The organism is Pseudomonas bananamidigenes, from assembly GCF_001679645.1.
Lineage (GTDB): Bacteria > Pseudomonadota > Gammaproteobacteria > Pseudomonadales > Pseudomonadaceae > Aquipseudomonas > Aquipseudomonas bananamidigenes.
Genome location: NZ_LRUN01000033.1, coordinates 57,672 through 112,633 on the forward strand (window position 1 = coordinate 57,672; position 54,962 = coordinate 112,633).

Consider the following 54,962-nt stretch of genomic DNA (forward strand, 5'->3'; position numbering starts at 1 on the left):
GCAACGGCGAAGAAACCCCGGCAGGCCTGACTACCGCCGTCACTGCCATGACCGGTGGCGTCGGTGTACCGGATCAAGTGGCTGCCGTTGCGGCACTGGGCGATGAGCCGTTCGAATTCATCGCGCTGCCATGGTCCGACCTGGCCACCCTTAACACCTGGCAGGCGGTGATGGACGACAGCACCGGTCGCTGGTCCTGGGCCAAGCAACTGTTCGGTCACGTCTACAGTGCCAAGCGCGGAACTGTCGGCACTCTGGTGGCCGCCGGTCAGGCGCGCAACGACCAGCACATGACCATTCAGGCGCTGGAGCCGGGCGTTCCGCAACCGGTGTGGGTACAAGCTGCGGCACTGGCTGCACGCACTGCGGTGTTCATCTCCGCCGACGCCAGCCGTCCGACCCAGAGCGGCAGCCTGCCGGGCGTCGATCCGGCACCGGCGAGCGAGCGCTTCACCCTGACCGAGCGTCAGTCGCTGCTCAACTACGGCATCGCCACCGCGTATTACGAAGGCGGCTACGTGCGCATCCAGCGCTCGATCACCACCTACCAGAAGAACGCTTACGGCCAGGCCGACAATTCGTACCTGGACAGCGAAACCATGCACCAGTCGGCGTACATCGTGCGTCGTCTGCAAAGCGTGATCACCAGCAAGTACGGTCGCCACAAACTGGCTTCCGACGGCACGCGCTTCGGCGCCGGTCAGCCGATCGTCACCCCGGCGACCATTCGTGGTGAGCTGATCGCCCAGTACGCCAAGCTCGAACTCGAAGGCCACGTGGAAAACGCCGAGCTGTTCGCCGAGCACCTGATCGTCGAGCGTGACGTGCAGGACCCGAGCCGCGTGAACGTGCTGTTCCCGCCTGATTACATCAACGGTCTGCGCGTGTTCGCACTGCTCAACCAGTTCCGTCTGCAGTACGACGACGTCGCCTGATCGGCCCGTTTGAATCTGTGAATCCAGCCCACCTTGCGTGGGCTTTTTATTTGAAGGGAGTAACACCATGGGTCAACTGATTGCAGGCACCTGCTACGTCAAGGTCGACGGTGCACAACTGACTATCAACGGCGGCTGCGAAGCCCCGCTGATGGCCGTCAAACGCGAAACCGTCGTGCCGGGTTTCTACAAGGAGACCGACATCGCGCCGTCGTTCAAGGTGACTGCGCTGCACACCGCCGACTTCCCGCTGAAGAAGCTGATCGAAGGCACCGACATCACCGTCACTTGCGAATTCAGCAACGGCAAAGTCTACGTACTGGCCGGTGCCTACCTGGTCGAAGAGCCAGTCTCCAAGGGCGATGACGCCACCATCGAACTGAAATTCGAAGGCATCAAGGGGACCTGGCAATGAGCGGCGCCGTGAAGCTTCAAGTTGCGATCGAAGCTCACGGCGAGCCTCTGACCGAACTCGTCCTGCGCCGTCCGACGGTGCAGGAGGTACGAGCGATCAAGGCGCTGCCGTACAAGATCGACAAGAGCGAAGAAGTCAGCCTCGACATGGACGTGGCGGCCAAATACATCGCCGTGTGCGCCGGCATTCCGCCGTCGTCGGTCAATCAGCTGGACCTGGCTGACCTCAACGCGCTGAGCTGGGCCGTTGCGAGTTTTTTCATGAGTGCGGCGTCGGAGCCATCACCGACCTGATCGCGGTCGCCTATGACCTGGCCTGGTTCTGGAAGGTTGACCCCGAACAGATGATGGCCAGGCCACTGGATGTGCTTCGCGAATCGCTGGAGCACGCGCAACGGATTAATGCGATGCAGCAGGTGCAGTGATGGCAGAAGAAACCAAAGCTAAAGCGTCGGTGCTGCTGACCGGCATCGACGAACTGTCACCCAAACTCGGTGCCCTGCGAGTGAAGGTCGACGACTTCAGGAAAAACCTCGAGCAGACCGGCCTTGGCAAACTGGACATCAGCGGTCTGTTCAAGGGCGGCAGCGTGATCACGCCGTTCGTGGACGGCATCAAATCCGCCGCCGCCTTTCAGGGCAAGCTGAGTGAGGTCGGCGAGACGGCGAAAACCGTCGACCTGCCTGCCACGCCAAAGGCTGCGGCACAAAACATGAACGTGTTCAGTGCGTCCATGGAAAAGGTGTCCGCTGCGGTGGACGCCGCACTGGTGCCGGCAGTGGGCGCCTTGGTGGTCGGGCTGGAGCCGGTGCTGACCCAGGTCGGCAGCCTGCTCGCCGACAACCCGAAACTGGTCGAAGGCCTGGCGGCGGGAGCGATTGCGTTTTCCGCCATGCAAACCGCCGTCACCGGAATGACCCAGGTGATGGACGTCATGAGCATGGTGCTCAAGACCAACCCGATCATGCTGATCGCCATGGGCATTGCCGTGGCGGCCGGGTTGATCGTGGCCAACTGGACACCGATATCCGCGTTCTTCACCGGAATGTGGGAGGGCGTGAAAAACGCCGGAGCCAGTGCAATGGCGACGTTGCGCTCGGTACTCGACTGGAGGCCGCTGGCAACAATGGCGGCGTTGTGGGAACCGGTCACCGGTTTTTTCTCCGGAATCCGGGACAAGGTCAAAGCGGTCACCGCTCCGCTGATCGACTTCTTCAAAACGATTTTCTCGTGGTCGCCTGCGGGTCTGATCCTGGAAAACTGGGGGCCGTTGACCGGTCTGTTTTCAGCGATCTGGGAGCTGCTCAAGGCCTTGAGTGTGCCGGTGATGGCGTTCCTCAAGGGGCTGTTCGACTGGACGCCGCTGGGGATGATCATCAACAACTGGGGCGCGATCACCGGTTTCTTCGCCTCGATCTGGGCCGCGTTGCAACCAGCGGCGCAAGCCATCAAGGACTTCTTCGGCACGCTGTTCGACTATTCCCCGTTGGGGATGCTCGTCAACAACTGGGGCAGCGTCGTGACCTTTTTCGAACCAGTCTGGGCCGCGCTGCAAGCGTCGGCGCAACAGATCAAAAGCTTCTTCCAGAGCCTGTTCGAATGGTCGCCGCTGGAGCAGATCGCGCAGTACTGGCAGCCGATCAGCGAAGTGTTTTCGGCGCTGTGGGGCGTGGTGCAGGCATTGGCCGCGCCGGTGCTGGAGTTCCTGCACAACATGTTCGAATGGACACCGTTGGGGCAGATCATCAAGAACTGGGGCCCGATCACCGAATGGTTCGGCGAGCTGTGGCAAAAGCTGCAAACCGTCATCGCACCGATCAAGGAACTGTTCGATGGCGGCTTCGCCGGGCTGATCGCCAGGGTCACCGGCAAGGTCGAAACCCTGACCCAGGCACAGCGCCAGACCAATGCCGAAGGCAAGGGCGAACTGGCACCGGCCTTCTTCGGCGCCAGTCCGAAAACCGAGGGCGGCAGTGCGTTGCAGGGTGGTTCCTTGCCGCAATCCTCCAGCGCCCTGATCCAGCAAAGCGCCGCCAACAACCGCACGCAACTCGAAGGCGGCCTGACGGTGCGCTTCGAAAACGCGCCGGCGGGGCTGCGCACCGATCAACCGCAAACCAATCAACCGGGGCTGGCGCTCAGTTCGCGCATCGGCTATCGCTCGCTGTCGGCAGGAGGTTCCAATGAACTGGCGTGACCGTTTGTTGCCGGCATCCTTCCGGGGTGTCGGCTTCTGGATCGACCAGGCGAAAACCCCGGTCGGTCGCAAGGGACAGTTGCATGAGTATCCGCAACGGGACCTGCCGTTTTTCGAGGATCTGGGCCAGCAGGCCAAGACCCACGACCTGACGGCGTTTGTCATCGGTGCCGATTGCCTGGAGCAGCGTGACAAGCTGCTCCAGGCTTTGGAACAGGGCAGCGGCGAGCTGGTGCATCCATGGCTGGGCCGTCTGCAGGTCAAGGTCGGCGAGTGCGACATGACCCACACCCGCCAGGACGGCGGGATGGTGACCTTCACCCTGAAGTTCTACCCGGACCGGCCGCTGCCGTTTCCGACGGCGACAGTCAGTACGCAAAAAGTCCTGCTGATCAAGGCCGACAGCCTGCTCGGTTCGGCGGTGGCGCGTTTCGAACAGGCGATGACCCTGATCAAGGCGGCGCGGATCGGCATCGCCAATCTGCGCAACAGCCTCACCGGCGTATATGACGTGATCAAGGAGCAGCTCAAGCCGCTGATCGCGCAATACAAGCAGATCACCGAACTGGTCAGGGCCGTCAAGGAACTGCCCAAGGAGGTGGCGGCGGAGTTCAAGGGCTTGCTCGGCGATATCAAAGAGCTGAAGGCATTCGCGAAGGAGGGCTACCGTGGCGTGATTGCCGACGTGTCCCAACAGATCGAAGCCATCCGCAAGGCCGACGCACCGAAGATCACCACCGGCAAGGACACCACCGCTGCGGCGCAGGCCCTGGCCAATCTGGTGCAGGACACCCTGATCGTCAAAGCGGCGCAATGGGTTGCCTCGATGCCGGTGGCCTCGACGCCGGTCAAGCTGACCTCGACGCCGTCGCTGGACCAGCAATCGAAGCAGCCGGTCAGCCGTCAGGAAGTGCCGGTCACCGACGACTTGCAAGCGCTGCAGAAAGAACTGGTCGACGCGCTGCAAAAGGCTCAGGACAAGGCCGATCCCGCACACTATCAGGCCATCGCCGATGTGAAGGAAGCGCTGATCGCGCACCTCAAGGCTGTGGCTTCGTCCGGTGTGCGGCTGGTCAACAAAACCTTCCAGGAAACCTTTCCGGCCGTGGTCGTGGCGTACAAGCAGTTTGGCGACGCCACCCGCGTGACCGAGGTCATTCAGCGCAACGGCCTGTCCCACCCCGGCTTCTCACCCAACGAAGTCAAGGTTTCAGGGGAGTGAGCCATGAGCGATACAGACAATCGCGTCACGCTGACCGTTGGCGACATGGAATACGGTGGTTGGAAAAGTGTGGAGATCACCGCGGACCTGGAGCGCCAGTTCCGCACCTTCAAACTCGACATCACCTGGCAATGGCCGGGGCAGACCGTGGATCAGCGGATCAAGGCCGGTGACCCGTGCGAAGTGCGGATCGGCCAGGATCTGGTGCTCACCGGTTATGTGTTCAAGGCCCCGATCAGTTATGACGGGCGGCAGATCAGCCTGAGCATCGAAGGCAGTTCCAAGACCCAGGATCTGGTGGATTGTGCGGCGCGAAACATCCCCGGCCAATGGCAGGATCAGTCGCTGCTGAGCATCGTCCAGGCCCTGGCCATGGAGTATGCGTTGATGGTGGTCAACGAAATTCCCGAGACCGCACGCCTGAGCAAACACACGCTCGTGCCGGGTGAAACGGTGTTTCAGTCGATCGACCGTCTGCTCTCGCTGTACCGGGTGTTTTCCACCGATGACGCCGAAGGTCGGCTGGTACTGGCCAAACCGGGCAGCGGTGGCCGGGCCAGCGATGCACTGGAGCTGGGCAAGAACATTCTCTCGGCCAATGCGCCGATGGATTTCAGCCAGGTGTTTTCCGAATACCGGGTGATCGGCCAGCAAAAGGGCAACGACAAGAAGAGCGGGGCGGCGGTCAGCGAAGTGGAATCGACGGCGACCGACCTGAGCTTCAAGCGCCGGCGCACCACCGTCATCAACGAAGGCTCGCAACTGACGTTCGAACTGGCCCGGCAACGGGCGCAATGGGAGAGCGCCACGCGTATGGGCCGGGCACTGACCACCACCTATCAGGTGCAGGGCTGGCGTCAGTCCAACGGCGACTTGTGGCGTCACAACACGTTGGTGCGGGTCAAGGACCCGGTGCTCGGCTTCGATGAAGACATGCTGATTTCCAGGGTGACGTATTCGCTGTCGGCGCAAGGTTCGGTGACCACCCTGCAAGTCGCACCACCGCATACCTTCGATGCGAACCCGACGCCCCCGAAAAAGACCTGAGCCCGACACCGTCCTCCAAGGAAAACCCTATGAGCCTACTGACACGCCTGCTGGCGCGCGGCACTGTCGTGCTCGCCAGTTCGGCCTCCAAGCTGCAATCGCTGCAAATGCGCCTCACCGCCGGTGAAGTGAACGACGACATGGAGCACTTCGAGCCCTACGGCTTCACCAGCCATCCGCTGGCCGGCGCCGAGGGTGTCGTCACCTTTCTCGGCGGTGACCGTTCTCATGCCATCGCCCTGGTGGTCGCTGACCGCCGTTATCGCCTGCAATCGCTGGCGGCCGGCGAAGTGGCGATCTACACCGACGAGGGTGACAAGATCCACTTCAAGCGCGGGCGGATCATCGACATCGAAACCGCCACGCTCAACATCCGCGCCAGCACCGCCGTGAACGTCGAGACGCCGGTGATCAACCAGACCGGCAAGATCGTTTCCCAGGGCGACCAGTTGGCCGGCGGCATCAGCCAGATCAACCACGTGCATGGCGGCGTGCAGGGCGGCAGCGGCCAGACCGGCGTGCCGGCGGGAGGTCAGTGATGTTCATCAGTCAGAACCTCCATGCCGCGCTGACCCGTGCAGTGCTGATCAGCCTGTTCACCTGGCGCCGCGCCGCCGACGACGATGCCCTCGATGACGAGGAGCGTTACGGCTGGTGGGGCGACACCTTTCCCACCGTGGCCGACGACCGTATCGGCTCGCGGCTGTGGCTGCTGCGTCGGGTCAAGCTGACCCGGCAGACCCGGATGGACGCCGAGTTCTATGCCCGCGAAGCCCTGCAATGGCTGATCGACGACGGCCATTGCAGCGCCATCGACATCATCAGCGAACGCCTCGACGCCCAGCGCCTGAACCTGCGCACGGTCCTGACCCTGGCCGACGGCGAACGCCTGGACATCAACCCCGATAACAGTTGGCAGGTGATCTATGCCGTTTGAAACCCCTTCGCTGCCGGTGCTGATCAAGCGCACCCAAAGCGACCTGGCCGGCGATTCGCTGCGCCAGTCCGATGCGCAAGTCCTGGCCCGCACTGTCGGTGGTGCCGCTTACGGTCTGTATGGCTACCTTGACTGGATTGCCGAGCAGATCCTGCCCGACACCGCCGACGAATCGACCCTGGAACGCATCGCCGCGCTGCGCCTGAACCAGCCGCGCAAACCGGCGCAGGTCGCCACCGGCAGCGTCAGTTTTACCGCCACCGCAGGCGCGGTGCTGGACGTCGATACGCTGCTGCAATCGAGCGATGGGCGCACCTACAAAGTCACCGCCGCACGCACCACGGTCAACGGCAGCAACACCACCACCATCGCGGCGCTGGAGGCGGGCAGTCTCGGCAATGCCGATGCCGGGCTGGCGCTGACTCCGGTGCAGCCCGTGAGCGGCGTGGTCGGCAACAGTTTTGTCGTGCTTGCGCCGGGTCTCAGCGGCGGTGTGGCGCGGGAAAGCCTGGAATCGCTGCGTTCGCGGGTGATCCGCTCCTATCGCGTGATCCCCCACGGCGGTTCGGCCAGCGACTATGAAACCTGGGCGCTGGAAGTGCCGGGCGTAACGCGGGCCTGGTGCCGGGGAGGCCTGCTCGGGCCGGGCACGGTGACGGTATTCATCATGCGTGATGAAGATCCGCAACCGGTGCCCAACGACGAGCAACTGGCGCAAGTCCAAGACTACATCGAACCGCTGCGACCGGTGACAGCGCAAGTGCATGTGCAGCGACCGATTCAAGTGCCGGTGGTGTACCGCTTCAAGAGCGTCAACCCGGACACCACCGCCGTGCGCGCCGCCGTTGAAGCGCAACTGCGCGACCTGCACAACCGTGAAGCCGATCTCGGCGTGCCGTTGCTGATCAGCCATATCCGTGAAGCCATCAGCAGCGCTGGCGGTGAGTACGATCACACCTTGACCGCGCCGGCCGCTGATGTGCCTGCCGCTCAAAGCGAACTGCTCACCTTCGGAGGTTGCGTATGGGGGGCATAAGATCCGCCGCGCAATATCAGGCGCAGCTTCGCGCACTGCTGCCCAGCGGCCCGGCCTGGGACCCGGAGCGGGTCCCGGAACTCGATGAAGTGCTGCAAGGCGTGGCCGTCGAACTGGCGCGTCTCGACGCCCGCGCCGCCGACCTGCTCAACGAGATGGACCCGGCCGGCGTCAGCGAACTGGTGCCGGACTGGGAACAGGTGATGAACCTGCCCGACCCGTGCCTGGGCGCCACACCGCTGTTCGATGACCGTCGTCTCGCCGTGCGCCGCCGCTTGCTGGCGGTCGGCAGCCAGGCCGTCGGCTATTACCTGGAAATCGCCAGAAGCCAGGGTTACCCCAACGCCACCATCACCGAACTCGAAGCCCCGCGCATGGGCCGCTCGCGCTTCGGCGCGGCGCATTGGGGCACTTGGGAAGCGCAGTTCATGTGGACGCTCAACACCGGCGGCCGGCTGCTGCTCGGCCGGCGTTTCGGCGCGAGTTACTGGGGCGAGCGCTTCGGCGTGAATCCGGGCTCGGCGCTTGAATGCCTGATTCATCGGGCGCGCCGGCGCATACCAAGGTGCACATCAACTATGACTAGGAAGGAGTGAAGGGATGGATTACCCGAAAAGTGTGCCCAGCTCCGGACTGGTGGATGGGCGCTTTGCCGATGAAAACCCGCTGACCGGAACACCGGGTTCGCTGATTCCCGCGAGGTGGGGTAACGGCGTAACGGAAGAACTGCTGAACGTGATCCGTGCGGCGGGGATTGTGCCCTCCGAAAGTGAGTCGGATCAGTTGCTCAAGGCGCTGAAGAACGTTTTGTCCCAGGACGCGATGCCATTTGCAGCCTTGGCGTTTCCAACAGTGGGCACGGCTGACGGGCGCATTTCGGTCAGTGCCGCGAGCGCATCGGCTGGCGGTACCGTATCGGTGCCGGGCGGCGTACTGGTCTGCCTCGGTGAAGAAGTCGCCGCCGGCATGACGGCGCGTCCGCGCACGTTGTTGACCTCTGCCTGGACCTCGTCCGGCCTGGATATCAACAGCACCTATTTTCTAAGAATGCAGGTGCGCAACGGGGCACTGGTCTGCTACACGCAAAAAGGCCTTGATACCGATGTCATTCCGGCGGGGATGAAAGCGGGAACCGGGAACAGTGGCGGCGGTTTCGACTCCACCTGCATCGACATGCTGGTGGCCAGAGTAGTGACAGCCGGGGCCGGGACTTTACCCAAACTCACGTTGCTGGCGAACAAGGCGCGGCTTGAGGCGGTGGGTGTCTGGTCCGGTGCCAATGGCAGCTTCTCGCTCCCGTTGAACTGGGCGCGCAAACCCCGGACCTACATGGCCGGGATCTGCGATTTTGACGACAACGTCAAAACCGATTACGGCGTGATCAGCGAGGAAGTCGGGGTCAATTTCAATGGTGTGCAGATCATGCCCGAGGGTGGCTTCACTGATCGTTACACGGCGCGTGTGGCCATTTCGGCGTGGTCACAGAACCTGAGCACTTCAGGCCGGATTAACGCTCGTGTCAGATGGGAGGTTTGAGGATGAAGGCCATTATCGAAAATGGAGTGGTGACGGCTTTGTTGACCGGTGATGTCGATTGCGGCGTTCCGGTGCCGGTCGGCCTTCCGGTTTCCACAGGCTGGCTGTTCGACAACGAGCGCTTCAGTGCGCCGCCGCAGGTCGATGTTTTGCCGGATTTGAAAACCGACGCACAGCGTCAATGGCGCACGGCAGAGCTCTCGGCCACCGACTGGCTGGTAACCCGTCATCGCGACGAACTGGACATCGGGGCGCAACCGACTCTGAGTGGCAAGCAGTTCTCGAAATTGCAGGCCTGGCGCCAGGCGCTGCGCAATTGGCCGGGCACTGTCGAGACGGCGGATGACCTGTCGCGCCCCGAACCTCCCAAGTGGCTTGCCCGGACGTCCCAGCGGGCACCGTGAAGACGTGCTTGCAGCGCTTTAACGACGCCCGCCCTGTGCGGGCGTTTTTCATGCGTGCGCAGGTGAACCGCCGATCGCTGGAGTCACATCAACTACTTACAGGAATTGAACAGTGGACTATCCAAAAACTGTCCCCAGCGCCGGTCTGGTGAATGGGAAATTTGTCGATGAAAACCCTCTGACCGGAACGCCGGGATCGCTGATTCCGGCGGATTGGGGGAACAGTGTCACGCAGGAAATTCTCAATGTGATCAAGGCCGGGGATCTGACCCCGGACGAGAAGAAATACGATCAACTGTTGCAAGCGATCCAGAGCGTTTCGGCCAAGGGCTGGAGTCTGGATTCGGCATTGCCTGTCGGCTCTTTGCCGTTGCCGACCGTCGCGACGCCTGACGGGCGTTTGCCGATCACTCCAACGGCGGTGTTGTCCAGCGGCGGGCGTGTGTCGATCCCGGCGGGCGTGTTGTTGAGCATTGGCCAGGAGGTCGTTGCGGGACAGCTTGGCAGGTCTCGCACGTTCACCACACAAGCCTGGAGCAGTGCGGATCTGTTGCCTTCAACCGGGTACTTCCTGAGGGCACAGGTCATTGGCGGTACGCTGACTTTCTACATGCAGCGCGGAACGATCTATGACCCGGCCCCTGAAGGATTGAAGGGCACAGTCAACAGTGCGGCGGGGGGCGGCTTTCAATCGACGCCGCTGGATATATGTCTGGCCTGGGTCGTGACCGCAGGACCCGGTTCGGTACCGATCGTCAGGCCGGTCTATAACCGCAAACATCTGACATGGAGCCAGACGGTCAACGGCAATGGCGTGGTCTATTTGCCTGTTGATCCCCACGCCCGGGCGGCCCGTCTGGTGGTGGGCAACCCGACACCGCATCCGACCGGCATTACCGGCGTGTCCTTTGCCCCGGGTGGCTGGCTGGGCGGCAACTATTGCTTCCTGAATCCGACTGTAGGGACTTCGGCCAATTGGGACGGTTGGGCCACTGCCGGTGCGACGGCGTGCATCTTCACCAGCAACGTGCTCAACGACACCACCGTCTCGACGTTGACTGCCAGCTTCGATCACAACGAACTGCGCTCTCTCTGGCAGGTCTATCAGGCCGAACACACGTTGGGTGCCAGTAATGCGTCCAGCGATGAACTGCTGTTCAGCATGGGCCTGAAAAGCATGACCTCCGGCGACTACGCCAACGGGATCGCGATCAATTTCTCTGCTGCGGTCAACGTCAATTTTTCGTGGGAGTTGATCCGATGAACATCATTCAGGAACTGCATCAATTCGAAGAAGGCTTGCGTCCGCCCCGGCCATCTGCCGCCCATGACTGGGACGGCAAAGCCTGGGTACTGGACATTGTGCGGGCCGGGCAGCTGGATCAGCAGGAAGGCGAGCAACTGTGCGTGCGTGTCGATGCGGCTGCCGACAATGCCCGTGCCGTTCTGGCCGGCGATCCGCTCAAGGCGATGGAATACGCTCAGGCTGCCGTCGATGCGCAGTCCTTTCAGGACGCGGGCTACCCGAAAAACGACGTGCCCCTGTCCGTCGCGGCATGGGTCGCCAGAGGGCGAAGCGCCAGACAAGCTGCCGATCAGATCCTGGATAAGGCGACCCGGCTCAGTGACAGCCTCCTGACCCTGCGAACCTTGCGTCTGAAAGCCAAGACCCAGATCCGCGGCTACGCGAGCAAGAACCAGATGGATCAGGCCTGCGCCGCCACGGACGAGGTACTGCTGGCCATCCGTGAGCTGACGGCCAATCCGGCTCCGTAATCCCATCACGCCTCGCCCAAGCCCACGTCACCGTGGGCTTTTTGTTTTCAGGAACAGAAGCGTTTGCGCCGCTGCGAAAGCCTTCGCGCCGCCGCGTTTCATTTGTCATGACAGAGGAACGAACATCCCATGGATTATCCAAAAAGCGTCCCCAGCGTTGGCCTGGTCGACGGCCGCTTCGTCGATGAAAACCCGGTGGCGGGAACGCCCGGGTCGTTGATTCCGGCGGTGTGGGGCAACAGCGTTACGCAAGAGATTCTCAACGTAGTGACGGGGGCTGGAATGACGGCCAACGAGGCAGATACCGGCCAGTTGTTCAAAGCTATTCAATCGATCATCGGAGCCGCCAGCCCAATGCGCTCGGTGGTGACACGGCTTGCCGCTTCGAAGGCACTGACTGATCAGGAGCTCGGCCTGGTGTTGATCGATGGCAGTCCCGGTGCCACGACGATCACCTTGCCCGACGCCACTGTCGGACTGGGTGTGCGCGACGTGATTGTTCGTCGTGTCGACAACAGCGGCAATCGAATGGTAGTGCAGGCATCCGGAACCGACCGGATCCGTTTTCACACGCATTTGTCTGCGAGCGGTTATCCGTTTCTGGTACTGATGGGCGGCGGTGACTGGTGGCATTTGCGCAGCGACGGCGCTGGCAGTTGGTGGCCCGTCGGTCGCTTCGACAACACCCCCCTTGGACGGCCGTTTTTTGAAACCACCATTGTGCTCAGCCCCGGAGGTTACGGCGCGCTGAACGGCACGCTGATGAATCGTGCCGAATGGCCGTGGCTGTGGGATCACGCGCAGCGCTCCGGAATGCTAAATACCGAAGCCACCCGCGTGGGCAACGAGGGCAACTGGACGCCGGGTGACGGTGCCCTGACGTTCCGAGGCCCTGAGTTGCGGGGCGAGTTCCTGCGCGTACTGGACGAAGGTCGCAATGTCGACTCGGGCCGGATCATGGGCAGCAATCAGGCGGGCACAGTGCATTCGTACGCCATGGGCGCGCAGGGGGCAGGAGCCATCGGCTCGCGTTGGTCTGACAGCCTGGCTGCAGTCGGCGCGCAGACGCACGAAACGAAAACCTATTCCACGCCTTCCAACGGTGGACCGATCTACCCCGCCGGCACCAGTTATCAGATGGATACGGCCAACACGCTTCTGTATTCCTTCTCGTCCCGTCCCCGCAACGTTGCCTATCCCGGCCGCATGAAAGTCATCTGAGGTTTTTCCATGTTCAATTATCTGGTCGATGACGCTGGCGCTTTGGTGGGGCCAGTGGAGTTTTTCGTGACGCCCGGCATCGGCGTTCAATTACCTGCCAATGCCGTTCAACTGACTTACGAGTTACCGGCGCCAGAGCAGGGGCGCACGTGGGCGATGGCCAACGGTGTTCCTCGCGAACTGATCGATCTGCGGGGCATCGTCTATCGCAAGGACAACGGTGCACAGCAGACCTGGAGCGAATTGGGTGCGCTGACGGATGAGTTCACCGCTGAACCTTGCCCAGACGAGTTCCATGTCTGGCAAGACAACGGGTGGGTGCTCAATGAGCAAAGACACCTGTCGGATCTCACCGCCAAGGCCCTCAATCAACGCGACACGCTGCTGCGCGACGCCGTTCTGCGCATTGCGCCCCTGCAGTACGCCGAAGACATCGGCGACGCCAGCCACGAAGAGCAACTGCAATTGCTCGAATGGAAGCTTTACAGCGTGGAACTGAACCGAATCGAAAAACAGACTGGTTTCCCAGAGGAAATCACCTGGCCTGTTGTGCCCGGCACAGTGGTGAACACCTGACTTCCAGACAAGGAGAAGTGCAATGGACTATCCAAACAGCGTCCCGAGCGCCGGCCTGGTCAATGGCCGGTTTGTTGATGAAGACCTGATCACAGGTAAACCTGGATCGTTGATTCCTGCCAGTTGGGGCAACGGCATCACCCAGGAATTGCTGACTGTCATTCAGACCGCCGGCCTCACACCGTCCGAAGCCCGTACGGATCAGGTATTGGCAGCGTTGCGCAGCAACAAGCTGTTCACGACCGCGCCGCAGTTCGACAACAGCCAGTCGGTGGCCACCACCGGATTCGTGAGTCGCAGCGGTCTGCAGTTTTCCGGTTTCGCCTCCTATGCGACGAGCACGACTCTGACTGCGACAAGCGTGGGCGGCGTGGCCAGTTTTTCCAGTGCCACGCCGATCACGGCGACCCTGCCTTCTGTTGCCAATATTCCTCATGCCGGGACCCTGCATATCCTCAACGCCGGGAACGGTGTTCTGACGATCAGTCCTACCGGTAATGAAGCCATCGAAACCTGCAACGGCACCTTCGGTGCACTCAAGCTCGGCATCGGTGACTCGGCGCAACTGGTCAAGTTGACCGGACAGTGGCGCCTGTACGGTGGCTCGGTCAGCGACCGGTATGCGTCGGCCCATTCCGGCGTCTATGGCAATGTCGGTTACCAGCGTTTTCCCAGCGGAAACATCGATCAATGGGGAGTAGGGACAACCGATTCCAATGGCGATGTTTATGTGACCTTTCCTATCGCGTTCCCGACCGCCTTTTCATCGATTGTCGCCATCCATTCGGGCGGTGATGGAGCCATGGTCGTTCAGTACGCGGGATCGGAAAGCAGAACCGGATGCCGTTTGAAGGTCCGCAGTTATACCGGGGCCCTCTCGGCAAACTGGGGTATCAATTATTTTGCAAAGGGCTACTGAATGAACCCGTTCAATGTGTTGTTCAGCGCAAGTACCCGGGCCGTTTATGTGCCCGGTATCAACACCTCGGACATTCCTGAGGACGTAATCGAAATTCCTCAGGCTTACTGGATTTCTCTGTTACAGCAATTGGCTGTCTCGCCAAAGGTGATTGGCGTCAATAACGGCAACGGTTTTCCGATTCTGGTGGATCCGCCGCCACCGAGTCCCGAAGAAGCAGCCGATTTCGAACGCTACTGGCGCACGGCACAACTCGCCGCGACCGATGGCCTGGTGGCCCGCGATCGCGATGAACTTGAGGACGGCGGCGGCACCACGCTGACCACCGAGCAATATGCCGAACTGCAAGCGTTTCGGCGGGCGCTGAGGGACTGGCCACAGGCTTCGTTTTTCCCGTTCAGCGAGCATCGTCCGGTGGTGCCGCGCTGGTTGGCTTCGACACTTTGAGTCTGCTGTATTTCACAAGGATGCTGGCGCGGAAAATTCCGGAAAGAATTGGCTGGCAGGCCCTGGTCTCCAGTCATGCTTCAATCGCGGTGCATCCAGGGAGGATCAAGCATTATGCAAATCACCGAAAACAACCTCAGCAACATCATGCCCGACGCCCGCTCCCAAGCGGGCGTTTTTGTTTCGCCGCTCAACGACGCCATGGCGCGTCATCGCATCGATACGCCCAAGCGCGTCGCTGCGTTTCTCGCCCAGGTCGGCCATGAGTCCGGGCAACTGCGTTACGTACGCGAGCTGGGCGACAACCAGTACCTGAGCAAATACGACACGGGGACGCTGGCCCTGCGCCTGGGCAACACCCCGGAAGCCGATGGCGACGGACAGAAGTATCGCGGTCGCGGGCTGATCCAGATCACCGGCCGCACCAACTATCGCCAGTGCAGCCTGGGGCTGTTCGGCGATGAGCGCCTGTTGTCGTTGCCCGAACTGCTCGAACAACCGCAATGGGCTGCGGAGTCCGCCGCGTGGTTCTGGGAGCAGAACGGTTTGAACGAGCTGGCGGACCGCGATCAGTTCAACACCATCACCCGTCGAATCAACGGCGGGTTGAACGGCTTGCAGAATCGCCTGGACATCTGGGCGCGGGCGAGGGCGGTGTTATGTTCATCTCCTGGCGTGTAACCGGTGTTGCGTTGCTGGTCCTGGGGGCTGCCGCGCTGGCCTGGCACTTCCAGGACTGGCGCTACGGCCGCCAACTGGCCGAGCAGGCGCGGCTGCACGCCGAAGCCCTCAACCAACTGACTCAGGCTGCTGCTTCGGCGCAACAGGCCGAGCAGGACAAGCGTCTGGCCCTGGAGCAACGGCTCGCGGCCAGTGAACAAGCCCATTATCGAGCACTGAACGATGCCCAACGTGATCAGGATCGCCTGCGCGATCGCCTTGCCACTGCTGATCTGCGCCTGTCAGTCCTCATCGACGCAGGCGACGCTGCCAAAGGCTGCGGTGTGCCCGCCGCCTCCGGCACCGGCGGCGTGGATCATGCAGCCGTACGCGCCCGACTTGACCCGGCGCATGCTCAACGAATTGTCGCCATCACCGGCGAAGGCGACCGGGGATTGATTGCCTTGCAGGCCTGCCAGGCCTATATCAGAGCGCTGGCACCCGCACATTTTGAATAAGCTTGTGTATTGAAAGCGCAACCGGCTCGTGTACGGTGGTACTCATTCCATCCGATCCGGAGCGCGCCGTGAAAGAAATCACTCAACTGGCGGCCGAACTTGGCCGACGCCTGCAATTGCTCAATGCCCATGTCACCACGGCGGAGTCCTGCACCGGTGGCGGCATCGCCGAAGCGATCACCCGGATCCCGGGAAGCTCGGCATGGTTCGAAGCAGGCTATGTGACGTATTCCAATCGACAGAAAACCCAGCAATTGAACGTGCCGGCGGATCTGTTTTCCACCGTCGGCGCGGTCAGTCGCGAGGTGGTCGAGGCCATGGTGCAGGGCGCCCAGGATAAAAGCAGGGCGCGATTCGCCGTGGCGGTCAGCGGCGTGGCGGGGCCGGACGGCGGCTCGCCGGGCAAACCGGTGGGCACGGTATGGCTGGCCTGGGGCGTCGGCGATACGGTTTCCAGCGAGGTTCAGCACTTCCCCGGCAACCGCGACGACGTCCGCCGACAAACGGTGAAAGCCGCGCTAGAGGGGCTGCTGCGACTGGCGGCACGAGAAATCGAAAATCAGGGGTAGGCGATCCGCGAACGCTGTGGAATAATACTGGCTACTTATACAGGTGTTGGCCGTCAGGCCTTATTGATTACGTGAGGACTTTAATGGACGACAACAAGAAGAAAGCCTTGGCTGCGGCCCTGGGTCAGATCGAACGTCAATTCGGCAAGGGTGCCGTAATGCGTATGGGCGATCAGGACCGTCAGGCGATCCCGGCCATTTCCACCGGCTCTCTGGGTCTGGACATTGCACTCGGCATCGGCGGCCTGCCAAAAGGCCGTATCATCGAGATCTACGGCCCTGAATCTTCGGGTAAAACCACACTGACGCTGTCCGTGATCGCCCAGGCCCAGAAGGCCGGCGCGACCTGTGCATTCGTCGACGCCGAACACGCCCTTGACCCTGAGTACGCCGGCAAACTGGGCGTCAACGTCGACGACCTGCTGGTGTCCCAGCCGGACACCGGCGAACAGGCCCTGGAAATCACCGACATGCTGGTGCGCTCCAACGCCGTTGACGTGATCATCGTCGACTCCGTGGCTGCTCTGGTGCCGAAGGCGGAAATCGAAGGTGAAATGGGTGACATGCATGTGGGCCTGCAGGCCCGTCTGATGTCTCAGGCGCTGCGTAAGATCACCGGTAACATCAAGAACGCCAACTGCCTGGTGATCTTCATCAACCAGATCCGCATGAAGATCGGCGTGATGTTCGGCAGCCCGGAAACCACCACCGGTGGTAACGCGCTGAAATTCTACGCTTCGGTTCGTCTCGACATCCGCCGTACCGGCGCGGTGAAGGAAGGCGACGAAGTGGTCGGCAGCGAAACCCGCGTCAAGGTCGTGAAGAACAAGGTGGCTTCGCCGTTCCGTCAGGCGGAGTTCCAGATTCTCTACGGCAAGGGCATCTACCTGAACGGTGAGATGATCGATCTGGGTGTGTTGCACGGTTTCGTCGAGAAGTCCGGTGCCTGGTATGCCTACGAAGGCACCAAGATCGGTCAGGGCAAGGCCAACTCGGCCAAGTTCCTGGCAGATAACCCGGAAGTTGCGGCGAAGCTCGAGAAACAACTGCGTGACAAGCTGCTGTCGCCATCGGTGATTGCTGAATCCAAGGCCTCGGCGGTCAAAGAGACCGAAGATGACCTGGCTGACGCTGATTTCTGATTGCAGCGATGACAACCGCCGTACTCGATACCCCCGTCGCGGTGCGGCGAACCGCAATGGACCTGCTTGCACGCCGCGAGCATGGTCGAGTCGAGCTGACGCGTAAACTGCGTCAGCGCGGCGCTCCACCCGAAATGATCGAAGCAGCCCTCGACCGCTTGACGGAAGAGGGGTTGCTTTCCGAAGCCCGCTATCTGGAAAGCTTTGTTTCGTACCGCGCACGCTCAGGTTATGGCCCGATGCGAATCCGCGAGGAACTGAGCCAGCGTGGCCTGCAGAGGGCCGATATCGAACTCGCCTTGCGCGAAAGTGATATCAACTGGCAGGAACAGCTGAAGGAAACGTGGCAAAGGAAGTTCTCCGGACAGCTTCCCGTCGATGCCAGGGAGCGAGCCAGACAAGGCCGGTTCCTTGCTTATCGGGGTTTTTCGATGGAGATGATCAACCGCTTGTTCAGCGGCAGAGGGATGGACGATTAGATCGGTTCCAGCTTCAATCAAAAAATTAAAAAGCGGCCCGCTATTTCGATAGCGGGCCGCTTTTTTTTGTCTTCAGATTACCTTCGACGGTTCCCGGGAGGGTTGCGCTGTTTTTGGCCTGGATTGGGCCCAGTTTTCCGGCAGATTGATAAAGTCCACCAGTTCCCTCAGACGTCCGTGGTCCCTGGCGTTGAAGGCGAAGGCCAGGCGTGTGAGATGACTGAAACGGGCTTCGTCGTGTTCTTCTCCGGCATAGGCGTGTTGATGAAAACGGTCGCTCAGGCACAGATCGGCGAAGGCTTCCTGCATGTCATCGAGTGCCTGGTCGCTGAGCCTGTGGTTCATGCGAATCACGAATTGTCGTTTGAGCCAGCGGCTGGAGTGGAAGTTGCCATAGAACTGGTTGATCTGCTCCACCGCCTCTTCAACGCTATGAACCAGTCGCATCAGTTTCAGATCGGTTGGCAGGATGTAGCGGTTGTCCTCCAGTTGCTGGCGGATGAAATCCAGCGCCCCTTGCCAGAATGTGCCACCTGGAACATCCAGCAAAACCACCGGAACCAGAGGGCTTTTGCCGGTCTGGATCAGGGTCAGTACTTCCAGTGCTTCGTCCAGCGTGCCGAAACCTCCGGGGCACAGCACCAGGGCATCGGCCTCCTTGACGAAGAACAGTTTGCGCGTGAAGAAAAAGTGGAACGGCAGCAGATTTCCGGTGCCATCCACGGTGGGATTGGCATGCTGTTCGAAGGGCAGAGTAATGTTGAACCCCAGGCTGTTGTCACGTCCGGCCCCTTCATGGGCTGCAGCCATGATTCCGCCACCGGCCCCGGTAATCACCATCATGTCTGATCGCGCCAGGGCTGTGCCCAGCTCGCGGGCCATTGCATAAAGAGGATGCTCGACGGGGGTGCGCGCCGAGCCGAACACCGTGACCTTGCGGCGGCCCTTGAACTGTTCGAGCGTTCGAAACGCCTGTTCGAGCTCACGCAATGCTTGCAGGGTGATCTTGGCGTTCCAGCGGTTGTGATCTTCCTGGGCCATGCGCAGCACGGTCAGGATCATGTCGCGGTAGATGGGTGTATTCGGACTGTCGGGGGAAACCAGGTTAAGTAATTCTTCGACCTTGCCGGTGAGGTCGTGGCCGCTTTCCTGAAAATGACGGCTGAGCAGGTCATTCGGTTGGTAAGGCATGCAACTTCTCCTTCTGCACAGAACCTTCGGCCCTGACGTGCGGCGTCAGTGCCGCGCTGCAAGAAAAAACAAACGCCCGGCAGCTCCTTTCCTGCCGTGAAGTGTTCAACGGGAATACATTGAATCTAGACCCATGAAGCATTTTTCGCTGCATCAGCGTTGCGCCACAAAGTCTTGGGCGGCAACTGCTTATTGTCGATTTGCAAAGTGCTTTCACCGCTCGTCCGATGTCGCGCCGAGGGCAAAATGCTCTGATTTACTAAGTTAAAGGCGCCGTACGACAACTTTGCGTCAGCGAGCGCAGGCGAGGTGCGCGGGATTCAAGGATTTGCGGGTGGCAGGGAGGCAGGACACATGGCCAGAGTCATTCTGGAGATCGATACGCAGCTGTATCGAATGTTGAAGGCATCGGCCGAGGCCAATCATGTGAGTCTCGAAGAGGAGTGCTGCCGACGTCTTTCAGGAGGGGAGCGCCGCTCGCGTTATCTGCAGGCCTTGCTGGCGGAACTGCGCGCCGAAGATGAACAGCGGCGCGCCAATTCGCGATGATTACTTCTTCTTCACCGGAGTTGCTTTCGGGCAGTCCGATTCCTGATAGCTGGCCGAACCGATCGCCCGGTTGGTCTTCACTTCGCTGAAGTCATAACGCATGACGGCACCTTTGGCCATCAGCTTGCGGTACGACGGGTTGTTGCAGACCGAAGCGCCGAGCTGGAAGTACACGGCTTTGGGGTCGGCACGCATCTTTTCGGCATGGCTTGCCTGGACGCTCAGGTGATTGATCAGCGTAGTGCCTTCGACGGTGTAACCCTGATCGAGGATGTCTTCGTTGATCGCACGCGGCGTACCGACGCTGCTTTGTGCGGCGACGTTTTGCAGCTCTTTGTTCAGGTTCTGCTCTTTCAGGGACGCAGCCTGTGCGCTGAAGGACAACGCCAGCGCGATGGCCGCGGTAGGAACGATAAGGCGCAGCATGAAACTCTCCTGATTCAGTGACTGGTGGTTCGACCAGCCCCGGGGCTGTGCGTTCAGTGGCGGCGAATTATAGGGGAGCCGGTCGGGAGGGTACAGGCTTGTGCCCGTTGCTCTGATAAACTGCCGGCCTTTTATTGCCTTGCCGAGAGTTGTTCGTGTCGAATTTTCCTGTCAGTCGGCGTCGCCCGCAATGAACCATGCCCCCAACGCCGTGGCCCGCCTGCGCGATCAGCGCGAGGACGAGGGCATCAAGCCGATTCAGGCCCGTGGTTTCCGCTCCGAGCGTTGCCGCGACTGCCGGGTAATCATCAGTCATTGCCTGTGCGCCTGGCGCCCGACCGTTGAAACCCGCTCCGGTGTCTGCCTGATCATGACCGGCAAGGAAGTGTTCAAGCCGAGCAACACCGGTTGGCTGATCGCCGACATCGTGCGGGACAATCACGCCTTCATCTGGTCGCGGACCGAACCCGACGAACAACTGCTGGCGCTGCTGAACGACCCTCAGTGGCAGCCGTATCTGGTGTTTCCCGGGGAATATGTCGAGCCTTCGCGGGTCACCAACACCGTGGATCTCGATAGCAGCAAGCGCCCGCTGTTCATTCTGCTGGACGCGACCTGGACCGAGGCACGCAAGATCTTCCGCAAGAGCCCGTACTTCGATCGCCTGCCGATCCTCAGTCTGTTGCCCGACAAACTGTCGCGATACCGCCTGCGTCGCTCGACCCGCAGTGAGCATTTGTGCACCGCCGAAGTGGCGGCGCTATGCCTGGAACTGGCGGGCGATAGCGATGCCGCCTCGGCGCTGGACGCCTATTTCGATGTGTTCAGCCAGCATTATCTGGGCGCCAAGCAGCAGCGCGAGGTGAATGTATCGACGCCGGCCCATGCAGAATTGCTGCCTTTTATAGCCAGTCCGCCAGCGGTGACTGCCTGATCCTGGCCCATACTGCTAAAGCAGTGGCCATGTTGCTTGACCACCCCGGCTTCGCTGGGCATCCTTGGCGCCGATTGGGGTGCGGCCAAGGTTTGAAACGCCGTTTTTGTCCATGATTGGCGTTGAACGTGCCCCTGTGGATGCCGCCGCACAAGCGCCGGCATCTTGAGTTGCCTTGGCGAGCCCCGAATGCTTCGGGTCTGCCATCAAAAACAGGATCATTTGAAAAATGGCCACATACGACATCCTGATTGCCGACGATCACCCTCTTTTTCGTAGCGCACTGCATCAAGCGGTGACGATGGGCCTCGGTCCGGATGTACGAATGGTGGAAGTCGCGAGCATCGCCGAGCTGGAAACCCGCCTGACCGAGAAGGCCGACTGGGATCTGGTGCTGCTGGATCTGAACATGCCCGGCGCTTTCGGGTTTTCCGGACTGGTGATGTTGCGTGGGCAGTATCCGCAGATACCGGTGGTGATGGTCTCGGCGCAGGAAGAAGCGTCGGTGATGGTCAAGTCGCGGGAGTTCGGTGCCAGCGGTTTCATTCCCAAGTCGAGCGACCTGAGTGTGATTCAGGAAGCAGTGCGCAAAGTACTGGACGGCGATGTGTTCTGGCCGCCACAGGCGTTCGAGGCCGTCAGTGTGTCCGATGAGGCCAAGGCGGCCAGCGATGGCCTGGCAAGCCTCACACCGCAGCAGTTCCGGGTGTTGACCATGGTCTGTGAAGGCCTGCTCAACAAGCAGATTGCGTATGAGTTGAACGTGTCGGAAGCGACCATCAAGGCCCACGTCACGGCGATCTTTCGCAAGCTGAACGTGCGGACTCGCACCCAGGCGGCTTTACTGCTGCAACAACTTGAGTCAATTCCAGGCCAGTAAAAGCTGGCGCCTTCACGCTTTTTTGACTTTCGTTGAACTAGCTTCCCCACTCCTTTTTGGTCGGTTGTTTACTTTATGTCACCTTTCAAGGGCCAGACGGGCCTGAAACGCATCCTCAACGCTTCCGGTTACTCGCTGGACGGCCTGCGCGCAGCCTTCACCGGTGAAGCGGCATTCCGGCAACTGGTGCTGCTCAATGTGGTATTGATTCCGCTGACGTTTTTCCTGAACGTCAGCCGTGTCGAGCAGGCGTTGCTGATTGCCGTGTGCCTGCTGGCACTGATCGTCGAACTGTTGAACTCTGCTGTGGAAGCGGCCATCGACCGCATTTCCCTGGAACTGCATCCGTTGTCCAAGAACGCCAAGGACATGGGCAGCGCCGCGCAATTCGTGGCGCTGAGCATGATTGCCCTGGTGTGGGCGGTGATTCTGCTTTAAGCGATCGCCGGCAGGACGATCTCGTCGCTGCGCCGGACACCGGCGGTGAAGGCGCGGCACAGCTCGAGAAACTCGCGCATGGCGGAGGTCTGGTACTTCTGCTTGTGCCAGATGAAGTAGAACTGCCGCGCCAGATCCAGGTCAGGTGTCTCCACCGGCACCAGACTGCCGCGCCGGAAGGCGTCGCGCAGCGCCAGACGCGAAATGCAGCCAATCCCCAGACCTGATTCCACGGCGCGCTTGATCGCTTCGGTGTGTTCCAGCTCCAGACGAATGTTCAGCGCGCTGCGATGGTGACGCATCGCCTGATCGAAGGTCAGGCGGGTGCCGGAGCCTTGCTCGCGCAGAATCCAGGCTTCGTGGGTCAACTCTTCCATGGTCGCGCTGCCGCGCTGGGCCAAGGGATGCTGCGGGGCGCAGAACACCACCAGTTCATCCTCGACCCAGCTCTGCACTTCGATGTCCGGGTGACTGCAATCGCCTTCGATTAGACCCAGATCAATTTCGTAATGAGCGACCTGTTGCACGATATTGGCAGTGTTCTGCACGTGCAGCTTCACCTGGCTTTCCGGATGACGCTGCATGAAGCCGCCGATCAGCAGGGTGGCCAGGTAATTGCCGATGGTCAGCGTCGCGCCAACCGACAGCGAGCCGAAACCGGATTTGCCGTTGAGCAGGTCTTCGATTTCCTTGGCCTGATCGAGCATGGCCACCGCTTGTGGCAGCAATTGCTTGCCGAGGGCGTTGAGACTCAGGCGCTTGCCAGCTCGGTCGAACAACTGGCAACTGGACTGACGCTCCAGTTCGGTGATCGAAGTACTGGCGGCCGATTGCGACAGGTTCAGCAGACCTGCAGCACGGGAAACGCTCTCCTGCTGGGCGACGGCGACGAAGACTTGCAGTTGACGAAGAGTAAATCGCATATCGATATAACCGATAACCGTTATCTTGATAATCCAGTTAACAGATATTGTGGGTGCTATTAGAATGCGATGCAATTGCGCACCGTCGGCATCCTGCAACAGCAGCCGGGCAAGCGCAGATCAATCTCCAGGAGTCCCCCGTACATGAGCAACATGAACCACGAGCGTGTCCTCAGTGTTCATCACTGGAACGACACTCTGTTCAGCTTCAAGTGCACCCGCGATCCGGGCCTGCGCTTCGAGAACGGTCAGTTCGTGATGATCGGCCTGCAACAGCCCAACGGCCGCCCGCTTATGCGCGCTTACTCGATCGCCAGCCCGAACTGGGAAGAGCATCTCGAGTTCTTCAGCATCAAGGTGCCGGATGGCCCGCTGACCTCCCAGCTGCAGCACCTGAAGGAAGGTGACGAGATCATCATCTCGAAGAAGCCTACCGGTACGCTGGTTCTGGACGACCTGAACCCGGGCAAGCACCTGTACCTGCTGAGCACCGGCACCGGTCTGGCGCCGTTCATGAGCGTGATTCAGGATCCTGAAACCTACGAGCGCTTCGAGAAAGTGATCCTGGTTCACGGCGTTCGTTACGTCAACGAAGTCGCCTACCGCGAATTCATCACCGAGCACCTGCCGCAGAACGAGTTCTTCGGCGAGGCGTTGCGTGACAAGCTGATCTACTACCCGACCGTGACCCGCGAGCCGTTCGAGAATCAGGGACGTCTGACCGACCTGATGCGCAGCGGCAAGCTGTTCAGCGACATCGGCCTGCCACCGATCAATCCGCAGGACGACCGCGCGATGATCTGCGGCAGCCCGAGCATGCTCGACGAGACCAGCGAAGTGCTCGACAGCTTCGGCCTGAAGATCTCGGCGCGTATGCGCGAGCCGGGTGACTACCTGATCGAGCGTGCGTTCGTCGAGAAATAAGCACATTCAAATCTGTGGGAGCGAGCTTGCTCGCGAAAGGTAGAACATTCAGCAGTTATGTTGACTGACACGCCGCCTTCGCGAGCAAGCTCGCTCCCACACAAGAAAGCCCGCGTTGCCTGAGAAGGCAGCGCGGGCTTTTTCGTTTTCGGGGTTCAGTCAGCGGCGGGAATGACTTCCAGGACGCGGATCCGATCCGGCACCGGATAATGCCAGCGCACGTCCAGATCCCATAACTGCGCGCCGTATTCACGCTCCGGCGCGGGTGTCTGATACGCCGGACGCGGATCCTGGGCCAGGCATTGCTCGATCAGTTCGACCAGAGGTTCACCGAGGCGCCGGGCGTGGGCATGCGCCTGATGCAACGCCGCGTCCGTCCATTGCACCTCGATCAGGTGTGGCGCGGCACTGGCGATACTGTTCGAAGCGCCAGCAATGATGTCGGCGTAAGGCACGTAGGGTTTGATATCGAGAATCGGCGTGCCGTCCAGCAGGTCGATGCCTGAAATGAACAGACGATCGGACTCGACCTTGTCCAGCTTCACCACCGACTGGCCGATGCCGTTCGGCCTGTGGGTGGCACGGGTGGCGAACACCCCCATGGCCTTGTTGCCACCCAGGCGCGGAGGGCGGACTTTGAGGCGCGGCTTGTCTTCCAGCGCCTGATGGAACAGAAACAGCAGCCAGACGTGACTCACCTGCTCCAGCCCCTGTACCGCATCGCCCTGATCGAACGGAGCCACCAGTTCCAGCACGCCACGGGCGGCGGGAGCCAGTTGTGGCTGGCGCGGGATGGCGAACTTTTCCTTGAAACAGGAGCGGACAAAGCCGATGGGGGAGACGCTGTAGGACACTGCCTTACGCTCTCACACGCAGCGTGAGCCCTTTGAGGAAATTGCGCAGCAACTGGTCGCCGCACGGACGGTAGTTGGTGTGGCCGACCTTGCGGAACAGTGCGCTCAGCTCAGGCTTGGACACCGGAAAACCGGCGGAGGTAAGGATCGCGTGCATGTCGTCTTCTTTCAGTTCGAACGCCACGCGCAGCTTCTTCAGAATGATGTTGTTGGTCACCGGCACTTCGATGGGCAGTGGCGGACGGCTGTCGTCCTTGCCGCGCTTGAGGATGACCAGGCCGTCCAGGAAGTGCGCGAGGACTTCGTCCGGGCAGCGCACGAAACCTTCTTCGTCTTCTTCCTTTTTGTCGAGCCAGGTGACCACATCGGCGAGGGTCACCTCCATGCCGCCGAGTTTGATGACTTCCACGACCTTCTTGTCGCTGATGTCGAGCATGTAGCGCACGCTGCGCAATACGTCATTGTGAACCATGTGTGTAATCCTGATCTTTCGCTTTGGGCACCGCGCAGGCGCGATGCCGGAGTGTAGGGTGGCAACCCGGGCCTTAGAATTTCTCTTTCGCGGTCAGGTAGCGCCATTGGCCGACGGGAACCTTGCCAATGGACACCCCGCCGATGCGGATGCGGCGGATACCGATCACTTTCAGCCCGACGGCTTCGCACAATCGGGTGAGCAGACCCGGCTGCGGGTTCTTCATGGCAAAGCGCAGGCGGTTTTCGCTCTGCCAGCTGGCCTTGACCGGCGGCAGTTCGGTGCCCTTGATGCGCAGGCCGTGCTGCATGCGATTGAGGCCGTGTTCGGTCATCTCGCCTTCGACTTCCACCACGTATTCCTGCTCGATTTTCGCCGCGTCGGCGGTGAGCTTGCGCAACACCTTCCAGTCCTGGGTGAACACCAGCAGGCCGCTCGAACCGGGTTGCAGGTCGGCGCTGGCGGTCAGGCGCAAAAAATGCCCGCGCAACGGACGTTTACCGTAGCGGTGCTCTTCGCTGAGACTGTCGGCGGACAATGACTGCATGGCAGCGTCGATGTCCTGGCCGGCCGGGACGTTGAGCAGGAGAGTCACCGGCTCCGGCGCGGTGGCCTTGGCGTCCTTGTCGAGTTCGACCTTTTGGTCAGTGACCTTGAACTGCGGCTCGTCGATGACTTCGCCGTCCACGGTGACCCAGCCGCCCTCGATGAACAGTTCGGCCTCCCGGCGGGAGCAACCGACCAGTTCGATGAGGCGTTTGGAGAGGCGGATCGGATCAGTCATGACGGGGCCGTAACAAAAAAAGGGTGGGCATTGTACCTGCCTGGCGCCGGTTAGGCCCGGTTCCATTTTCAATCAGGCATGAATCGAGCGCTGCTGGTTCCGGCGCAAACGCATATGCAATAACGGATAGGGCTGCCCCATGCCGTCGACTTCCGAGCGGCCGATCACCTCGAATCCCTGCTTGAAGTAAAACCCCAGGGCCTGCGGGTTCTGTTCGTTGACGTCCAGTTCGTCAGCATTGAGATGCTCCATGGCGTATCTCAGCAGTTTTTTGCCGAGGCCCTGGCCGCGATGCTCAGGGTCGATGAACAGCATCTCGATCTTGCCCGCCGCCACCCCGGCAAATCCGGTGATGCGCTGGTGACTGTCCTTCGTGCAGATCAGCATCACCGCATCGAGGTAGCGGGTCAGCACCAGATTGCGCAGCAGCTCGATGTAGCTGTCGGGCAGAAAATCATGGGTCGCGCGGACCGAGGCCTCCCAGACCCGGGTCAGTTCCTGGTAATCGCTGAGTTTCGGCGTGTGGATGACCGGATGGTGACGCATGCCCGTTAGCCTCTCTGTCATGGATGAGGGAGTCCTTCCCTCCACAAACGATAGCCGTAAAAAAGCCCCGCATCTCGTAGAAGAGGGCGGGGCTTTTCGTATTTTTTGCGTTTAGATCTGTTCGGCCCAGAGGTCGTATTCGTCGGCGTCGGTCACCTTGCACCAGACCTTGTCGCCCGGCTTGAGGTTGCTGCCGTTGTCGATGAACACGTTGCCGTCGATTTCCGGGGCATCGAAGAAGCAGCGGCCGACTGCGCCTTGTTCGTCGACTTCGTCCACCAGTACTTCGATTTCACGGCCGATGCGCATTTGCAGGCGCGCCGAGCTGATTTCCTGCTGGTGCGCCATGAAGCGTTCCCAGCGATCCTGCTTCACGTCGTCCGGCACGACCTCGAGGTTCAGATCATTGGCCGGCGCGCCTTCGACCGGCGAGTACTGGAAGCAGCCGACGCGGTCGAGCTGGGCTTCGGTCAGCCAGTCCAGCAGGTACTGGAAGTCTTCTTCGGTTTCGCCGGGGAAGCCGACGATGAAGGTCGAACGGATGATCAGGTCCGGGCAGATTTCACGCCAGTTCTTGATCCGTGCCAGGGTCTTGTCTTCGAACGCGGGGCGTTTCATCGCCTTCAGGACTTTCGGGCTGGCGTGCTGGAACGGGATGTCCAGGTACGGCAGGATCTTGCCGGCGGCCATCAACGGAATCAGTTCGTCGACGTGCGGGTACGGGTAAACGTAGTGCAGACGGACCCAGACGCCGAGGGTGCTCAGCGCCTCGCAGAGTTCGGTCATGCGGGTCTTCACTGGCGCGCCGTTCCAGAAACCGGTGCGGTACTTGACGTCCACGCCGTAGGCGCTGGTGTCCTGGGAGATCACCAGCAGTTCCTTGACGCCGGACTTGACCAGACGCTGGGCTTCGTCGAGTACATCACCGACCGGGCGGCTGACCAGTTTGCCGCGCATCGACGGGATGATGCAGAAGCTGCAGCTGTGGTTGCAGCCTTCGGAAATCTTCAGATACGCGTAGTGGCGCGGGGTCAATTTGATGCCTTGTGGTGGCACCAGGTCGATCAGCGGGTTGTGATCCTGTTTCGGCGGCACGACTTCATGAACGGCGCTGACTACTTGTTCGTACTGCTGCGGACCGGTCACGGCCAGCACGCTCGGGTGCACTTCGCGGATATTGCCTTCTTCCACGCCCATGCAGCCGGTGACGATGACCTTGCCGTTTTCCTTGATCGCTTCGCCGATGACTTCCAGGGATTCGGCCTTGGCCGAGTCGATGAAGCCGCAGGTGTTGACCACGACCACGTCGGCGTCCTGATAGGTGGACACCACGTCATAGCCTTCCATGCGCAGCTGGGTCAGGATGCGCTCGGAGTCGACCAGTGCTTTCGGGCAACCCAGAGATACGAAGCCAACCTTTGGATTGGCCGGCGCAGGAGTGGTGGACATGTCTAACCTCGGTGTCTGTGACGTCGCTCGCCTGTTTGGAAGTCGACGGACGGGCGCTTGAAACGCGCCTCTGATCAAAAAGTGCGCAATTCTAGCGATGAGCAACGCACTTGACCAGCTTTATGCAGGGAAATACGACGAGTGCTGCGCTATGCTTCGCGCCGTTGGGCTTTACCAATTTTTTACAGTCAACAAAACGTCTGTAACAACAGGTAAAACAGCGCATGCTGCACCACAAAGCATAGTGCTTCGTTCAAAGAAGCCAGTTCGAGAATCAGGAGTGTTGGATGGGTCAGGCAAGTAGTCAGGCGGCGGGCGCCGAGCATTCGGCTGCAAAACCGCTGAGCATGCTGGTCGCGGCAGTCGGGGTAGTTTACGGCGACATCGGCACGAGCCCGTTGTACACCCTCAAAGAAGTATTCACCGGCGGTTACGGCGTGCCGGTCAATCACGACGGAGTGCTGGGCATCCTGTCGCTGATTTTCTGGTCGCTGATCTGGGTCGTGTCGATCAAGTACATGATGTTCGTGTTGCGGGCGGACAACCAGGGTGAAGGCGGGATCATGGCGCTCACCGCGCTGGCACGACGGGCGGCGGGGGAGCGCAGGAAGCTACGGTCGTTGCTGGTGGTTTGCGGCCTGATCGGTGCGGCGCTGTTCTACGGCGACAGCATGATCACTCCGGCGGTGTCCGTGCTGTCTGCAATCGAAGGTCTGGGGCTGGCATTCGAAGGCATCGATCATTGGGTCGTACCGCTGTCGCTGGTGGTGCTGGTCGGGCTGTTTCTGGTCCAGAAACACGGCACGGCACGGATCGGCATCCTCTTCGGGCCGATCATGGTCATCTGGTTTCTGGTGCTCGGCGCCCTTGGCGTGTATGGCATCAGCCACTCCCCTGAAGTGCTCAAGGCGCTGAACCCGGTCTGGGCCGTGCGCTTTTTCATGGTGCACGCCGGCATGGGCGTGGCGATCCTGGGCGCCGTGGTGCTGGCGCTGACCGGTGCCGAAGCGTTGTACGCCGACATGGGCCATTTCGGTCGCAAGCCGATTGCCCGGGCGTGGTTTCTCCTGGTGCTGCCGGCATTGGTGCTCAACTATTTCGGTCAGGGCGCGTTGTTGCTGGACAACCCGGACGCAGCGCGCAACCCGTTCTATCTGCTGGCACCGGGCTGGGCGCTGATCCCGTTGGTCGGTCTGTCGACCCTGGCCACGGTGATCGCCTCGCAGGCGGTGATTTCCGGCGCGTTCTCCCTGACCCGTCAGGCCATCCAGCTCGGTTACATTCCGCGGATGTACATTCAGCACACCTCCAGCGATGAGCAGGGGCAGATTTACATCGGCGCGGTGAACTGGACGCTGATGGTCGGCGTCGTGTTGCTGGTGCTCGGTTTCGAGTCGTCCGGTGCTCTGGCGGCGGCTTACGGCGTGGCCGTGACGGGCACCATGCTGATGACCACGATTCTGGTGTCGGCGGTCATGTTGCTGCTGTGGAAGTGGCCGCCCGTGCTGGCCGTGCCCGTGCTGATCGGCTTCCTGCTGGTGGACGGTCTGTACTTCGCCGCCAACGTGCCGAAGATCGTTCAGGGTGGTGCGTTCCCGGTGATCGCCGGTATCGCCCTGTTCATCCTCATGACCACCTGGAAACGCGGCAAGCAACTGCTGGTCGAGCGCCTGGACGAAGGCGCGCTGCCGCTGCCGATCTTCATCAGCAGTATCCGCGTCCAGCCGCCGCACCGGGTGCAGGGCACCGCGGTATTCCTCACTGCCCGTTCCGACGCCGTCCCGCATGCGCTGTTGCACAACCTGCTGCACAACCAGGTATTGCACGAGCAGGTTGTGCTGCTGACGGTGGTTTACGAAGACATCCCGCGTGTGCCGCCATCCCGGCGATTTGAAGTCGAAGCCCACGGCGAAGGCTTCTTCCGGGTGATCCTGCACTTCGGCTTCACCGACGAGCCGGACGTGCCGCAGGCATTGAAACTGTGTCATCTGGAAGACCTCGACTTCAGCCCGATGCGCACCACCTACTTCCTCAGCCGCGAAACGGTGATCGCTTCGAAACTCGAAGGCATGGCCCGCTGGCGTGAAGCGCTGTTCGCGTTCATGTTGAAGAATGCCAACGGCAATCTGCGATTCTTCAATCTGCCGCTGAACCGGGTGATCGAGTTGGGGACGCAGGTGGAGATGTAGGTCCTGCCTTGAATGAAAAGCCCTCGTCAGCCTTTTGGCTGGCGGGGGCTTTTTCGTTTTTGTGCACTTGTCAGCGTTCAGTGAAGGTCCCTGTGGGAGCGGGCTTGCCCGCGAATGCTGTGTATCAGTTTACAAATCAGTTGCCTGACCCAGCGCCATCGCGGGCAAGCCCGGCTCCCACAAGGATCTCTGGTATCTGCCAGAACGAAAAAGCCCCCGTCAACCTTGCGGCTGGCGGGGGCTTTTCGTTGGAGCGCCTCAGATCACTCTGCCGGCTGGTCCTTGGTCTGCCGCTTCTCGATCAGATCCACCAGACGTTTGGCCAGCGCCGGATAGTTTTCGTCGAAGTGGTGGCCGCCAGGCAGCTTCACTGCTTCGCCCACTGCCGTCTTGTCGGTGCAGCCGCTTTCATCCGTTTCTTCTTCGCCGTAGATGCACACGACCTTGGCCGGCGGCAGTTTGGCCATTTCCGGGCCGGTGGCGGCTTCCTTGCCGGCGTTGCCGAGCCAGCCTTCGACTTCGATTTCGAAGCTGCCGGTGCGGGCGAAGGCCAGCAGGATGATTGCGTCGACGCGTTGCTGTTCGGTCTCTGGCAGGCGGTTGTAGATCGCCGGCAGGACGTCGGCGCCGAACGAGTAACCGGTCAGGATGAAGCGTTTGGTGCCCCATTTCTGACGGTAGTGCTGCATCAGTTCGGTCAGGTCCAGCGCGCTCTGTTCCGGGCTCTTGTGCTGCCAGTAGTAGCGCAGGGTGTCGATGCCGACCACCGGGTAGCCGATCTTGGCCATTTCACCGGCCACGTCGCGGTCGAGATCTCGCCAGCCGCCGTCACCGGACAGGAACAGGGTCACGGTGTCCTTGGCCTGTCCGGCCGGGACTTCCACCACCGGGATCTGCAGACCGCCAGCGGCCTTGTCGCCACCGACGAGGAGCTTGCGCAGTTCGTTGTTCAGCACTTGCGGCAGGTTGATGTCGTAATCGCTGATGCTGGTTTCGGCGTTCGGCTGGTCGCGCACGAAACCGGCGCTGGTGTCGTCCGGGTTGTCGTTCCAGGCCACCAGCCAGTGGCCGTGGGCGGCGGACTTCGGCAGCAGGTGGGTGCAGCCGCCTTTTTCCAGTGCCAGATCGACCGACACGGCCTGGGCCTTGTCGTCCTTCTGTTCGGACAGCCAGCGCCAGGCCAGCACCGCGCCAGGGCCGATGCCGCTGACCAGGGTCGCCGGGCCGTTCAGTTCACGCAGGCCGGTTTGCAATGCGCGGCTCTGCAGCAGGCAGTCCTTGGGCAGAATCACTTGAACGATTTGCGCCGAGGCGCTGCGGCTCAGGGTGGTCAACTGATTGTCGGAGAGTTTCTTGTCGTCCTCGACCGCCACCAGCACCTGGGCCTTGGGCCTGGTGCCGGGGATGACCCGGGTCATCACGGTGCCATCCGCCGGTTTCAGCTGTTCGAGGGTCGGTTCCGGTGCCGGGCGTTTGAGGTACCAGTAACCGCCGCCGGCAATCACGGCCAGCACGATCAGTGCAGCCAGGATGTACTTCAGGGAGCGTTGAATCATCAGCGTTTCACCAATCCAGTCAAGCCGCCCGCGATCAGGGCAGCAGTATCGGCCAGGGCCACCAGCGGATCGAGTCCGGCGGGCACTGCCATATAACGGGGTTCCCAGTCAGGCTGGAACTTGTCTTTGAAGCGGCGCAAGCCTTGGAAGTTGTACAGCTGCTCACCACGGCGGAAAACCATCGAGCCCAGACGCTGGGTCAGCGGTGCACCACGACGGGGTTGCAACCCCGACAGCGGCACCATGCCCAGGCTGAAGCGCGCGTATCCGTGACTCTTATAGTGTTGAATCAGACCGACCATCAAAAACTCCATGGTCAGCTTGGGGGCGTCCGGGTGCGAGCGCATCAGGTCGAGGCTGGCCAGGTCATGGCTGTAAGTCTCGAGCAGGTTGGCGAACGCCACCGGGCGGCCTTCGAAGCGAATGACCGCGATGCGGAAATGCTTCAGGTAATCGTCGCTGAAACGGCCCAGGGAGAAGCCTTTTTCGCGCACATTCTTGCCGGTCAGCCAGGCATCGGAAATCACCTTGAGCTCATCCATCGGCGCCTGGCCCGGCTCGAAGATTTCCAGCGACAGGCCGTCGCGGCTGCCACGGTTCCAGGTGTAGCGCAGGTCTTTCATCTCCTTGCCCTTGGCCTCCAGGTCAAAGCGATGCAGGTCGACCCGGGCCTCCTCACCCAGCTTGATCGCGGTCAGGCCGATGTCCATGTAGTACGGCAGGTTCTCCGCGCGTACCTGGTAGAACACCGGACGGGCGTGGTGGATGTCGCAGAGGTCGCGGAACTGCCAGATCATTTCCGCCCGCTGCTGGCCGGGACCGATCGGGTCGTACAGCGCCACCAGACTGCGACCGCGACGGGCGTACATCAGGAAGGCTTGATCGTTGGGGTGGAACAACAGCGCCTTGTCACCGGTCAGGGCCAGGCCGCCGTCGGGTTGCGAGGACGCCATCAGGATTTTCGAGGCGCGCTCCAGCTCTTCCGGGGTCGGCAGATGAATCACCGGGCGGGCGGTGCGCAGCAGCCAAGTCAGGGCGATCACCAGCAACAGTACCGCAGCGCCGAGCAGCGAGCGCAGACCGCGCGGGGCATCGGCGTCGAGGGTGAACTGCCACCACAGTTGATGGCTGTACGGCACGTCCTGGTAGGCGAAGAGCAACAGCCAGGTCGATGCGCCGAGTACGCACAGGCTCGCCACCAGATACAGCGGCGAGAACGGCACTTCGGTCAGACGGCTGGGGCGATAGAACGAACGACGGAATACCCCCAGCAAAGCCGCAGTGAGGGTCATCAGGGTCGCTTCTTCCCAGTCGAACCCCTTGAGCAGCGAGAGCAGGGCGCCCACCAGCAACAGAATGGTGGTCAGCATCCACGCGGCCGACAACCGCCGGCGCAGGCCTTGGGCGAGCATCAGGCAAAGCACGCCGATCAGGCTGGCGCCGAAGTGCGAGGCATCGACCAGACGATGGGGAATCAGATAGGCAATGTGTTCCAGGCGTGTGTCGATTTCAGGTGTCGCGCCGGAGAACAGCAGCACCACGCCGGACAGGAACACCAGGACCGCGAGGATCGGTGCCGCGAGGCCGGAAGCGGCACGCATGGTCTGGGTCTGGAACAGACGCTGACCTTCGTTGATCAGCAGCAGTACGCAGGCCACCAGCAATGGCAGTACCACGTAGATCATGCGATAGAGCAGAAGCGCAGCGGCCAGTGGCGCCGCACCGAGTTTGTCGGCGAAGGCGGCCAGCAGGATGGCTTCGAAAACCCCGACACCTCCCGGTACGTGGCTGAGCACGCCAGCAGCCAGGGCCAGCAGGTACACCAACAGGAACGCGCCGAAGGGTGGCGCTTCCGGCAGCAGCATATACAGCACGGTGGCGGCAGCGGCGACGTCCAGGGCGGTAATCACCAGTTGCAGGAATGTCAGACGGCGGCCCGGCAGGCGCAGGGTGCGGCGGCCGACCTTGACCAGCAGGTTGTCGCGGTAAGGTTGTTCCGGCAGACGTCGACGGTAGATGCCCATGGCCAGAATCGCGCCCAGCAGCAGGACGGCAGAGGCAATCGCGGCAAGCAGCCCTTCGGACAGACCCAGAGCCTGAGAGGCTGCAGGCAGGTTGCTCAGGGTGGCCAGCGCGGCCAGCGGCGGCAGTGCGCAGCCCAGCGACAGGCTGGCGAACAGGGTCATGTGGGCGACTTCCGACGCGCCCAGACCAAGACGCGCATATAAGCGGTAACGCACCGATCCACCGGACAGCATCGACAGACCGATGGCATTGCCGATCGCGAAGGCCGTGAAACCGCCGAGCGCCAGTGTGCGCGGCGGGATGGTCACGCCCGCATAGCGGCTGGCCGACCATTCGTAGCCCAGCAGAATGATGAAACCGGCCACGGTTGCGCCGAAAGCGCCAAGCAGGGCAGGTTTCGGCACATCGAGGATCGAGTCGTGCAGGGCGTAGAGATCGAGTTCGCTGAGCAGATGTCGACAGGCAATCAGCGCGATGGCGAACAGCAGCAAGGTGACCGCCAGGCCGATCGGTTGACGGTACTTGCTGATTCGATCCAGCAGGCGCATGCGCTCGGGCTTGATCGATGGATTCATGGTGAGGGTGTCTTGTGGATCAGACGAGTTGGCGCGCATCAATCACCTCTTGGATTGTGCGCGACAGGATGGGGGTATCCAGCCAAGTTACCAATCCCTGTAGAAAAAAATAATCACAAAATACTACGCCTCTCGTCGGGTATCGGCGAGGGCAGGTCTCGGATTGCAGACCTCTTGCCTGCGACTCAAGCATAGTCGCAACCTGGCGGGTCTGACGATCCTGAAGGGTTCACTGCACGATGACAGATCATTGTTGCGAAAGGACTTTTTCCACAGATACAAAAAAGGCCACTCTTTCGAGCAGCCTTTTCTGATGTTTGGTTGCGGGAGCCGGATTTGAACCGACGACCTTCGGGTTATGAGCCCGACGAGCTACCAGGCTGCTCCATCCCGCGTCTGATGAGGCGGCATTCTACAGAGAATCGCCGGGGTGTCAACCTTGAATCCGGATAAAATCTGTTCTGGTTCAAGTGGTTAGCTCTTTTATTAGGATGTCGCCTGGGCCGCAGCTCAGGTGGGGCGCGGCTTTCAGCTCTATCGCGTGGTTATTCTCAATTGAGAAAATAAATTCACAGACAATTTCCTACAGCTTGAAAAGAAGCTTCATACCACTGGTGCTATATACAGGTGTCAGTGAGATACTGCCCCTCCGGCTTGCCATGTTTTCCTTTCAGCCATGACTCAGCGAAAAATCATCCACATCGACTGTGACTGTTTCTACGCCGCCATCGAGATGCGTGACGACCCGCGTCTGGCCGGCAAACCGCTGGCGGTGGGTGGTTCGGCGGAGCGGCGTGGGGTGATCGCCACCTGCAACTATGAGGCGAGGGCTTACGGGGTACGCTCGGCGATGTCTTCCGGGCATGCCTTGAAACTGTGCCCGGACCTGACCATCGTCAAGCCGCGAATGGATGCCTACCGCGAGGCTTCGAAAGAAATCCATACGATCTTTCGCGATTACACCGACCTGATCGAGCCGCTTTCACTGGACGAAGCCTATCTGGACGTCTCGGACAGCGCGCATTTCGCAGGCAGCGCTACGCGAATCGCCCAGGACATCCGGCGCCGGGTTTCCAACCAATTGCATATCACCGTCTCGGCCGGCGTAGCGCCGAACAAGTTTCTGGCCAAGATCGCCAGCGACTGGAAAAAACCCAATGGCCTGTTTGTCATTACCCCGGATCAGGTCGAGGACTTCGTCAGCGGCCTGCCGGTGAGCAAGTTGCATGGTGTCGGCAAGGTCACTGCGGACAAATTGGGCAAGCTCGGTATCAGCGACTGTCTGCAACTGCGCGAGTGGGACAAGCTGGCGCTGGTTCGCGAGTTCGGCAGTTTTGGCGAGCGATTGTGGAGCCTGGCCCGTGGGATCGATGACCGTCAGGTGCATAACGACAGTCGCCGTCAGTCGATCAGTGTCGAAAACACTTACGACGTTGATTTACCGGATCTGCGCAGTTGCCTGGACAAGCTTCCTGAGCTTCTGGAGACCCTGAAAACCCGCATGGCGCGGATCGACAGCAGCTATCGGCCAGGTAAACCGTTCGTCAAAGTGAAATTTCATGATTTCACTCAGACCACGCTGGAGCAGGCCGGCGCCGGGCGCGATCTGGGCAGTTATCAGTTGATGCTGACGCAGGCGTTCAATCGTGGCGGCAAACCGGTGCGGCTGCTCGGAGTAGGGGTGCGGCTGGAGGACTTGCGCGGCGGCTTCGAGCAGATGGAGTTGTTCGAGCGGTAACCCATGTAAAAAAGCCCGAAACAGGTTCGGGCTTTTTCAGTCAGCGTTGTCAGTTCGGACCGGGATCCGCCACCAGCCGCCCGGCATCCCTGGTCAGCGACTTGAGAAACTCGGCCTGCAACTCCGGATCGTTACGGGTCAGTTCGATGAGGCTTTGCTCCAGCTCACTGGCTTCTTCTTCCAGACCCAGTTCCGACAGACGCTTGACCCGATGCACCCACTCGCTCACTTCGTCGTCTTCCAGATCGTCGTAGATCAGGCTGTGGGCCTCCAGCAACTTGCCGCGCAGATGGCTGCTGATGGTCAGGGACGAGTCGGAATGCACGTCATCCTTGGCGTCCTCGACACTGATCGTCAGTTTGCCCACGTGATTCAGATCGTTGTCGGCAAACGGGCTGTCCAGCAGGTTCAGGCGCAACACACCATTTCGATCGGTGGTCATGTCGAAGGTCTGCTTGCCGGCCTTGACCTGCACCGGCCGCTCGCTCCACGGCAGGCTCGAATACTCCATGCGCTTGTCGCGCTGGACTTCATCGATGCCGGCCAGGTTCTGCTGCGCACGGCCGTGAGACGGCACGTTCATGAACGGGTTGATTCCGGCGAATCCGTAGCTCAGCCAGTCCTTGGTCACGCTGTCCGGCAGATTGCCGAGGGCGAACACGTTGACCACGTTGGCGCCGACGCCGGCCACAATGGCCACCGCGCCGAGCGGGATCTCGTAGATTTCCCGCCAGGGCTGGTAGGGCGTGTAACGGTCATAGCGACGGGTCACTTCGTATTCAGTGACTTCGAAGGTTTTCTGCTCGTTGATCTTCACGCGGCGTTGCGGAAGCTCAAGCACCTTGGGCTCACCGACATCGATCTGCAGGCTGTGGTCGAGCAGTTTTCGCTCGACCCGCTCTTCGTGCTCGCTGCGCTGTGACATGTGATTGGCACAGCCGCTGACCAGCAGGGTGCCGCACAAGGCGGCACCACCGAGGCCCAGGGTGTTTCGCTTGAACATGAGGTCTCTATCTGGTTTCAGCGGCGGATACGGGCCTGCAGGAAGGACAGTACGTCGGCAACCGGCAGCGCTTGCGCCTGGCCTTCGGTACGGCTCTTGTATTCCAGGTTGCCTTCGGCAAGGCCGCGGTCGCTGACCACGATCCGGTGTGGAATGCCGATCAGCTCCATGTCCGCGAACTTGATGCCCGGGCTGGTTTTCTTGTCGCGATCGTCCAGCAGCACTTCGAAGCCGGCCGCGGTCAGTTCCGCGTACAGCTTGTCGGTGGCTTCGCGTACCTGCTCGGTTTCATAGCGCAGCGGCACGAGCGCGATCTGGAACGGTGCCAGGGCGTCGCTCCAGATGATGCCGTTCTCGTCGTTGTTCTGCTCGATGGCTGCCGCCACCACGCGGGATACGCCGATGCCGTAGCAACCCATTTCCAGGGTAACCGGCTTGCCGTTCTCGCCCAGCACTTCGCACTTCATCGCCTTGCTGTACTTGTTGCCCAGCTGGAAGATGTGCCCGACTTCGATGCCGCGCTTGATTTCCAGAGTGCCCTTGCCGTCCGGGCTCGGGTCACCGGCCACGACGTTGCGCAGGTCGGCCACGGTCGGAACCGGCAGGTCACGCTCCCAGTTCACGCCGAAGTAGTGCTTGTCGTCGATGTTGGCACCGACACCGAAATCGCTCATCAGCGCCACGGAGCGGTCGATGATGATCGGCAGCGGCAGGTTCAGCGGACCGAGGGAGCCGGCACCGGCGCCGATGGCGTCACGCAGTTCGGCATCGGAAGCCATGACCAGCGGGCTGGCGACGCCAGGCTGATTGGCTGCCTTGATTTCGTTCAGCTCGTGGTCGCCGCGGATGATCAGGGCGATCAGCTTGCCTTCTTCCTCTGCGTGCACGATCAGGGTCTTGACGGTCTTTTCGATCGGCAGACCGAATTTTTCCACCAGCGCGGCGATGGTCTTGGTATCCGGGGTGTCGACCAGGCGCAGTTCTTCGGTCGGCGCGGCGCGGGATGTTTCACGCGGTACGGCTTCGGCCTTTTCGATGTTCGCGGCGTAGTCGGAGCCGTTGCTGAAGACGATATCGTCTTCGCCGGACTCGGCCAGTACGTGGAACTCGTGGGAGCCTGCACCGCCGATGGAGCCGTTGTCGGCTTCGACCGGGCGGAACTTCAGGCCCAGGCGGGTGAACACGTTGCAGTACGCCTCGTGCATGCGGTCGTAGGTGACCTGCAGCGACGCGAGGTCGGCGTGGAACGAGTAGGCGTCCTTCATGATGAATTCACGACCGCGCATCAGGCCGAAGCGCGGGCGGATTTCGTCACGGAACTTGGTCTGGATCTGGTACAGGTTGATCGGCAGCTGCTTGTAGCTGCTCAACTCGTTGCGCATCAGATCGGTGATCACTTCTTCGTGGGTCGGGCCCGCGCAGAAGTCGCGACCGTGACGGTCTTTGATGCGCAGCAGTTCAGGGCCGTATTCTTCCCAGCGCCCCGACTCCTGCCACAGCTCGGCCGGCTGGGTGCCCGGCATCAACACTTCCAGAGAGCCGGCGGCGTTCATCTCTTCGCGAACGATGGCTTCCACCTTGCGCATTACCCGCAGGCCCATCGGCAGCCAGGTGTACAGGCCCGAGGCGAGTTTGCGGATCATGCCGGCGCGCAGCATCAGCTGATGGCTGATGACGACCGCGTCGGAAGGCGTTTCTTTTTGTGTGGCGAGCAAAAATTGACTGGTGCGCATGGTTGGCCGTTGTCGGTTGCTATGACTGGAAATGACGGAGCAGTGTACCGGCGAGAGCTGCCGACGTACAGAAGTGCGGTCCCGGCGCAAACCCTTCCGCCGGGTGCGAGATGTCTTACGATTCTTCGGCGACCGGCGTCGACACGGGTTCCGGGGTCGGGGTCGGGCCTTCGCGGCGGCTTTCCTGGAACCAGTGCAGGGCGATCAGCACCAGGGTCGGCACACCGAGTGCCGCCGTGATCATGAAGAAGTTGTGATAGCCGAACTTCTCCACCATGACGCCGGAGTAGCCGCCGATCAGGCGTGGCAGCAGCAGCATGATCGAGCTGAGCAGGGCGTACTGGGTGGCGGAGAACTTCAGGTTGGTCAGGCTCGACAGGTAGGCGACGAACGCCGAGGTGGCCATGCCCGAGCTGAAGTTGTCGAGGGAGATGGTCACCACCAGCATCTGCAGGTTCGGGCCCATGTCAGTCAGCATCACGAACAGCAGGTTGGTGGCTGCCGAGGCGGCGCCGCCGATGAACAGGATCGGCAGGATGCCGAAACGCACGATCAGCAGGCCGCCCATACCGGCGCCCACCAGCGTCATGATCAGGCCGAAAATCTTGCTGACACTGGCGATCTGATCCTTGGTGAAGCCCTGATCGATATAGAACACGTTGGCCATCACGCCCATCACCGTGTCCGACATGCGGTAGGTGGCGATCAGGCCGAGCAGCAGCAAAGCCTGCCAGCGGTAGCGCAGGATGAAGTCGTTGACCGGCGTCAGCACCGGCGCCAGGCCGCGGCGCCCCATGGTCGACAGGCACAGGCCGGTCAGCAGGGTGTAGAGGATGGCGCGCAGAAAGGCCCGGTCTTCCAGCAGCAGGTCGAGCGGGGTCATGGTGCCGAACAGCACACTGGCGAAGTCCGTGTTGTAGAGCTGGGTAAACATGGCGGGTACGGAGACCAGCAGGATGATCAGCACGAACACCGACATCAGCTGGTGCATGAAGCTGTAGCGTCCGGCCTGCAACTGGGTGCGCAGCGGTACCGGTGGCTCGCGCATCAGCAGCGTGGTGATCAGGGCGGGAACCATCAATACGCCGAACAGCACGTAGGTGCCGGTCCACGCGGAATGCTGATAGTTGAACCCGGTGGAACCGAATCCTTCTGCAAAGAACAATGCACCGGCCGTCGCCAACAGGGCGGCGACCCGGTAACCGGACATATAGCTGGCGGCCAGCGCGGCCTGACGGCTGTCATCGGCGATTTCCAGGCGATAGGCGTCAACGGCGATGTCCTGGGTGGCGGAGGCGAAGGCGACGATCACGGCAATGGCGATCAGCCAGGACAAGTGTTTCTGCGGGTCGCAGAAGCCCATGCCGACCAGGCCGAGGATCACCAGCGACTGCGCGAGCACCAGCCACGAACGGCGTCGCCCCAGCTTGCCCAGCAACGGCAGGCGCCATTGATCGAGCAGGGGCGACCAGACCCATTTGAAGGCGTAGGCCAGGCCGATCAGGCTGGCATAGCCGATCGTCTCGCGGGCTACACCGGCTTCACGCAGCCAGACCGAAAGTGTCGAGAACACCAGCATGTACGGCAGGCCGGCGGCGAAACCCAGCAACAACAGCACGAGCGTCGAAGGACTGGCATAGGCGGCGAGCGCGGCGCGCCAGGTTTTACGGGGCATGGGCTGAAGTCTGCCTCAAGATTGCGAAAACAAAGCGCGCACTCTAACCGCTGTGCTCTACCGGACGCCAGCCATGGCGCCGAATATCCACACGATTGTTCAGGATCGTGACGCCCTCCATACGCAATCGCGCCCGCTGCTCATCGCCCGAAGGGCTGCCCGCCGGCAGGCTGATCCGACCGCCGGCACCGAGCACGCGGTGCCAGGGCAGCTTCGTGTCGCCGGGCAACTGACTGAGCGTACGGCCGACCCAGCGGGCGGCGCGCCCCAACCCGGCCAGTTCGGCCAACTGACCATAGCTGACGACCTTGCCTTCGGGCACTTGGGCAAGGGTCGAATAGAGTGCCGTGCGTCGGATTTGCGGGTCGTTTTCGAAGTCGGGTATCGGGTCTGTCACGGGCGCCGTTCCTGAACAAGATCGATTCATCGATTAAAGGGTAATCGGTGATCGGGCAATTGAGAAATGAACTCAATAGAAATAGCCGGGTCACTCCTTGTCAGAGGATTATTCCTACGGATAATGCCGACCTTTTTTCGCAAACCCGAGCCCCCGATTCGCTTATGTTGTCCAGAACCCTGCTGTGCCTTGCTGTCTTCAGTGCGTCCACGCCCTTGCTTGCCGATACCGTCTGGTTGAAGAACGGTGACAGGCTGAGCGGCAAGATCACCCTGTTCGACGGCGGCAAACTGTTGGTCCAGACCCAGTACGCCGGCGCGGTCACCATCGACTGGAAACAGGTCAAGACACTTGAAAGTGACCAGGAGCTGCTGGTCAAGCAGGACGCCTACAGCGGCGAGAAGGCCAAGTCGCTGACCGCCGCCGAAGACGGCAAGGTCACCCTGGCCAACGGTGAAGCGCCGAAAACCGTCGAGCTGGCGAGTATCCAGCAGATTCTCAAACCCAAGCCTGTGGTCGAGGATCTGGTGTGGAAGGGCAACGTCGATCTGGCCCTGGATTATCAGCGTGCCGAAAAAGACACCAATGACTACGATGTCGGCTTCAAGACCTCGGCGCGCCATGGACGCTGGCGTCATACCGCCGAGGGCGAGTACAACCGCGAAGTCCAGGATGAGGTGGTAACCACCAACAACTGGCGTGCCGAGTACGCGCTGGACCGCTTCCTGACCGACAAGTGGTTCTGGCAGGGGCGGTTGAACTACAAGCGTGATTACGTCGAAGAACTGTCGCGTCAGCGAGTGGTCGGTACCGGTCCGGGTTACCAGTTCTGGGACGACGAACTGGGCGCGTTCTCGCTCGGTTCGCTGCTCAACCGGACGGATTACGAGTACAGCGACGGCGGCAAGGACAACTTCTATTCCGTCGCCATGAAGTGGGACTACAACCGCTACCTGATCGGCAAGAAAGTGCAGTTCTTCACCACTGGCGAGCTCGGCAAGCCGCTGTCGGACGTTGCCAACTACGCCCTGGATTCGGAAGTGGGCCTGCGCTACAAAGTGACGGACTGGGCCTCGCTCAATCTCAAGGCCGAGCGGGACATCATCAGCGGCACCAAAGATGCGGATCTGAACAAGACCCGCTACACCGCCGGGTTCGGCGTGGCCTGGTAACGCTGTTCAGAAAAAATCGCAGCCTTCGACGGGCTGCGATTTTTTTGCCTGCACAAAACAGACGTCCATAAAAAAGCCCCGCTTTTGAGGGCGGGGCTTTTCAGCAAAGAAGCTGCAAGTTAGATAACTTGTACTTCTTCAGCTTGCATGCCTTTCTGACCGCGGGTAGCGATGAAAGAAACCTGCTGGCCTTCTTTCAGGCTTTTGAAGCCGTCGGACTGGATGGCTTTGAAGTGAACGAACAGGTCGTCACCGGATTGTGGAGTGATGAAGCCGAAGCCTTTTTCATCGTTGAACCACTTGACGGTACCGGTTTGGCGATTAGACATGGTGTAACTCCTTGAACAAAGATAACTGCGACTCAGGAAGAACCCTGGCCGAGACTGAGTGCAAAGAGCAGGAAAAATTCTTGTAGATGGTTGGATCGAAATTCAACATATCGTGGAGAGATTCTCAGTGACACAAGCAGCACAGTGGCGCCACCTTAACCCTTTTTCCGGAACGTGCCAATGCTTCTTGCGAAGGTTTCTCCGTTTTAAGGATCGACGGTGTGACGGTTCGTCGCCAGGCCGCGAAATTCCTGCATGTTCGGCGAGATTTGCACCACGGACTTTGAACCCGGCGGCGCGCCCGGTAAGATGCCGGACAGTTTTTTCCACCTCGCTATTCAGGACACCCCGCCATGAGCATCAAATCGGACAAGTGGATTCGCCGCATGGCGCAGGAACACGGCATGATCGAGCCGTTCGTCGAGCGCCAGATACGCGGCAGCGACGATAGCCGTGTGATCTCCTACGGCGTGTCGAGCTACGGCTACGATGTGCGTTGCACCAACCATTTCAAGGTGTTCACCAACATCAATTCGGCCATCGTCGACCCCAAGAATTTCGACGCCGGCAGCTTCGTCGATGTCCACAGCGACGTGTGCATCATTCCTCCGAACTCCTTCGCCCTGGCCACGACCGTTGAATACTTCCGTATTCCACGCAATGTACTGACCATCTGCCTGGGTAAGAGCACCTACGCCCGTTGCGGCATCATCGTCAACGTCACCCCGCTCGAACCCGAATGGGAAGGTCAGGTGACTCTGGAGTTCTCCAACACCACCAACCTGCCGGCGAAGATCTACGCCAACGAAGGCGTGGCGCAGATGCTGTTCCTGGAGTCCGATGAGGAATGCGAAGTCTCCTACAAGGACCGTGCCGGCAAGTACCAGGGCCAACGTGGCGTGACCCTGCCACGCACCTGAGCCGTCCATCCGGCGGTCGGCGGGAATTCTTTGGCGGGTAGACACTCTATGGGGTGTACTGCCCGTTTCGCGAACAGCGCAGCGGGCCTTCGCCGAGGAGTGCTCCATGAAGATCGATCCGCAAATCACTGCCGAACTGGCAAGGCTCGAGCCCAATCAGGTTGGCGTATTGGCCTGGTCGTTGCTGGCACACCCACCCGTCACCCTGGCTGGCGGAATTCCTCACCAGCCTGATCCCGATACCCCCAACGAAGAACCGACCGAGCCCGGCGAACCTACGCTGCCGGACAAACCGCCACCGGCACCCGTCGCGTGACTGAATGTATGGCCCGTTGACTGATTCCTGAACGGGACCTCAGCCGACGGGCCATATTTCGTTGTCACCAATGACAAAGATCCGACAGTCGTCTTCCTTTTCCACCGGATACCCGCCGGTGAAAGCTCCGAAGGCCGGCAACAGACTGACGCGTGCTCCCAGTCTGAAGCACGTCAGTCGCAGACGCTGACGTCCCTTGCCGTTCAATCGATAGACCGGGTGTACGTGTCCTGCGAGAACGTGCCGTTCAGGGTGCGGCTCAGGTTCGTGCTGCAATGCAAAGGGCCCGAGCAGCAACGGCTCCGGCACCACCCGAATATCCAGCGTCTGTGGCGGATCACCGGCACGTTTATCGTGATTGCCGCGAACAAGTGTGATCGGCAGATCAGCGTGGCGTGAACGCCACTCGCCCAGGGCGCTCAAGGTGTCCGAGGCATGCGAGCCGGGGCCGTGCAGAAAATCCCCGAGAAAGATCAGTTGTCGGCAGGGCAGTCGCCCCAGTAATTGTTCGATCACGGCAATGTTCGCTGTCGTGGTGCCCTGCGGTACCGGTTGTCCCAAGCGACGATAGGCTGCCGCCTTGCCGAAATGCACATCGGCAATCAGCAGCGCCTGCTGCGCCGGCCAGTACAGTGCCTTTTCCGGCAGCAGCCAAAGGTCTTCACCTGCCAGGCGAACGGGATAGGCCGCACTCATCAGGACAGCCCCTTGTCGGCGGTTTTTTCCAGATCGCCGACCATGCGCCGGATGCGGTCGGCGAGTTTTTCCGAACTCATGCTTTCACGCATGCGTTCTACCAGCAGCGGAAAGCCGAGGGGTGTCGGGCGTTTGATCAGGTGCATGTCCAGGGTCATACCGTTGATTCGCTCCAGTGTCTGTTCCAGTCGATGAATATCCAGTTCTTCTCGCAAGACTTCTTCCCCGGCCTGCGCCAGAAGCAGGTTGTCGGCGTCGTATTGTTTGAACACCTCGAAAAACAATCCGCTGGAGGCCTGCACCTGACGGGTGCTTTTGGGCGCACCGGGGTAGCCGGCGAACACCAGTCCGGCAATCCGTGCGATCTCCCGAAAGCGGCGCAGTGCCAGTTCGCCTGCGTTCAGGCTGGCGATTACATCGTGCAATAAGTTCTCGGGGCCGAGCAGTGGGCCATCCAGGTGCAAGGTCCAGTCAACGGGCGTGGCGCTGAGCAATTCCAGTCCGTAGTCGTTGACTGCAATCGAGAAGGTCACAGGCAGTCGCTGGCTGACCCGCCACGCCAGCAGGCTGGCCAGTCCCAGATGCACCTGACGCCCGGCGAATGGATAGAGGAAAAGATGCCAGCCTTCGCGGGATTTCAGCACCTCGGCCAGCAGGTTGTCGGTCGTCGGCAGACCCGACCAGCGCATCTGTGTTTCCAGCAGCGGTCGCAAGGCTTGCATTTCCGGGCCGGCAAACTCGCCGTTTGCCGCTGCGCTGAACCGGGTGACCACCGCTTGGGCGAGTTCGCTGGACAGCGGCATGCGCCCGCCATTCCAGCGTGGCACGGCGGCTTTTTTCGCCGTGCTGCGTTTGACATAGGCGGTCATGTTTTCCACGCGTACCAGCTCCAGCAAGCGGCCGGCGAACAGGAAACCGTCGCCGGGTCTGAGGCGGGCGATGAAGCCTTCCTCGACGCTGCCCAGTTGTTTGCCACCTCCGCCCTTGCTCCAGAATTTCAGATGAATACTGGCGTCGCTGACGATGGTGCCGATGCTCATGCGATGACGCCGGGCCAGGCGCGCGTCGGGCACTCGCCAGATCCCGTGCTCATCCGGCTCGACCCGGCGATAGTCCGGGTAGGCCGTCAGCGACATCCCGCCGTGGCGTACGAAAGCGAGCGCCCAGGCCCAGTCGGCGGGCGTCAGGTCGCGATAGGCCCAGGCTCCACGGACTTCTTCGTACAGCTCATCGGGAAGAAAGCCGCCGCCCAATGCAATGCTCACCAGGTGTTGCACCAACACATCCAGCGGTTTGCGGGGAGACAGGCGCGGCTCGATCCGCCGCTGGCCCACGGCATCGCGGGCGGCGGCGGCTTCGATCAGTTCCAGACTGTGAGTCGGCACCAGGGTCAGCCGCGACGTTCTGCCGGGCGCATGGCCCGAGCGTCCCGCACGCTGCATCAGGCGCGCCACGCCTTTGGCCGAGCCGATTTGCAGCACCCGTTCCACCGGCAGGAAATCCACCCCCAGATCAAGACTTGAAGTGCAGACCACCGCTTTGAGTTGGCCGTTCTTCAGGGCCTGCTCGACCCAGTCGCGGGTTTCGCGGGACAGCGAACTGTGATGCAAGGCAATCAGACCGGCCCAGTCAGGCCGTGCTTCCAGCAAGGCCTGATACCAGATTTCCGACTGTGCGCGAGTGTTGGTGAACACCAGGGTGCTGGCGCAGAGGTCCAGTTCGGCGACCACCTGCGGCAGCATCTTCAGACCGATATGGCCGGCCCAGGGAAAACGTTCGATCTGCGGTGGAATCAGCGTATCGACTTGCAGGTCTTTTTCATTCTGACCCCGGACACTCACGCCCCCGCCCTGTGGGATCAATACCTGTTCGGCGTGGGACTGATTGCCGAGCGTCGCCGATATGCCCCACACGATCAGCTCCGGATGCCAGCGGCGCAGGCGGGCGAGGGCCAATTGCAGTTGCACGCCGCGCTTGTTGCCGAGCAGTTCGTGCCATTCATCGACCACGATCATGCGCAGTGTCGACAGCGCGGTTTGTGCGTCGGCGCGAGCGAGCATCAGGGTGAGACTTTCCGGCGTAGTGATCAGCGTTGTGGGAAGGCGTCTGTTCTGCCGGGCGCGTTCGCTGCTGCCGGTGTCGCCGGTGCGCAGGCCGACGCTCCAGGGAATTTGCAGATCGTCCAGCGGCGTTTGCAAGGCGCGCGCGGTGTCGGCGGCCAGCGCGCGCATGGGGGTGATCCACAGGACGGTCAGCGGTTCGGCAGGTGGCGGGCGTTTGCGAGGGGTGTTTGCGGCAATGGGCCCGGAGCGGGCAAAGCGATTGAGCGCGGCAAACCACACCGCGTAGGTTTTACCGGCGCCGGTGCTGGCGTGCAGCAGGCCGGATTCGCCACGTTTGACCGCCGCCCACACCTGTTTTTGAAAGGCGAACGGCTTCCAGTCGCGGGCGCTGAACCAAAGTTTGGCGAAGTCGGAGGAAGTGCCCATGCCGGCGACGTGTGCTCTGAAGGTGTTCCTTCAATGACCGCGCCGGCCGGGCATTAGTTTTACTTGAGGTTGCCGCTGAGGAACTGTTTCAGGCGTTCACTCTTCGGATTGCCCAATACGTTCTCCGGTGCGCCTTCTTCTTCCACCAGCCCCTGATGCAGGAACAGCACCTGGCTCGACACCTTGCGCGCAAAACTCATCTCATGCGTCACCATGATCATGGTCCGGCCTTCGTCGGCCAGGCCTTGAATCACCTTGAGCACCTCGCCCACCAGTTCCGGATCCAGCGCGGACGTCGGTTCGTCGAACAGCATGACTTCCGGCTCCATCGCCAGGGCCCGGGCAATGGCTACGCGCTGTTGCTGGCCGCCTGAGAGGAACGCCGGATACTGATCGGCCACCCGCGCCGGCAGGCCGACCTTGTCCAGATAACGCCGGGCGCGGTCGTCCGCCTCAGCCTTGCTGCAGCCCAGCACCCGGCGCGGCGCCATGGTGATGTTTTCCAGCACGGTCATGTGGCTCCACAGGTTGAAATGCTGGAACACCATGGCCAGGCGCGTGCGCAGACGTTGCAGTTCCTCGGGGTCGGCGACATGCATGCCGTGGCGGTCGGTGACCATGCGGATCGCCTGGCCGTCGAGGCTCATCGCGCCGTCGTTGGGTTGTTCGAGAAAGTTGATGCAGCGCAAAAAGGTGCTTTTGCCCGAGCCGCTGGCGCCGATCAGGCTGATCACGTCACCGGTTCTGGCTTTGAGCGAAACGCCTTTGAGCACCTGATGGTCGCCATAGCTTTTGTGCAGGCCTTCTACGGTCAGTTTGTACATGGGACAGGCATCCTCAAGGCGAAAGTAAGTAGCCGCTGCGATAGGCTTCGGCGCCCGCGACGTGGGCGATCACCATGCCGGCGGTTGCCATGCGCCGCAGCGAGCGGGCGTACAGCAGACCGGAAGCGGTGCAATGGACGGGGGTGACCCGGTCGTGGACCGGGTCGATGATTTCGGCGATCTGCTGCCCGGCTTCCAGGTGCTGGCCGGGTGTGGCGGTGTACACCAGCAGGCCGCCGACCGGGGTGGTCACCGGCTCGACACCGGCCAGCGGAGTGGCCGGGAAGGGTAGCTCCGGCAATGGTTTCGAGGCGCCGGCGATGGCGCCGAAGTGAGTCAGGTAGTCGAGCAGTGCCTGGCAGTCACGGCTGGCCACCGGATGGCTGACATCGCCCTGGCCACGCAGCTCGACCGTGACCGAAAAACTGCCGAGGGGAATCTCGAAGTGCTCGCCAAAGCGTTCCTTCAACTGCCACCACAGCAGGGTGAAACACTCGTCGAATGACTGGCCGCCGGAGTCGGTGGCCAGCAGGCTCGCCTGGGATTCGATGTAGCGCGCCAGCGGCTCGACCTGCGGCCAGGCCTCCGGTGTGGTGTAGAGGTGGACGACGGATTCGAAGTCGCAGTGCAGGTCCAGCACCATGTCCGCATCACAGGCCAGCCGTTGCAGGGTCAGGCGCTGGGATTGCAGTTGCGTGGTGGCGGTATGGCGGTCGAGAGCGTTGCGCAGGGTGGTGCGGATCAATTCCAGGTTGCGCTGCGGGTCGTCGCTCAGTTGCGACTCGATTTCGTTGCCGATCTCTTCGCTGAGGTCGACGAACCAGCGGTTGAAATTCTGCCCGCTCTCCAGTTCGTAGCGGCCCAGCGGCACATCCATCAGCACTTGTTCGAGGCCGACCGGATTGGCGACCGGCACCAGCACGATTTCGCTGATCAGCCGCCCGGCGGCTTCCAGCTCCGCCAGACGTTGTTTGAGGTGCCAGGCCACGAGCATGCCGGGCAGTTCGTCGGCATGCAGCGAGGACTGGATGTAGATTTTGCCTTTGGCCTTGTCCGGGCCGAAGTGAAAGCTGTGGATCTGTCGTGCGGTCCCCGGCAGCGGGGCCAGCAGATCATGTATCTGGTGGCGCATCTCAAAAGGGTCCTAGTGGGTCGGGCCGAGGAAGGCCAGCCATCGGCGTTCGGCGAGGCGGAACAGGCCGACCAGCGCAAAGGTGATGGTCAGGTAGATCAGCGCGGCGATGCCGAACGACTGGAAAGTCAGGTAAGTCGCCGAGTTGGCGTCCCGTGCGACTTTCAGGATGTCGGGGATGGTCGCGGTGAAGGCCACGGTGGTCGAGTGCAGCATCAGGATCACTTCGTTGCTGTAATACGGCAGCGAACGACGCAGCGCCGACGGCATGATCACATAGGCATAGAGCTTCCAGCCGGTCAGGCCATAAGCCTTGGCCGCTTCGACCTCACCGTGGTTCATGCTGCGGATCGCCCCGGCGAAGATCTCCGTGGTGTAGGCGCAGGTGTTCAGCGCGAAGGCGAGGATCGTGCAGTTCATCGCATCGCGAAAGAAGGCATCGAGCATCGGCTGGGCGCGCACGGCGGCCAGGCTGTAGATCCCGGTGTAGCAGATCAGCAGCTGGATATAGAGCGGCGTGCCCCGGAACAGGTAAGTGTAGAACTGCACCGGCCAGCGAATGTAGAAGTGCGGGGAAACCCGGGCAATCGACAGCGGGATCGACGCGATGAAACCGATGAAGATCGAGGCGCTGAGCAACCACAGGGTCATGGCCAGCCCGGTGATGTTGTTGCCGTCGGTATAAAGGAAGGGTTTCCAGTATTCCTGCAGGAGTTCGATCATCGTACGGCCTCCCGGGCTCCGGCGGCGTAGCGGCGTTCGAGCCAGCGCAGGATGACGTTCGAAGCACTGGTGATCAGCAGATAGATCAAGGCGGCGAGTACCAGGAAATAGAACAGTTGATAGGAGCTTTTGCCGGCGTCCTGGGCGGCCTTGACCAGATCTGCCAGGCCAATGATCGACACCAGCGCGGTGGCCTTGAGCATCACCATCCAGTTGTTGCCGATGCCCGGCAGGGCGAAGCGCATCATTTGCGGGAACACCACGAAGCGAAAGCGCTGGCCGCGTTTGAGGCCATAGGCCGTGGCCGCTTCGACCTGACCTCGTGGCACCGCGAGGATCGCGCCGCGGAAGGTTTCGGTGAAGTACGCGCCATAAATGAAGCCCAGGGTGATCACGCCGGCTGTGAAGGAGTCGATTTCAATGTAATCCCACTCCATGACATCGGTCAGCGCGGTCAGCCAGGTTTGCAGGCTGTAGAAAATCAGCAGCATCAGCACCAGGTCCGGCACCCCGCGAATCAGCGTGGTATAGAGCTGGGCAGGCAGGCGCAGCAGTTTTGATTTCGACAGTTTGGCACTGGCGCCCAGCAGACCGAGCAACACGGCCACCAGCAGCGACAACGCCGACAATTTGATGGTCATCCAGGTGCCCTCCAACAGCAACGGGCCGAAGCCCTTGAGGCTGAAGGCGGAGAGCCCCAGATTTTGTAAGAGATTTTCAAACATAAATCAGCAACCTGAGCGGATGAAAAAGGCGCCCATCGAAGGATGGGCGCCGGTGCATTATTTGCCGCTGTACAGATTCAGATCGCCAAAGTGTTTCTTTTGAATCTCGGCGTATTTGCCGTCGTCGTGTAACGCTTTGATACCTTTATCTAAAAGCGCCTTCAGCTCTTTGTTACCTTTCTTAATACCGACAGCGGTTTTGGCTGGCAGCAATTCGCTGTCAACCGGCTTGCTGACTTCGTAGGCGGCACCGTCAGGCGACTTCAAAAAGCCCAGTTCGGCTTGCAGCATGTCCTGGATCGAGGCGTCGAGGCGGCCGTTTTTCAGGTCGGCGTAGACCTGGTCCTGGTTGGCGTAGGCCTGGATTTTCACCCCGGCCTTCTCCAGCACGGCCTTGGCGTAGGCTTCCTGGATGGTGCCTTGCTCGTAACCGACGGATTTGCCCTTGAGCGAAGCCACGTCATCGGTCAGGCCGGAACCCTTCTTGAATACGTAGGCCGTCGGGCCGGAGAACAGCTCGCTGGAGAAGTCGATGGCCTTTTCACGGGCCGGTGTTACCGTCATCGACGAGATCACACCGTCGAATTTATTGGCGTTGAGGCCCGGAATCATGCCGTCGAAGTCGCTTTCGACCCATTTGCACTTGACCTTCAGCTCGGCGCAGATCGCGTTGCCCAGGTCGATGTCAAAGCCCACCAGGCTGCCGTCGGCCGCTTTCGACTCGAACGGTGCGTAGGAAGGATCGACGCCAAAACGCAGCTCTTTGTATTCCTTGGCCAGCGCGGAGCCGGCGGCCATGCACAACGCCAGTGCAGAAAGGGTCAGCAATGCTTTTTTCATTATTCAATCCCTAAGAACCAATATGAGCGCTTGTGGCGCAGAATGATTGTTACTGGAACGCTTACGACTTATAGAAAGTAGCAATTTCCGAACCAGAGTCCCGAACAAGTGTTTTAAAAGGTGCAGGAAGGGAGGCGCAGCGGGAGGAATGCCCTAAAACGGGCATGGAAAATCGGTTGCACTGTTTGTGGGCGTAATCGTTCCCACGCTCTGCGTGGGAATGCAGCCCGGGACGCTCCGCGTCCCATCCAGAGCCGAACGCGGAGCGTCCATTGAGGCGTTCCCACGCAGAGCGTGGGAACGATCAGAGTGAGTATTGGGAGGAGGGATCAGACCAGCAGATTCTGCAACGTCGCCAGGTTGTCGGCTTCTTCCACGGTCTTGTCCTGGCGCCAGCGCAGCATGCGCGGGAAACGCACGGCGATGCCGCTCTTGTGCCGGCGCGACAGGGCGATGCCTTCGAAACCCAGTTCGAACACCAGGCTTGGCGTCACGCTGCTGACCGGACCGAATTTTTCCACGGTGGTCTTGCGAACGATGCTGTCGACTTCACGCATTTCCTCATCCGTCAGCCCGGAATAGGCCTTGGCGAACGGCACGAGGGCGCGGGTGCTGGACTCGGGCGGCCCGTCCCAGACGGCAAATGTGTAATCGCTGTACAGACTGGCGCGCCGGCCATGGCCACGCTGGGCATAAATCAGCACCGCATCGACGCTGAACGGGTCGACTTTCCATTTCCACCACACGCCCATGTCCTTGGTGCGCCCGACGCCATACATCGCGTCGCGGGCCTTGAGCATCATGCCCTCGACCCCCAGCCGCCGGGAGGCTTCCCGTTGGTGGGCGAAGTCGAGCCAGTCGTTGCCGGTCAGCACCGGTGAGGGCAGCAGCACCGGGTTGTTGCATTGGGTGATGACACGCTCCAGTTGTTCACGCCGCTGGACCTGTGGCCGGTTGCGCCAGTCTTCGCCCTGCCACTCCAGAAGGTCATAGGCGAGGACCACCACGGGCACGTCTTCGAGGATCTTTTTGTCCAGGGTCTTGCGACCGATCCGTTGCTGAAGCAGGGCAAAGGGTTGCACTGCCGGTGGCGCTGTCGAGTCTGGATCAAAGGCTTCGGCGTCAGGGCGGGTGTTTTTCCAGACCACGATTTCGCCGTCGATCACCGTGCCGTCAGGCAGGCCCTCGACCAGCGAGTCGAGTTCGGGAAAGCGTTCGGTCACCAGTTCTTCGCCTCGGGACCAGATCCACAAGCGAGCCTCGCGCTTGACCACTTGCGCGCGAATGCCGTCCCACTTCCATTCCACCTGCCAGTTGTTCGCCGGGCCGAGCAAGGTGTCGAACTGTTCCACCGGTTGCGACAGACCGTGGGCGAGAAAGAACGGATACGGCTGGCCGCCGCGCTGGGCGTGTTCGTCGCTGGACTCCGGGGCAATCAGCTTCAGGTAGCTGGCGGCATCCGGACGGTTGGACAGGTCGGTGTAGCCCACCAGCCGTTGTGCCACGCGTTTGCTGTCCAGCCCGGCCATCGAGGCCAGCGCCCGGGTCACCAGCAGTTTGGAGACGCCCACCCGGAAGCTGCCGGTGATCAGTTTGATGCACAGCATCAGGCTTGGCCGGTCGAGTTGCGCCCAAAGTGCCGGGAGCTGTCGGGCGAGGTATTCCGGGGTTTCACCGCGCAGCGGCAGCAGTTTGTGCTCGATCCATTCGGCAAGGCCCGCCTCGGACGTGTGCGGGTTTTCCGGGAGCACCAGCGAGATGGTTTCCGCCAGATCGCCGACCGCTTGATAGCTTTCCTCGAACAGCCACGGCGCCAGGCCGGATACCTCTACCGCCAGCTCTCGCAGGATCCGCACCGGAACCAGTTGCCGGGGACGTCCGCCGGACAGGAAGTACACCGCCCACGCAGCATCTTGCGGTTGCGCCTGGGCGAAGTAGGCCTGCATGGCCGCGAGCTTGGCGTTGCTGGAGGTGGTGGCGTCGAGTTCGGCGTACAACCCGGCGAAGTCTTTCATGGTTGCACCTCGGCAACGGTGGGTTCGACGGCGACATTGTCTTGTTCGTCATCGCCGTATTCGGTGTTGAAGCCTTGGGCATCCAGCCCTTGCTCACGCAAATGGCGAACCAGCACGCCGATGGAGCCGTGAGTGACCATCACCCGTTCGGCGCCGGTCTGTTCGATGGCCCACAAAAGGCCCGGCCAGTCGGCATGATCGGAGAGCACGAAACCGCGATCCACGCCGCGCCGCCGACGGGTGCCGCGCAGGCGCATCCAGCCGCTGGCGAAGCTGTCGCTGTAGTCGCCGAAACGCCGCATCCAGCTGCTGCCGCCCGCCGATGGCGGAGCGATGACCAGCGCCTGACGCATCAGCGGATCATTTTTTTTCACGTCGCCGGCGTAGATCGTCGGCGGCAGATACACGCCGGCCTCGCGGTAGACCCGGTTCAGCGGTTCCACCGCGCCGTGGCTGAGGATCGGGCCTAGGGTTTCATCGATTCCGTGAAGGATCCGCTGGGCCTTGCCGAACGCATAGCAGAACAGCACGCTGGTCTTGCCGGCTTCGATATTGGCCTGCCACCACTGATTGATTTCGCCGAACACCTGCGCCTGCGGCTGCCAGCGGTAGATCGGCATGCCAAAGGTCGATTCGGTGATGAAGGTGTGGCAGCGCACCGGCTCGAAGGGCGCGCAGGTGCCGTCGGGCTCGATCTTGTAGTCGCCGGACGCAACCCAGACTTCACCGCCGTATTCCAGGCGTATCTGCGCCGACCCCAGCACATGCCCGGCGGGGTGAAAGCTCAGGGTGACACCGTGGTGGGACAGACGCTGCCCGTACTCCACGGTTTGCAGATTGATGTCCTGGCCCAGGCGCGCCCGCAGAATCCCTTCGCCGGCGCTGGCCGCCAGATAGTGCGTGTTGCCGGTGCGGGCGTGATCGCCGTGGGCATGGGTAATGACCGCGCGCTCGACCGGGCGCCACGGATCGATATAGAAGTCCCCGGCGGGGCAGTACAGGCCTTCGGGGCGGGCGATAACAAGGTCCATGGCGTTACCGGAATGGAGGGACTTGTCAGCTATGAGGTTGGCGCGAAGTCAGAAGTTCGATTGATTTTCAAAAGCACCCTCACCCCAGCCCTCTCCCGGGGGGAGAGGGGGCCTACGGAGGTGTCTGGCGAGGTTCGTCGACCTGTGAAAACGAGTCGATTATGGATTCGGTGGAACACTTTCAGGTCGATATAAGGCTGAAGCATCCCCCAATCGGTCCCCTCTCCCTCCGGGAGAGGGTTAGGGTGAGGGGCTCTTGATCTTTAAACCTATTTCCCGGGAGTCAGCGTCAGCCGCGTCTTGCCATATACCCGCTCAAAGTTCTGCGGCTGCATCGGCAAGCCGATGTACTGGCCCTTGAGCCAGGATCGATCCCGTTGAGGTAGTTCGGACTGGCCGGGTTACCCGATTGCCCCGTACCGTTCTGGCCCGTCAGCGGTTCGCTCTGACTGAA

The 54,962-nt window shown here is 61.2% G+C and carries 56 protein-coding genes, 1 tRNA gene and 2 pseudogenes (1 of these 59 only partly in view); 33 read left to right on the top strand and 26 right to left on the bottom strand.

Features of this window, described 5'->3' with window-relative positions:
- The 23 genes and pseudogenes from BBF94_RS11930 to recX form a co-directional block, all read left to right on the top strand.
- Positions 1-935 carry the 3' portion of a phage tail sheath subtilisin-like domain-containing protein gene (locus BBF94_RS11930; RefSeq protein ID WP_065259229.1) on the top strand. Its footprint begins 562 nt before the window's first position, so 935 of the gene's 1,497 nt are visible here — the last part of the coding sequence; its start codon lies off the left edge, out of view; its stop codon occupies positions 933-935.
- 67 nt (positions 936-1,002) lie between these two features.
- Entirely contained in the window at positions 1,003-1,350 is a 348-nt protein-coding gene (locus BBF94_RS11935) for a phage tail tube protein (protein ID WP_007908779.1), read from the top strand.
- Positions 1,347-1,643 (top strand): phage tail assembly protein, encoded by a 297-nt coding sequence (locus BBF94_RS11940; protein ID WP_003222226.1) that lies wholly within the window; start codon positions 1,347-1,349, stop codon positions 1,641-1,643. The genes BBF94_RS11935 and BBF94_RS11940 overlap by 4 nt, the downstream gene beginning before the upstream one ends.
- A gap of 130 nt (positions 1,644-1,773) precedes the next feature.
- The gene (locus BBF94_RS11945) at positions 1,774-3,546 is read left to right on the top strand and encodes a phage tail tape measure protein (protein ID WP_065259230.1); all 1,773 of its coding nucleotides are present in this window, start codon (positions 1,774-1,776) and stop codon (positions 3,544-3,546) included.
- Positions 3,533-4,768 carry a DNA circularization protein gene (locus tag BBF94_RS11950; protein ID WP_065259231.1) on the top strand — a complete coding sequence of 412 codons (1,236 nt, stop codon included), beginning with the start codon at positions 3,533-3,535 and terminating at the stop codon, positions 4,766-4,768. The genes BBF94_RS11945 and BBF94_RS11950 overlap by 14 nt, the downstream gene beginning before the upstream one ends.
- A 3-nt stretch (positions 4,769-4,771) precedes the next feature.
- Positions 4,772-5,815, top strand: a complete 1,044-nt coding sequence (locus tag BBF94_RS11955) for a phage baseplate assembly protein (protein ID WP_065259232.1) — start codon at positions 4,772-4,774, stop codon at positions 5,813-5,815.
- A 29-nt stretch (positions 5,816-5,844) separates the two neighbouring features.
- On the top strand, positions 5,845-6,354 hold the full coding sequence (locus BBF94_RS11960) for a phage baseplate assembly protein V (RefSeq protein ID WP_065259233.1): 510 nt from the start codon (positions 5,845-5,847) through the stop codon (positions 6,352-6,354).
- Entirely contained in the window at positions 6,354-6,752 is a 399-nt protein-coding gene (locus BBF94_RS11965) for a phage GP46 family protein (protein WP_065259234.1), read from the top strand. The genes BBF94_RS11960 and BBF94_RS11965 overlap by 1 nt, the downstream gene beginning before the upstream one ends.
- Complete coding sequence (locus tag BBF94_RS11970; RefSeq protein WP_065259235.1) at positions 6,742-7,788, top strand: baseplate J/gp47 family protein; 1,047 nt, start codon at positions 6,742-6,744, stop codon at positions 7,786-7,788. Before BBF94_RS11965 ends, BBF94_RS11970 begins: the two co-directional genes overlap by 11 nt.
- Positions 7,776-8,374, top strand: a pseudogene (locus BBF94_RS11975) (YmfQ family protein). Before BBF94_RS11970 ends, BBF94_RS11975 begins: the two are co-directional and overlap by 13 nt.
- 14 nt (positions 8,375-8,388) lie before the next feature.
- Positions 8,389-9,324 (top strand): hypothetical protein, encoded by a 936-nt coding sequence (locus tag BBF94_RS28155; protein WP_065259236.1) that lies wholly within the window; start codon positions 8,389-8,391, stop codon positions 9,322-9,324.
- Between the two features lie 2 nt (positions 9,325-9,326).
- Positions 9,327-9,728, top strand: coding sequence for a hypothetical protein (locus BBF94_RS11985; protein ID WP_065259237.1), 402 nt, complete (start codon positions 9,327-9,329; stop codon positions 9,726-9,728).
- Positions 9,729-9,840: 112 nt separating this feature from the next.
- Complete coding sequence (locus BBF94_RS11990; protein WP_065259238.1) at positions 9,841-10,992, top strand: phage tail protein; 1,152 nt, start codon at positions 9,841-9,843, stop codon at positions 10,990-10,992.
- Positions 10,989-11,504 carry a phage tail protein gene (locus BBF94_RS11995; protein ID WP_065259239.1) on the top strand — a complete coding sequence of 172 codons (516 nt, stop codon included), beginning with the start codon at positions 10,989-10,991 and terminating at the stop codon, positions 11,502-11,504. Before BBF94_RS11990 ends, BBF94_RS11995 begins: the two co-directional genes overlap by 4 nt.
- 129 nt (positions 11,505-11,633) lie before the next feature.
- Positions 11,634-12,725, top strand: a complete 1,092-nt coding sequence (locus tag BBF94_RS12000) for a phage tail protein (protein ID WP_065259240.1) — start codon at positions 11,634-11,636, stop codon at positions 12,723-12,725.
- A 9-nt stretch (positions 12,726-12,734) separates the two neighbouring features.
- Positions 12,735-13,301 carry a tail fiber assembly protein gene (locus BBF94_RS12005; protein ID WP_065259241.1) on the top strand — a complete coding sequence of 189 codons (567 nt, stop codon included), beginning with the start codon at positions 12,735-12,737 and terminating at the stop codon, positions 13,299-13,301.
- 22 nt (positions 13,302-13,323) lie between these two features.
- Positions 13,324-14,220: a gp53-like domain-containing protein gene (locus tag BBF94_RS12010; RefSeq protein WP_065259242.1), complete on the top strand. Its 897-nt coding sequence runs from the start codon at positions 13,324-13,326 to the stop codon at positions 14,218-14,220.
- Positions 14,221-14,667 carry a tail fiber assembly protein gene (locus BBF94_RS12015; RefSeq protein ID WP_065259243.1) on the top strand — a complete coding sequence of 149 codons (447 nt, stop codon included), beginning with the start codon at positions 14,221-14,223 and terminating at the stop codon, positions 14,665-14,667.
- 114 nt (positions 14,668-14,781) lie between these two features.
- Positions 14,782-15,348, top strand: coding sequence for a glycoside hydrolase family 19 protein (locus tag BBF94_RS12020; RefSeq protein WP_065259244.1), 567 nt, complete (start codon positions 14,782-14,784; stop codon positions 15,346-15,348).
- Entirely contained in the window at positions 15,327-15,845 is a 519-nt protein-coding gene (locus tag BBF94_RS12025; protein ID WP_065259245.1) for a lysis system i-spanin subunit Rz, read from the top strand. The genes BBF94_RS12020 and BBF94_RS12025 overlap by 22 nt, the downstream gene beginning before the upstream one ends.
- A gap of 68 nt (positions 15,846-15,913) precedes the next feature.
- Positions 15,914-16,414, top strand: a complete 501-nt coding sequence (locus BBF94_RS12030) for a CinA family protein (RefSeq protein ID WP_065259246.1) — start codon at positions 15,914-15,916, stop codon at positions 16,412-16,414.
- Between the two features lie 83 nt (positions 16,415-16,497).
- On the top strand, positions 16,498-17,556 hold the full coding sequence (gene recA / locus BBF94_RS12035) for a recombinase RecA (protein WP_065259247.1): 1,059 nt from the start codon (positions 16,498-16,500) through the stop codon (positions 17,554-17,556).
- 8 nt (positions 17,557-17,564) lie between these two features.
- Positions 17,565-18,035 (top strand): recombination regulator RecX, encoded by a 471-nt coding sequence (recX, locus tag BBF94_RS12040; RefSeq protein WP_065259248.1) that lies wholly within the window; start codon positions 17,565-17,567, stop codon positions 18,033-18,035.
- A gap of 72 nt (positions 18,036-18,107) precedes the next feature.
- Here the strand turns inward: recX and BBF94_RS12045 are convergent, their stop codons facing one another.
- Positions 18,108-19,226: an LOG family protein gene (locus tag BBF94_RS12045; RefSeq protein WP_065259249.1), complete on the bottom strand. Its 1,119-nt coding sequence runs from the start codon at positions 19,224-19,226 to the stop codon at positions 18,108-18,110.
- Between the two features lie 354 nt (positions 19,227-19,580).
- On the opposite strand from BBF94_RS12045, the gene BBF94_RS12050 reads away from it, so the two are divergent.
- On the top strand, positions 19,581-19,775 hold the full coding sequence (locus BBF94_RS12050) for a hypothetical protein (RefSeq protein WP_065259250.1): 195 nt from the start codon (positions 19,581-19,583) through the stop codon (positions 19,773-19,775).
- On the opposite strand, the gene BBF94_RS12055 is transcribed toward BBF94_RS12050, so the two are convergent.
- Positions 19,776-20,201: a PA3611 family quorum-sensing-regulated virulence factor gene (locus BBF94_RS12055; RefSeq protein ID WP_065259251.1), complete on the bottom strand. Its 426-nt coding sequence runs from the start codon at positions 20,199-20,201 to the stop codon at positions 19,776-19,778.
- A 190-nt stretch (positions 20,202-20,391) separates the two neighbouring features.
- On the opposite strand from BBF94_RS12055, the gene BBF94_RS12060 reads away from it, so the two are divergent.
- The 3 genes from BBF94_RS12060 to BBF94_RS12070 all read left to right on the top strand — a co-directional run bounded on the left by BBF94_RS12060 (position 20,392) and on the right by BBF94_RS12070 (position 22,453).
- A complete protein-coding gene (locus tag BBF94_RS12060) occupies positions 20,392-21,135 on the top strand; it encodes a tRNA-uridine aminocarboxypropyltransferase (RefSeq protein WP_065259252.1) in 744 nt (247 codons plus the stop codon).
- Positions 21,136-21,364: 229 nt separating this feature from the next.
- Positions 21,365-22,015 carry a response regulator transcription factor ErdR gene (gene erdR, locus BBF94_RS12065; protein ID WP_065259253.1) on the top strand — a complete coding sequence of 217 codons (651 nt, stop codon included), beginning with the start codon at positions 21,365-21,367 and terminating at the stop codon, positions 22,013-22,015.
- 75 nt (positions 22,016-22,090) lie between these two features.
- Positions 22,091-22,453 (top strand): diacylglycerol kinase, encoded by a 363-nt coding sequence (locus tag BBF94_RS12070; RefSeq protein ID WP_003222276.1) that lies wholly within the window; start codon positions 22,091-22,093, stop codon positions 22,451-22,453.
- Here the strand turns inward: BBF94_RS12070 and BBF94_RS12075 are convergent.
- Positions 22,450-23,376 (bottom strand): LysR family transcriptional regulator, encoded by a 927-nt coding sequence (locus BBF94_RS12075; protein ID WP_065259254.1) that lies wholly within the window; start codon positions 23,374-23,376, stop codon positions 22,450-22,452. The two genes, BBF94_RS12070 and BBF94_RS12075, sit on opposite strands and share 4 nt — an antisense overlap.
- 144 nt (positions 23,377-23,520) lie before the next feature.
- On the opposite strand from BBF94_RS12075, the gene fpr reads away from it, so the two are divergent.
- Positions 23,521-24,300, top strand: a complete 780-nt coding sequence (gene fpr / locus BBF94_RS12080) for a ferredoxin-NADP reductase (protein WP_003222277.1) — start codon at positions 23,521-23,523, stop codon at positions 24,298-24,300.
- A gap of 155 nt (positions 24,301-24,455) precedes the next feature.
- Here fpr and tsaA read toward each other — a convergent pair whose 3' ends face one another.
- The 5 genes from tsaA to rimO form a co-directional block, all read right to left on the bottom strand.
- Entirely contained in the window at positions 24,456-25,154 is a 699-nt protein-coding gene (gene tsaA, locus BBF94_RS12085) for a tRNA (N6-threonylcarbamoyladenosine(37)-N6)-methyltransferase TrmO (protein ID WP_065259255.1), read from the bottom strand.
- Between the two features lie 4 nt (positions 25,155-25,158).
- Entirely contained in the window at positions 25,159-25,626 is a 468-nt protein-coding gene (locus BBF94_RS12090; RefSeq protein ID WP_065259256.1) for a YehS family protein, read from the bottom strand.
- 73 nt (positions 25,627-25,699) lie between these two features.
- Complete coding sequence (locus tag BBF94_RS12095; RefSeq protein WP_065259257.1) at positions 25,700-26,410, bottom strand: rRNA pseudouridine synthase; 711 nt, start codon at positions 26,408-26,410, stop codon at positions 25,700-25,702.
- 72 nt (positions 26,411-26,482) lie between these two features.
- A complete protein-coding gene (locus tag BBF94_RS12100; protein ID WP_065259258.1) occupies positions 26,483-26,956 on the bottom strand; it encodes a GNAT family N-acetyltransferase in 474 nt (157 codons plus the stop codon).
- Positions 26,957-27,067: 111 nt separating this feature from the next.
- Positions 27,068-28,405, bottom strand: a complete 1,338-nt coding sequence (gene rimO / locus BBF94_RS12105; protein WP_065259259.1) for a 30S ribosomal protein S12 methylthiotransferase RimO — start codon at positions 28,403-28,405, stop codon at positions 27,068-27,070.
- Between the two features lie 347 nt (positions 28,406-28,752).
- Here rimO and BBF94_RS12110 point away from each other — a divergent pair, with 347 nt between their 5' ends.
- The gene (locus BBF94_RS12110; RefSeq protein WP_404820938.1) at positions 28,753-30,594 is read left to right on the top strand and encodes a potassium transporter Kup; all 1,842 of its coding nucleotides are present in this window, start codon (positions 28,753-28,755) and stop codon (positions 30,592-30,594) included.
- A gap of 263 nt (positions 30,595-30,857) precedes the next feature.
- Here the strand turns inward: BBF94_RS12110 and BBF94_RS12115 are convergent, their stop codons facing one another.
- The 3 genes from BBF94_RS12115 to BBF94_RS12125 all read right to left on the bottom strand — a co-directional run bounded on the left by BBF94_RS12115 (position 30,858) and on the right by BBF94_RS12125 (position 35,145).
- Positions 30,858-32,150: a virulence factor family protein gene (locus BBF94_RS12115; protein WP_065259261.1), complete on the bottom strand. Its 1,293-nt coding sequence runs from the start codon at positions 32,148-32,150 to the stop codon at positions 30,858-30,860.
- Positions 32,150-34,789 carry a bifunctional lysylphosphatidylglycerol flippase/synthetase MprF gene (gene mprF / locus BBF94_RS12120; protein WP_065259262.1) on the bottom strand — a complete coding sequence of 880 codons (2,640 nt, stop codon included), beginning with the start codon at positions 34,787-34,789 and terminating at the stop codon, positions 32,150-32,152. The genes BBF94_RS12115 and mprF overlap by 1 nt, the downstream gene beginning before the upstream one ends.
- A 279-nt stretch (positions 34,790-35,068) precedes the next feature.
- Positions 35,069-35,145, bottom strand: a tRNA-Met gene (locus BBF94_RS12125).
- Between the two features lie 281 nt (positions 35,146-35,426).
- Here BBF94_RS12125 and dinB point away from each other — a divergent pair.
- Positions 35,427-36,488 (top strand): DNA polymerase IV, encoded by a 1,062-nt coding sequence (gene dinB, locus BBF94_RS12130; RefSeq protein WP_065259263.1) that lies wholly within the window; start codon positions 35,427-35,429, stop codon positions 36,486-36,488.
- Between the two features lie 49 nt (positions 36,489-36,537).
- Here the strand turns inward: dinB and BBF94_RS12135 are convergent, their stop codons facing one another.
- From BBF94_RS12135 to BBF94_RS12150, 4 genes are all read right to left on the bottom strand, one after another.
- Positions 36,538-37,491, bottom strand: a complete 954-nt coding sequence (locus tag BBF94_RS12135; protein WP_065259264.1) for a hypothetical protein — start codon at positions 37,489-37,491, stop codon at positions 36,538-36,540.
- A gap of 17 nt (positions 37,492-37,508) precedes the next feature.
- Positions 37,509-39,224: a proline--tRNA ligase gene (locus tag BBF94_RS12140; RefSeq protein ID WP_065259265.1), complete on the bottom strand. Its 1,716-nt coding sequence runs from the start codon at positions 39,222-39,224 to the stop codon at positions 37,509-37,511.
- A gap of 115 nt (positions 39,225-39,339) precedes the next feature.
- A complete protein-coding gene (locus tag BBF94_RS12145; RefSeq protein WP_065259266.1) occupies positions 39,340-40,899 on the bottom strand; it encodes an AmpG family muropeptide MFS transporter in 1,560 nt (519 codons plus the stop codon).
- Between the two features lie 43 nt (positions 40,900-40,942).
- Positions 40,943-41,326: an MGMT family protein gene (locus BBF94_RS12150; RefSeq protein ID WP_176704449.1), complete on the bottom strand. Its 384-nt coding sequence runs from the start codon at positions 41,324-41,326 to the stop codon at positions 40,943-40,945.
- A gap of 134 nt (positions 41,327-41,460) precedes the next feature.
- Between BBF94_RS12150 and BBF94_RS12155 the strand changes: the two genes are divergently transcribed.
- Positions 41,461-42,468, top strand: coding sequence for a DUF481 domain-containing protein (locus tag BBF94_RS12155; protein WP_065259268.1), 1,008 nt, complete (start codon positions 41,461-41,463; stop codon positions 42,466-42,468).
- A 119-nt stretch (positions 42,469-42,587) separates the two neighbouring features.
- On the opposite strand, the gene BBF94_RS12160 is transcribed toward BBF94_RS12155, so the two are convergent.
- Positions 42,588-42,797, bottom strand: a complete 210-nt coding sequence (locus tag BBF94_RS12160; protein WP_002554837.1) for a cold-shock protein — start codon at positions 42,795-42,797, stop codon at positions 42,588-42,590.
- A gap of 353 nt (positions 42,798-43,150) precedes the next feature.
- On the opposite strand from BBF94_RS12160, the gene dcd reads away from it, so the two are divergent.
- Both dcd and BBF94_RS12170 read left to right on the top strand, forming a co-directional pair.
- Positions 43,151-43,717, top strand: a complete 567-nt coding sequence (dcd, locus tag BBF94_RS12165) for a dCTP deaminase (RefSeq protein WP_065259269.1) — start codon at positions 43,151-43,153, stop codon at positions 43,715-43,717.
- A 106-nt stretch (positions 43,718-43,823) separates the two neighbouring features.
- The gene (locus tag BBF94_RS12170; protein WP_065259270.1) at positions 43,824-44,033 is read left to right on the top strand and encodes a hypothetical protein; all 210 of its coding nucleotides are present in this window, start codon (positions 43,824-43,826) and stop codon (positions 44,031-44,033) included.
- Positions 44,034-44,072: 39 nt separating this feature from the next.
- Here BBF94_RS12170 and pdeM read toward each other — a convergent pair whose 3' ends face one another.
- The 10 genes and pseudogenes from pdeM to BBF94_RS27135 form a co-directional block, all read right to left on the bottom strand.
- A complete protein-coding gene (pdeM, locus tag BBF94_RS12175; protein WP_065259271.1) occupies positions 44,073-44,729 on the bottom strand; it encodes a ligase-associated DNA damage response endonuclease PdeM in 657 nt (218 codons plus the stop codon).
- The gene (locus BBF94_RS12180) at positions 44,729-47,218 is read right to left on the bottom strand and encodes a ligase-associated DNA damage response DEXH box helicase (RefSeq protein ID WP_065259272.1); all 2,490 of its coding nucleotides are present in this window, start codon (positions 47,216-47,218) and stop codon (positions 44,729-44,731) included. Before BBF94_RS12180 ends, pdeM begins: the two co-directional genes overlap by 1 nt.
- Before the next feature lie 59 nt (positions 47,219-47,277).
- Positions 47,278-48,042: an ABC transporter ATP-binding protein gene (locus BBF94_RS12185; protein WP_065259273.1), complete on the bottom strand. Its 765-nt coding sequence runs from the start codon at positions 48,040-48,042 to the stop codon at positions 47,278-47,280.
- A 13-nt stretch (positions 48,043-48,055) separates the two neighbouring features.
- Positions 48,056-49,174 (bottom strand): succinylglutamate desuccinylase/aspartoacylase family protein, encoded by a 1,119-nt coding sequence (locus tag BBF94_RS12190; RefSeq protein ID WP_065259274.1) that lies wholly within the window; start codon positions 49,172-49,174, stop codon positions 48,056-48,058.
- A 12-nt stretch (positions 49,175-49,186) separates the two neighbouring features.
- A complete protein-coding gene (locus BBF94_RS12195; RefSeq protein ID WP_065259275.1) occupies positions 49,187-49,897 on the bottom strand; it encodes an ABC transporter permease in 711 nt (236 codons plus the stop codon).
- Complete coding sequence (locus tag BBF94_RS12200) at positions 49,894-50,622, bottom strand: ABC transporter permease (protein WP_065259276.1); 729 nt, start codon at positions 50,620-50,622, stop codon at positions 49,894-49,896. Before BBF94_RS12200 ends, BBF94_RS12195 begins: the two co-directional genes overlap by 4 nt.
- Before the next feature lie 57 nt (positions 50,623-50,679).
- On the bottom strand, positions 50,680-51,462 hold the full coding sequence (locus tag BBF94_RS12205; protein ID WP_065259277.1) for a transporter substrate-binding domain-containing protein: 783 nt from the start codon (positions 51,460-51,462) through the stop codon (positions 50,680-50,682).
- A gap of 329 nt (positions 51,463-51,791) precedes the next feature.
- Positions 51,792-53,477, bottom strand: a complete 1,686-nt coding sequence (locus BBF94_RS12210; protein ID WP_065259278.1) for an ATP-dependent DNA ligase — start codon at positions 53,475-53,477, stop codon at positions 51,792-51,794.
- The gene (locus BBF94_RS12215; RefSeq protein WP_065259279.1) at positions 53,474-54,508 is read right to left on the bottom strand and encodes a ligase-associated DNA damage response exonuclease; all 1,035 of its coding nucleotides are present in this window, start codon (positions 54,506-54,508) and stop codon (positions 53,474-53,476) included. The genes BBF94_RS12210 and BBF94_RS12215 overlap by 4 nt, the downstream gene beginning before the upstream one ends.
- Positions 54,509-54,777: 269 nt before the next feature.
- Positions 54,778-54,962 (bottom strand): annotated as a pseudogene (locus BBF94_RS27135) (penicillin acylase family protein); the annotation flags it as partial.

Excerpts from the sequence above, each read along its gene's own strand:
- BBF94_RS12155 (WP_065259268.1), top strand. The coding sequence starts at position 41,461 with ATGTTGTCCAGAACCCTGCTGTGCCTTGCTGTCTTCAGTGCGTCCACG.
- BBF94_RS11955 (WP_065259232.1), top strand. The coding sequence starts at position 4,772 with ATGAGCGATACAGACAATCGCGTCACGCTGACCGTTGGCGACATGGAA.
- BBF94_RS12045 (WP_065259249.1), bottom strand. The coding sequence starts at position 19,226 with ATGCCTTACCAACCGAATGACCTGCTCAGCCGTCATTTTCAGGAAAGC.
- BBF94_RS12185 (WP_065259273.1), bottom strand. The coding sequence starts at position 48,042 with ATGTACAAACTGACCGTAGAAGGCCTGCACAAAAGCTATGGCGACCAT.
- BBF94_RS12195 (WP_065259275.1), bottom strand. The coding sequence starts at position 49,897 with ATGATCGAACTCCTGCAGGAATACTGGAAACCCTTCCTTTATACCGAC.
- BBF94_RS12095 (WP_065259257.1), bottom strand. The coding sequence starts at position 26,410 with ATGACTGATCCGATCCGCCTCTCCAAACGCCTCATCGAACTGGTCGGT.
- BBF94_RS12020 (WP_065259244.1), top strand. The coding sequence starts at position 14,782 with ATGCAAATCACCGAAAACAACCTCAGCAACATCATGCCCGACGCCCGC.
- BBF94_RS11935 (WP_007908779.1), top strand. The coding sequence starts at position 1,003 with ATGGGTCAACTGATTGCAGGCACCTGCTACGTCAAGGTCGACGGTGCA.
- BBF94_RS12090 (WP_065259256.1), bottom strand. The coding sequence starts at position 25,626 with ATGGTTCACAATGACGTATTGCGCAGCGTGCGCTACATGCTCGACATC.
- BBF94_RS11965 (WP_065259234.1), top strand. The coding sequence starts at position 6,354 with ATGTTCATCAGTCAGAACCTCCATGCCGCGCTGACCCGTGCAGTGCTG.
- BBF94_RS12215 (WP_065259279.1), bottom strand. The coding sequence starts at position 54,508 with ATGGACCTTGTTATCGCCCGCCCCGAAGGCCTGTACTGCCCCGCCGGG.
- BBF94_RS12140 (WP_065259265.1), bottom strand. The coding sequence starts at position 39,224 with ATGCGCACCAGTCAATTTTTGCTCGCCACACAAAAAGAAACGCCTTCC.
- BBF94_RS11985 (WP_065259237.1), top strand. The coding sequence starts at position 9,327 with ATGAAGGCCATTATCGAAAATGGAGTGGTGACGGCTTTGTTGACCGGT.
- BBF94_RS11970 (WP_065259235.1), top strand. The coding sequence starts at position 6,742 with ATGCCGTTTGAAACCCCTTCGCTGCCGGTGCTGATCAAGCGCACCCAA.
- BBF94_RS12010 (WP_065259242.1), top strand. The coding sequence starts at position 13,324 with ATGGACTATCCAAACAGCGTCCCGAGCGCCGGCCTGGTCAATGGCCGG.
- BBF94_RS12145 (WP_065259266.1), bottom strand. The coding sequence starts at position 40,899 with ATGCCCCGTAAAACCTGGCGCGCCGCGCTCGCCGCCTATGCCAGTCCT.
- BBF94_RS12000 (WP_065259240.1), top strand. The coding sequence starts at position 11,634 with ATGGATTATCCAAAAAGCGTCCCCAGCGTTGGCCTGGTCGACGGCCGC.
- mprF (WP_065259262.1), bottom strand. The coding sequence starts at position 34,789 with ATGCGCGCCAACTCGTCTGATCCACAAGACACCCTCACCATGAATCCA.
- BBF94_RS12070 (WP_003222276.1), top strand. The coding sequence starts at position 22,091 with ATGTCACCTTTCAAGGGCCAGACGGGCCTGAAACGCATCCTCAACGCT.
- BBF94_RS12115 (WP_065259261.1), bottom strand. The coding sequence starts at position 32,150 with ATGATTCAACGCTCCCTGAAGTACATCCTGGCTGCACTGATCGTGCTG.
- recA (WP_065259247.1), top strand. The coding sequence starts at position 16,498 with ATGGACGACAACAAGAAGAAAGCCTTGGCTGCGGCCCTGGGTCAGATC.
- fpr (WP_003222277.1), top strand. The coding sequence starts at position 23,521 with ATGAGCAACATGAACCACGAGCGTGTCCTCAGTGTTCATCACTGGAAC.
- BBF94_RS11940 (WP_003222226.1), top strand. The coding sequence starts at position 1,347 with ATGAGCGGCGCCGTGAAGCTTCAAGTTGCGATCGAAGCTCACGGCGAG.
- BBF94_RS12055 (WP_065259251.1), bottom strand. The coding sequence starts at position 20,201 with ATGCTGCGCCTTATCGTTCCTACCGCGGCCATCGCGCTGGCGTTGTCC.
- BBF94_RS11950 (WP_065259231.1), top strand. The coding sequence starts at position 3,533 with ATGAACTGGCGTGACCGTTTGTTGCCGGCATCCTTCCGGGGTGTCGGC.
- BBF94_RS12050 (WP_065259250.1), top strand. The coding sequence starts at position 19,581 with ATGGCCAGAGTCATTCTGGAGATCGATACGCAGCTGTATCGAATGTTG.
- BBF94_RS28155 (WP_065259236.1), top strand. The coding sequence starts at position 8,389 with ATGGATTACCCGAAAAGTGTGCCCAGCTCCGGACTGGTGGATGGGCGC.
- BBF94_RS12150 (WP_176704449.1), bottom strand. The coding sequence starts at position 41,326 with ATGAATCGATCTTGTTCAGGAACGGCGCCCGTGACAGACCCGATACCC.
- rimO (WP_065259259.1), bottom strand. The coding sequence starts at position 28,405 with ATGTCCACCACTCCTGCGCCGGCCAATCCAAAGGTTGGCTTCGTATCT.
- BBF94_RS12180 (WP_065259272.1), bottom strand. The coding sequence starts at position 47,218 with ATGGGCACTTCCTCCGACTTCGCCAAACTTTGGTTCAGCGCCCGCGAC.
- BBF94_RS12205 (WP_065259277.1), bottom strand. The coding sequence starts at position 51,462 with ATGAAAAAAGCATTGCTGACCCTTTCTGCACTGGCGTTGTGCATGGCC.
- dinB (WP_065259263.1), top strand. The coding sequence starts at position 35,427 with ATGACTCAGCGAAAAATCATCCACATCGACTGTGACTGTTTCTACGCC.
- BBF94_RS12075 (WP_065259254.1), bottom strand. The coding sequence starts at position 23,376 with ATGCGATTTACTCTTCGTCAACTGCAAGTCTTCGTCGCCGTCGCCCAG.
- BBF94_RS12170 (WP_065259270.1), top strand. The coding sequence starts at position 43,824 with ATGAAGATCGATCCGCAAATCACTGCCGAACTGGCAAGGCTCGAGCCC.
- BBF94_RS12135 (WP_065259264.1), bottom strand. The coding sequence starts at position 37,491 with ATGTTCAAGCGAAACACCCTGGGCCTCGGTGGTGCCGCCTTGTGCGGC.
- erdR (WP_065259253.1), top strand. The coding sequence starts at position 21,365 with ATGGCCACATACGACATCCTGATTGCCGACGATCACCCTCTTTTTCGT.
- BBF94_RS11960 (WP_065259233.1), top strand. The coding sequence starts at position 5,845 with ATGAGCCTACTGACACGCCTGCTGGCGCGCGGCACTGTCGTGCTCGCC.
- BBF94_RS12025 (WP_065259245.1), top strand. The coding sequence starts at position 15,327 with ATGTTCATCTCCTGGCGTGTAACCGGTGTTGCGTTGCTGGTCCTGGGG.
- BBF94_RS12060 (WP_065259252.1), top strand. The coding sequence starts at position 20,392 with ATGAACCATGCCCCCAACGCCGTGGCCCGCCTGCGCGATCAGCGCGAG.
- BBF94_RS12100 (WP_065259258.1), bottom strand. The coding sequence starts at position 26,956 with ATGCGTCACCATCCGGTCATCCACACGCCGAAACTCAGCGATTACCAG.
- BBF94_RS12110 (WP_404820938.1), top strand. The coding sequence starts at position 28,753 with ATGCTGGTCGCGGCAGTCGGGGTAGTTTACGGCGACATCGGCACGAGC.
- recX (WP_065259248.1), top strand. The coding sequence starts at position 17,565 with ATGACAACCGCCGTACTCGATACCCCCGTCGCGGTGCGGCGAACCGCA.
- BBF94_RS12210 (WP_065259278.1), bottom strand. The coding sequence starts at position 53,477 with ATGAAAGACTTCGCCGGGTTGTACGCCGAACTCGACGCCACCACCTCC.
- pdeM (WP_065259271.1), bottom strand. The coding sequence starts at position 44,729 with ATGAGTGCGGCCTATCCCGTTCGCCTGGCAGGTGAAGACCTTTGGCTG.
- BBF94_RS12160 (WP_002554837.1), bottom strand. The coding sequence starts at position 42,797 with ATGTCTAATCGCCAAACCGGTACCGTCAAGTGGTTCAACGATGAAAAA.
- BBF94_RS12005 (WP_065259241.1), top strand. The coding sequence starts at position 12,735 with ATGTTCAATTATCTGGTCGATGACGCTGGCGCTTTGGTGGGGCCAGTG.
- dcd (WP_065259269.1), top strand. The coding sequence starts at position 43,151 with ATGAGCATCAAATCGGACAAGTGGATTCGCCGCATGGCGCAGGAACAC.
- BBF94_RS11945 (WP_065259230.1), top strand. The coding sequence starts at position 1,774 with ATGGCAGAAGAAACCAAAGCTAAAGCGTCGGTGCTGCTGACCGGCATC.
- BBF94_RS11995 (WP_065259239.1), top strand. The coding sequence starts at position 10,989 with ATGAACATCATTCAGGAACTGCATCAATTCGAAGAAGGCTTGCGTCCG.
- BBF94_RS12015 (WP_065259243.1), top strand. The coding sequence starts at position 14,221 with ATGAACCCGTTCAATGTGTTGTTCAGCGCAAGTACCCGGGCCGTTTAT.
- BBF94_RS12200 (WP_065259276.1), bottom strand. The coding sequence starts at position 50,622 with ATGTTTGAAAATCTCTTACAAAATCTGGGGCTCTCCGCCTTCAGCCTC.
- BBF94_RS12190 (WP_065259274.1), bottom strand. The coding sequence starts at position 49,174 with ATGCGCCACCAGATACATGATCTGCTGGCCCCGCTGCCGGGGACCGCA.